This is a genomic window from Labilibaculum manganireducens, from assembly GCF_002843385.1.
Classification (GTDB): domain Bacteria; phylum Bacteroidota; class Bacteroidia; order Bacteroidales; family Marinifilaceae; genus Labilibaculum; species Labilibaculum manganireducens.
In genome coordinates, this window is sequence record NZ_MVDE01000001.1 from 230,686 (window position 1) to 288,356 (window position 57,671).

The following is a 57,671-nucleotide window of genomic DNA, read 5'->3' on the forward strand; positions in this document are numbered from 1 at the left end:
AAAAAAGATGATCGAAAAATTGGATATTTCGGATATTCAAGCCTCTACCCGCCGCTATCCTGGTATTATTTTTCAGCAGGAACGTGAGGCCGGAGATAAAATTTTCTCTTGCTCAGGCCTAAGCAAAAGCTTAGATGGAGAAGTTTTGTTTAAAGATGTTGAATTTACAATCGAAAAAGGTGAAAAAGTAGTTTTCCTTTCCAAAGACCCTCGCGCAATGTCTGCTCTTTTCGATATTATTAACGGAATAGAAAAAGCAGACAGTGGTAATTATGAATGGGGAGTTACGATTACACCAGCATATTTACCTCTTGACAATAATGAATTCTTTCAGGAACCAATTACCTTAATCGATTGGTTAGCTCAATATTCAAGCGATACCAGCGAAGTTTATCTGCGGGGATATCTTGGCAAAATGCTTTTCTCTGGTGAGGATATTTACAAAAAAGCAAATGTTCTTTCGGGAGGTGAAAAAGTTCGTTGTATGGTTTCCAGAATGATGTTGAAAAATGCCAACCTGTTGGTTTTGGATACTCCAACCAATCACCTGGATCTGGAATCGATTCAATCATTCAATAATTCATTGATCAACTTTGGTGGTACCGTGTTGATGTCGTCTCATGACCACGAATTTATTCAAACAATTTCTACTCGTGTTATTGAATTAACTCCTAATGGAATCATTGATAAATTAATGGATTACGATGATTATATTTCCAGCGAGAAAATTAAAGAGCAAAGAGAAAACTTATACAATTAAGTCTAAATTAAACCTATATATCTCATCCCCCGGACATTTATTTGTTTGGGGGATTCTTTTATTCTTGAGTTAAGGGAAACTCATCAAGTTACAATACTAATAAGATCCCCGCACAAAAGATCATCACAAAATATTTTTTAACTTCTTCATAATCCCATCAAGAACATTTATTATAATTATTAATTGCTAATTTATAATTGTTCTACTAACTTTGCCTCACTACCTAAACAACCCTTCATCAGTATATTTTATACACTTTAAACACAAGTTTATGATTCCTAAAATAGAACGCGCTACAATTGTGGTGCTGGATAGCGCTGGCGTTGGTTATTTACCAGATGCTGAAGAATTTGGAGATGTTGGCTCCAATACATTTGGAAATATTGCCAAACACTGTAATGGCATTAATTTACCAAATATGCAGAAACTAGGTCTTGGTAACCTTACCGACATTGCCGGTGTTGCATCATGCAACAACACAAACGGAGCCTACGGAAAGGCTGCCGAAGCTTCCAAGGGAAAAGATACAACAACCGGTCACTGGGAGATTGCCGGAGTTAAGCTGGAACGTGCTTTCCCTACCTATGCGAATGGATTTTCAGAAAAAACCATTCAATTGTTTGAAGAAAGAACCGGCAGAAAAGTTATGGCTAACAAGCCAGCATCTGGAACTGCTATTCTTGACGAATACGGAGAAGAGCAAATGAAAACTGGTAACTGGATTGTTTATACTTCTGCCGATCCTGTTTTTCAGATTGCTGCTCACGAAGAAATTATTCCTTTGGACGAATTGTACCGGGCCTGTGAGATTGCTTTGGAAATTTGCTCCGAACACGAACCTGTAGCCCGTGTAATTGCACGTCCGTATCTGGGAAGCGGGGAAGGAAATTTTGCCAGAACAGCAAATCGTCACGATTATTCTGTTACACCACCCGCTCCTACAGTTCTCGATCGTCTGAGCGAAAGCGGATTGGATGTTATCGGTATTGGTAAAACAAAAGATATTTTCGCCGGACAAGGAATTACCGACTCCCGCGGAACCAATAAGGATAATGTTGATGGAATCAACAAAACACTGATCGCTTTGAAAGAAGATTCAAAAGGTTTGATCTTCACGAATCTGGTCGATTTTGATATGATGTTCGGTCATCGTAGAAATCCGGAAGGATACAAAGCTGCTTTGGAAGAATTTGATCGCTATTTGCCTCAAATTCAGGCAAATTTAAAGGACGGTGAAATTTTAATTCTGACTGCCGATCACGGATGTGATCCCACTTACCCTGGAACTGATCACACAAGAGAGTACATTCCAATAATGGTGTATGGTAAAAATATCAAGCAGAATGTTGATTTGGGAACCAGAACATCTTTTACAGATATTGCTGCTACTATTGAAGAACTTTTATTGGGGAATAAGGTAGAAGGCAGTTTTGCAAAAGAACTTTACAATTAGACCTTTACGACAAAAAGTAAAACAATATTAAAATAAAAATGCCGCCTCAAATAATTGAAGCGGCATTTTTTTATTCCATCAAGAGATTTCTGTTTTAGATTATTTTTCCAAAACTTTAAGTAAATGCTCATGAATCCCAATTTTATATCCGCGGGAAGCGAACTGAATATTGCCATTGGAATGTAAAACCAATAGTAATGGCTTCTCAACTTTACCTGTAATGCCCAACTCCTTTTTAGCCTGTATAATCAACTCATTGTTTTTATCTTTATACAGCTTATAATTTGATGGCATATTAGCAAAAAAAGCATCTGTTAAGTTTTCATCAGAAATTTCTTCCGCCTGCAATACAACAATATTACCATTCCATTCCTGATATCTCTTTCTGATATCTTTAAATTCTTCCATTAAATGTCGGGTTGGTTCTTTTCCTGGTTCCAGCCACATCAAAACAATTGCATCCTGCTTCTCTAATGATTTAAGGCTTACTCCTTCCCCATTATCATTGAAAACCTTCAGTTTAGTATCCAAATGACCCAATATCTTACTCTCAACCTTTGGATCTCTGAATATCAAATCAATTTTAGTGGTCTGATTTTTTAAAACTTCAAAATGATTCAAATGTGTATAAACAGTTCCGTCAGCGCCACGTTTGCCTGTAACCAACCTATATTTTCCGACTTCCAATTCCAATTTTGAAGGCAAATCGGATAATTTAGAATCCCAGCCATAATCAAGACTTTCATAAACACCATCAATCATTTTCCCGATTGTAAAATGCATATAATAAGCCGGATCAAAATCCTTTGCGGTATTATTCAACATCATAAAACCAGTAACTGGCTGATTAACTATTTGTTTTTCAAAATAAATATTCAACCATTCTTTACCATCGAAATACTGCGGTGTTTTTTCTGCTGGCTCCAAACGCGAAGGAATCCCTAAACTTCGGCAAAGAGCCACAAAAAATACATCACGCGACTCAGCATTCGAGATTCTTAGCTCATAAACACCCTTTGGAGTAATTGGCAGATTGTAATAATTCTCCTCTTCGGTAATTTGTATTTCCTTTAATATCCATTGCTTAATTTGCTCAATTCTCTCCGCTCGATTACCTGTAAATTTACCCTCAAAAGCATTCTGTAAATATCCTCGGTAAGCAATTAACCACTCATTGCTGATTCTTGGATTCAAAACATATTTCAAATAAAGCTCCTTGGAACTGTAATCTTCCAACTTGTATTTTCCGATCGTATTACTCAAATGATCTTCCAGTATTTCAGATCGCGTATCACGCAGATCTTTATCAGCAATTAAATTAAGAAGCTCAACTGCAATTGCACCATTTCCTTCAGATATTGATTCAATAAATTTCCGAATCTCTTTCCAATTTCCCTGACTTTTCTTGAAGCGGTTCCAGATCATTCCTGCATCCAAAGATTTTTTATCAGCTAATTTACAGGCAGTAATGGAATCTATAAAAGTGGTTCTATATTGCATTCGAATACTGTCTTCATAGGACAGACGAATATCATTTTGTTTCTTTTTGCTCTCATCAACCGAATAAGGATCTTGCTCAACCGGAGGAACCATATTTAAATCGGTAATCTGCTCTCCATAAAAGCCACGACCCAATTCCAAACAAAGCGTATCGGTTTGCTTTACGCTGATTTTCCTGCCAGCATACTCCCCCTCTTTACCAGCCCAGATAAGCAGATCACCCAAACCTGTAGTGAGGAAAGATATTCCATCAGAATCAGTATTCTTACTCGCAATTGGATAAAACTCAGCATAGTTATACAATCCAAAATCTACTCTTGCATTTTCAACTGAATTACCCGATTGATCAACGACCTGCACGTAAATTTTCTTCACATCAGCATAATTCTCCACTACATTAATCTCAGTGAAATTATCTGAACGCTTTACAACTTCATAATCTCCCTCAAAATCACCGAACACTTTGGTATGCACCAGCATAGCTCTGCGGGCAGGTTCGGTAAACCAACCCATATTCAAATCGGGTTCAGGCTCACAAGCTCCCAAGTAAGACCATTTCCCATCCGTCCAAACTTCCACCCAAGCATGATTGTCGTCGCTATGAGCCCAGCGTGGAGTATAAACCTGACGGGCAGGAATACCTACAGAACGTAAGGCAGTAACGGTAAATGTTGATTCTTCACCGCATCTTCCCCACGAAGTTCTCACAATGCTTAGCGGTCCGCTTGTGCGAATATCTGTTGGAGCATAATTTACTTTTTCGTGACACCAATGATTCACTTCCAGCACTGCCTCTTTCATCGACATGCCTTTTAATCTTGGTTTCAACTCTTTCAGAAAAACCCATCGGGCCGAATCCAAATTTTCATTGTTTACACGGTATGGCAGCACAAAATGGCGAAATAATTCATCCGGCACTTTTTTACCCCACTCAAAACTTTCTCTGGCCTCAAACGAAGATCGAACTTGTTTTAAGAAGAAATCGCCATTGTAATCGGCCAAATCGCACAAAGGCATGTACGCATATAAAAACTGCAATGCTTCTTTTTCTTCAGTCGTTATATTTTCTTGGAATACCGAGAAAAGTTCATTTGATCTATTGGATGCAAATTCTTTTCGTTTTTCGAATCGGTTGGAAACTTTTGCACGAACAGCATTGTCTTGAATAAAATGTGCATCGGAACAGCCCCAAAAGAAAATGAGACCAAGCAGAAGGATAGAAATCTTCCTCATTAGTAGAATAATTAGTTATTTGTCCTCGGCTTTTAGGATGCTTACAATTTTACGAATTTTCTTGGAGTCTGCCTCATAAAATTCAAATTCAGGCACATTTTCTTCGCCTCCCATTGCAATTTTCGGATTCTGATATTCCATTTTCCCTCTCACCAAAGACTTTGCCGAACAATGAAACTCTTTAGCTCCGGTATTTTGTTTTAAACCCAAAATATTTTCATGATTGATACCACTTCCCGGCATGATCACTATTCGTCCACTTGCCTTTTCAACTAAGCCTTTAAGTAAATCTGTGCCCATTACAGCAGTTTGTTCTCCTCCGGATGTGAGAATTCGAGCGGTTCCAATCTCTATCAATTGCTCCAAGGCTTTAAAATGATTATTCACCATATCAAAAGCTCTGTGAAAAGTAAAACTCATTGGTTTTGCCAAATCGATCAATTCCTTGGTTCTTTCCACATCAACATTACCATCAGGTAACAGAACACCAGATACAATCCCATTCACACCAATTTCTTTGCAGTGAATTACATCCAGCTTCATACACTCAAACTCAATATCAGAGTAACAAAAATCGGCTCCTCGAGGTCTGATAATTACATATAAAGGTATACGTACTAACTCTTTCGTTAATTTGATACAAGAAGCACTGGGAGTAGTTCCTCCTTCATGAACGCCAGCACACAATTCAATTCGATCAGCCCCGGATTGTTCTGCTATAATCGCTGACTGAACAGAGTAACAACATATTTCGAGTAGAGATGTTTTCATTGGTTTCTATTTTTCATATAATTATAATTTTAGGTTTTTGTAATATAGCCTGTCCCGAACTAGTTTCGGGAGAACTTACCATATAATCATTTCCCTGTGTGCCAAAATATCTTGGAATATACCTTACATGCTTATGTGTTTAAGGCTTGACCGGTTGAAATATCAATACTATGGATTTTTAGTTTGATAAAAAAGAACCTTTGTTAGGAATTTTTTGTTTTAATCCCGAGCCTATCTCCTTTTTCCTTTTACCATTTTTCCTTGTTCCTTGTTCCTTGTTCCTTTTACCTTGTTCCTTTTACCTTAAACCTATTCCCCGGTCTAAATAAGTAGTTTAAAACTCTAAACATGTTGCTATGATTTGAATTTCGCGATAATTTAAGGATATTTGCACTCGTATTCACCTAACGAGAGACTAAGAAAATATATACTTAATGAGAGATAAGGTTCTTCAATTAGCAAAAGAAAAGAATGCAGTTATTCTTGCCCATTACTATCAAACGCCTGACATTCAGGAAATAGCCGATTTTAAAGGTGATAGTCTGGCTCTGGCGCAAAAGGCTTCAGAAGTAGATGCTGACATTATTTTGTTTGCCGGCGTTCATTTCATGGCTGAAACAGCCAAAATATTAAATCCTACAAGAAAAGTACTCCTGCCCGATTTAGAGGCTGGTTGTTCTCTTGCAGATTCGTGCCCAGCGGATGATTTTCGTAAATTTAAAGCACTTCACCCCGACCATATTGTTATTTCATATATCAATTGTACAGCCGAAATTAAGACTTTATCTGATGTGATTTGTACGTCAGGAAATGCAGTTCAAATTGTAGAATCCTTTCCTAAAGATCAGAAAATAATTTTTGCTCCTGATAAAAACCTTGGACGATACATAAATGAAGTAACCGGCCGACAAATGGTTCTTTGGGATGGAACCTGTGAAGTTCATGATATCCTTTCTTCGGAGAGAATCATGAAAATGAAAATTGAAAATCCTGATGCTGTACTTATTGCTCACCCGGAATGCGCGCATCCGGTATTGTTACTTGCCGATTTTGTTGGCTCAACAACAGCCATGCTGGATTACACTAAAAACAGCGAATCTAAAAAATTCATTGTTGCAACAGAAACGGGAATTCTTCATCAGATGCAAAAAGATTCTCCTGACAAAGAATTTTTAATTGTTCCTGCAGATGAAACATGTTCTTGCAATGATTGTGCTTATATGAAGCTGAACACAATGGAGAAGTTATACTTGGCACTAAAAAACGAACAACCTGAAATCATCTTACCCGATGATGTTATGGAAAAGGCAAAAGCACCAATTGTTCGAATGCTTGATTTATCGAGACACTTGATTAAATAGATTTAAAACATACAATAATAAAAGGGAGATCAAAATGGTCTCCCTTTCTTATAATGTAAATATTGAAATTTTAGTTTCTTATACTTTCAGGAGAAATACCTGCTAATTCACAAGCCTCCTCAAAATGCAGATCGTCTAACGCTTTGTAAAGAACAGCAAAAGCTGAGTGTATCCAAACTATCGAGACCAATACTCCTGCAAACAGACAAATAAGTCCTAAAATAATGACTAGGAATGATAATATTCCCATTCCAAAAATTGTCCAAAAGTAGCCTTTACTCAAATAAAAGCTAAGCTTTACAGCCTGTATTGGATCTACCTTTTTATCCATTATTAAAAAGGGAACAAAAATCAACTTGCAAACCAAATAAATTCCAGGAATAATAAGAAACAGGAAGCCTACTACGACTATTCCAATCACCAATAAATGACTTAAAATTACAAATAGAAACTTCTTGAACCCATTCAAAATTTCTTCAAACTGAGGTTCCGTTTTTCGTGATGCTTTCAAAAACATCCAATCTACACCATAACTAAACGGAGTAACAACCAGTAGGTAATAGATAAATCCGAGAAATTTGAACGATGCCAAACCGATCTTAAATGAATCGCTGTCATCCCATCCCATTTGATTAAATCCCATGGGCATATCAATAACTCCGGAAACAATGATTGCAAGTAATAAGATTAAAAAGTGTTTTTTCAGAACACTCCATCCTTCTTCAAAACAGCCCCCTACAGTCGGGAATACTTTTAAAATAAGATTCTCTTTACAATAATCTACTCTCATAAACCAAGCCTGCTAATATTGATTAAATTATATTCTTCACATTCATCTATAAATAATAACCCTTGCCAGAGAGAAATTATTTATACCATTTTAGATAAATATAGAACATATAAGGCTTGTAAAAAAACACGAACAAAAAAAATAAAAAAATGATAGGGTATTTTATTCATAAAGCATCATAGTAGTAGAAGCAAGAAAATACACGATCGGTTTTCTCCTAATTTTAAAATTATTATCACATAAAATAAATCGCCATGAAAACAAAAATTAGATTTTATTTCGCAATCATTCTTTCTGCCTTTTTGTTTTTCTCTTTCAGCAATGCAATGGCAGCGGAGGGAAATAATGTTAAGAAAGAAAAAACTAAAGTACAACAGGTTATTGACACCTTAAAATACGATGTATACAAAGGGAAAGTTCAGGATTCCAAAACAAATGAACCTCTTATGTTTGCAACAATTGCTGTTAAAGGTGTTAATGTTGCTACAGTATCGAACAGCGATGGTGAATTTCTATTGAAAATTGCTAAAGACCTTCCTGTTAGCAAAATTGAAATCACCTATATCGGATACAAAAATCTCGAAGTTTCTATTTCTTCATTAAAGGATAAGAAAAATATATTAAAGCTGGAATCAGTTACTATTCCTTTGGACCAAATTAACATTTACCCATTAGATCCTCTGTTTTTAGTAAAAAGTATTTTGGCTAAAATCGGTCAGAATTACCCTAAAGACCCAAATATGATGAAGGGTTTTTACCGCGAGACAATTAAGAAAAACAGAACCTACGTTGCCATTTCTGAAGCTATTGTAAACATTCACAAAGCGGGATACAGACAATTAAAAGATGATCAGGTACAAATTTACAAAGGACGCAAAAGTCAGGATGTAAAGAAAATGGATACATTATTGTTCAAATTACAGGGCGGACCGAACACATCATTGCTTTTAGATGTTGTGAAAAACCCTTACAATCTGCTTTCCGATGATTTTATCGAAAACTATAATTTTTCAATCAAATCAATTACTAAAATTAATGACAAGATTCATTACGTAATTGAGTTTAAACAAAAAGAAAATATAGATATTCCGTTGTATTACGGATTACTTTACATCGAATCGACAAATTTGGCCCTGTCAAGTGCAAAATTTAGCTTGAACCTAAGTAATGAAGAGGAAGCCAGTCGAATGTTTATTAAACGCAAACCTGCAGGTGTAAAAGTAACTCCTACCTCAGCCGATTACTTAGTTAACTATACTGAAAAAGATGGCAAATGGTATTTCAATTATGCCAGAGGTGAGATCAATTTTAAATGCAACTGGAAACGTAAATTATTCAACACCAACTATAGCGCAATGACTGAAATTGCGATTACCGACCGTAACGAACAGAATATTGTGCGCTTTAGAGGAGATGATAAATTTAGAGCAAATCAAATAATGGCTGAGGAAGTAAACAACTTTGCGGATGCTAATTTCTGGGGAGAATACAATACAATTGAGCCAGACCAATCCATCGAGTCGGCAATTCGGAAATTGAAAAGAAAAGCCAGATAATGAAATTTTGAATTCAAAATATACTTGAGTTAGTTATCCTGCAACCTTTAGCAACTGAATTCAAAACAAGAAAAAGAACCGTTCACTCATGCTTGGGGAAACATGAGAATATTCAGAACGGTTCTTTTCATCCATAAAAATAAATCGGTTATGGATAAAGAAATATCAACAATAATATTGCAGATCTTTCCTCTAATGATTGAAAAATCCTAACTTAGAAAGTATTACAAGCTTTTTAAAATACGGGAAGAGATACGAAAATGCCGGAAGATACAGATACTATACTTAAACACATACAAAAAGGTAATTTACAAGAGTTTGAAAAATTATTCAGAGCATATTACCCTTTACTATGTCATTACGCGCTGCGTTTTGTGAAAGACACAAATCAGGCTGAAGAAATTGTTCAGGAATTGTTTTGTCAGTTATGGGAAAACAGAAAAGATTTAAAAATACACACCTCACTAAAAGCATACCTTTACAAAGCAACTTATTTTAATAGCTTGCAGGTTTTGCGTAAAAGAGGCGTTAAAACACAGTATGAAAAATACATTAAAAATAACAAGCCGGAAAGCTCATTACCAATAGATTCGGTTGAAGAAAAAGAAATTTACAACATTGTTCAAAAAACTCTTTCAAATTTACCCGATCGTTGCAGTAAAATATTTAAAATGAGTAGGTTTGAAGGCTTAAAATATCAGGAAATTGCCGATAAGTTATCTATTTCGGTTAAAACTGTTGAAGCAAATATGGGAAAGGCATTAAAAGCCTTCCGAAAAAATTTAAAAGATTACGTTGGAATTATTGTGCTATAAACAAAATGAAAGAAAATACATCACATAAAATTGAGTGGGAAATCATTTCAAAATACCTTAGTGGAGAGATGAGTGCAGAGGAAAAATTGGCATTTGAAAAGTTGATTGATTCCAATCCTGAGTATGCAGAAATTGTTTCTGCATCCGATAAAGATTTGGGTCTAATTCAAGAGGTTAACGAAATTCAACAACAATTTAATGTTGACGCAGCCTGGTTGGAAGTAAAATCCAATTTAAGCGATCTTAAAAAGGCAAATACCGCCAAGGTTATTCCTTTATTTTCGCTCCAAAACACAAAAAAACTCATACAGATTGCTGCCATGCTAATTATTGCCATTGGCCTTGGACTTGCATCATATCATATTTACAATGACAAACTTGCTCCTTATCAAAGTATTTCATCGGAATTGAATGAAAGTGGTAAATCCATTACATTGGCTGATGGTTCTATTGTAACACTTAATGGCAAATCGGAATTGGTTTACGAAAGATTATTTGCAGGAAAAGAAAGAAGGGTAAAATTAACCGGGGAAGCTTTTTTCTCAATTGCTAAAAATCCTGCCAAACCATTCATCATTTCAGTGGGCAATGCTGAAATTAAAGTTTTGGGCACCTCATTCAACGTGAATGCTTCCAATAAGCATGTTGAAGTTTTGGTTGAATCGGGTAAGGTTCAATTCTCACTTGCAAAAGAACCTGATAATAAAATTATTCTGGAAAAGGGCGATTTTGGCGTTTTACAGGAAGATTTTCTGGAAAAAAGAACACAAAACGATGAAAACTATCTTTCCTGGAAAACTCAGTTGATGGTTTTTAAAGCGATGAGTTTACAGGATGTAGCTAAGGTTATTAACCGAACCTATCAGGTTAATATTCAATTTAACGACACAGCAATTCAAAATTTACCGATCACCACATCATTCAATAAAACACCTCTTAATGACGTTCTGGAAAACTTATGCCGGCCACATAACCTGACATATGAGAAGAGTGGTTCTCAAATTACGATAAAAAAAGAGCTGAAATAATTTATTTCTAAAATGAAAAGAAGAAAAATATATCAGAATTTAGTGCAAAGCATCCTTTTAAATGCTCTGCTTGTACTTGTGATATGTTTCTCTCAAAAAGTCAACGCACAGAGTTCGCTCTTACAAAACAAGATTTCAGTTGATCTTTCAGAACTAAGCATTAATGATGCCTTGGATTCTATTGCGGCAAAAAACAATTGCTATTTTACCTACAATTCTGATTTATTTACAAATAAAAAGAAACTTAGTCTTAAAGCTGATGAAGTTGAATTTGAAATTTTACTAAGGAAAATAGTGCAGGATACCAGCCTTACGTTTCAAGTGGTAAACAGGCATATTATTATTGTTCCCGCGAAATACAAAACAGATAAACCTCTTACTTCAAGTATGATTCCTTACATTTCGTACCGAAACATTAATGGCAAAGTAACGAATCAATCAGCTAAAATATCTCTGCCATACGCCAGTATTGGTATTAGAGGCAAACATATTGGCACAATTAGTAATCTGGATGGAGAATTTGCCCTTACTCTTTCATCGGAAAATAGTAAAGACACACTGGTTGTTTCCTATGTTGGATTTAAAAATTTCGAAATCCCTGTTTCCGATATCTCAAATACCAAACTTCAAATTAAACTAAAAGAGGATTTTATTTCGCTTCAGGAAGTGGTGATTCGAAACAACGATCCAAAATCAATAATAAAGGCTGCTGTCAATAGAATAGAAATCAATTATCCGCAAAACGCCTCCAATCTAACCTCTTTCTACAGGGAATCTGTACTTAAAAACAACAAGTATATGATTTACCTCGAATCTGTTTTGGATATTTACAAATATCCTTATTCGGAGAACGAACTAACTGATAAGGTGAAAATATTTAAGAGCCGCAAAATTTATGACGTATCCCGCCTGGATACCATATCTTTTCGATTAAAAGGAGGCATTCAAGGATGTTTACTATTGGATATTGTCCAAAATCAACCCGAATTTTTGAATCCTGAATTTATGGATCTATACACCTATCGTTTATCCGATATCAGCACATTCGACAACAAACCTGTTTATATTATTGATTTTAAGCCGAAAGAAAATATCACCACACCTCTGCTGGAAGGTAAACTAATAATTGAAACCCGAAGTCTGGCAATTATTGGTGCAGATTTTGGTTATAATCAAAGTAGGCTGCCCGAATTAACCAATCGGTTTATTAGCAAGGCAAATGCTAAAACCAAAGTTAGACCAGCGCTAATTCAATATTCTGTAAATTACCGAAATATTGATGGTAAGTATTATTTAAATCACACTTTAGGAAATTTAAAATTTAAGGTGAAAAATAAAAAAAAGTTGTTTTCACAGACCTTCTCTACAACTTTCGAAATGGCAACTACAAAATTAGACACCATCAATGTTAGAAAATTTAAACATCACGAAATAATTGCTCCAACAACAATTCTTTCCACTGAAAACCTAAGCTACGATAACAAATTCTGGGGCAACCAGACATTTATTAAGCCCGAAGACAATATTAAAGAAGCCATTAAAAGAATCAGCAGCAGCATGCAGCAGGTTGCAATGGATACGAGTAAAACGGAATAGAATTTAAAGTATTCATGACTTACATTTGTCCTAACTGCAAAAGAAAATTATCGGGTCCAAATCAATATCACTCGTGTTTTATTACCGATAAAGAAACTCATTTGCAGAAAATGAATGTTGATATATCGGAACTGTTTGAAACTCTTCTATCCTATCTGGCTACTTTTGAGAATCTTGAAATTATTTATTTAAAGACCTGTGTTCAATGTAAGACAGGTGCAACTTTTTTATCCATATACACAAAAAGAAATCATCTGATATTGGAGTTTCAACTGCAACGGGAAGAAGATCAATTTCCAATTTACCTGTGCAAACGAATATCTAAAAACCGGGTACTGCACCGCATTGCCGTTGGCGGATTATCCGAGTTTGATCAACAACTAAAAAACTGGCTGAAGGAAGCTTATCAAACCATCAGGAAATAACCGCATCATGTTATAATACTTCCTATGGAAACAAAATATTCTAAAAGTCTTCCTATTTTTGTATTTCTTTACAAAAAATTAATAAATCAGTAACTTCATTAAATGGGAAGTCGAATAAAAAAAATAATACAAAATTCAATTGGGATACTAATTGGTTCTGTATTCCTGTTTCTCACTTTGCGTGAAAAACCAATGGCTCCGGTATGGGAAAGCTTAGCAAATTCTGACTATTTTTTTATACTGCTTAGCTTCGTATGTTTATTCATCATTTTTTACCTGCGGGCCTTGCGTTGGAAGCTGCTTATTGAAGAATCCGGAGAAAAACCAAAATCGGATAAAGTACTAACCTCGGTCCTGCTAGGCTACTTCGTGAATAGTTTTACTCCAAAATTCGGAGAAATAATTCGCTGCACATCTCTGCAAAAAACAACTAAAGTTCCGGTTTCAGTATCAATGGGAAGCGTTATGGCCGAACGGGCTTACGATTTACTGATTTTGGGTCTTGGTGTGTTTGCTGTATTTTGGATTGAACTGGATCGTTTACAGGGAATTATGGACTCTACTATTGGTGGAATTTCTCATATTTACGGCTACCGATATTTGTATGTAATTCCAATTGCCATACTTGTTCTTTTTATCCTTTTCTTGATTAGCTTACGCAGAATAAAAAAATCAGAACGGCGTCCGGTAAAAAAGATCGTTGAATTCTTACAAAGTATGTTTCTATCGCTTAAGCAAGGCTTGCTTCTTAAAAAAAGATTCCAATTTATTGTATTAACATTGCTAATCTGGACAATGCTCGTTGTCTTAAATTACATCTATCTGCTTTGTTTGCCTGAAACATCAGGATACTCATTCAGTTTTGCCATTGTGATTCTGTTTATTGGCGGAATCGGCTGGGCTTTACCTAGTCCGGGAGGAATTGGAACAACTCATTTTCTGCTCCTTCAATTGTTCCTTGCCTTTCAGTTGGATCCAAATGCGGGAATCAGCTTTGGAATTCTTTCCAATGGTTTAACTTTTATTGGTACCATTGTAATTGGTGGTTACGGCTATTTCAGATATTGGACAGAAACAAAAACTTTGGAAAAAGCGGCAAAAGCATAAATGATATTCCCTTTTAGCAACAAGCATCCTAGGAATTCAACAAAACCATATTTTACACCTATCTTTGCACGATAAAATCATCTGAATACAAAAAATGAAATTTAGTCAATATAGTTTTTCCCCCGATATTAAAAGAAATTTAGAAAGTTTAGGTTTTAACAGACCTACCGACATTCAATTTAAAGCCATTCCTCCAATTGTACGGGGAGAAGATGTGCTTGCCATTGCACAAACCGGAACAGGAAAAACAGCAGCATTTGCGATTCCTATTATCGATAAACTGCACAAAGCTAAGAATAACAAAAGCAGCAACGGCATTAAATGTGTTGTAATGGTTCCTACCCGCGAGCTGGCCATTCAAATTACCGAAGTTTTTCAAAAAATTGGAAAGCATACCAAAGTAACAAGCTTTTGTGTATTCGGCGGTGTTGAACAAGCTCCTCAGATTGCAAGTTTACAAGGTGGAATCGACGTATTAATAACCACGCCCGGCAGAATGTTCGATTTAACCAGTCAGGGATTTATTCAGCTTGATAAAGTAGAAACCCTGGTTTTGGATGAAGCCGATCATATGTTGGACTTGGGTTTTATAAAAGACATTCAGGATTTGATTCGTTTTCTTCCAAAGAATCGTCAAACCTTGTTTTTTTCGGCGACAATCACGCCTAAAATAAAAAAACTGGCTTATTCGCTGGTTCGAAGTGCAATCCGCATTCAAATTTCGCCTAAAGATCCTGTATCCAAGAACGTAGAGCATGGAGTTGCCTTTGTGAAAATGGATGATAAACGTTTCTTCCTGGAACGTATGATTAAGGAACATCAGGAAAGTAAAATATTGGTTTTTGTAAGAACCAAAGTAAGAGCGGAACGCGTTCACAAAGCCATGGAACGTGTAGGAATAGAAACACAAACCATTCATGGAGACCGCGAACAGGATGATCGTTTAATAGCCTTAAATGCTTTTAAAACAGGAAAGGTAAAAATCTTGATCGCAACAGATGTTAGTGCCCGTGGTATCGACATTCCCAATGTTGATTATGTGGTAAACTACGACATGCCCGATGTTGCCGAAAATTACGTTCACCGTGTGGGCAGAACCGGACGAGGTGTTCAAAAAGGTTTGGCCATTTCTTTCTGCGACCCAACGGATGAAAAAAAATTATTAGCTGAAATTGAAGAGTTTACCGGCACCGAAATTCAGGTAATGGACATATCGAAAGGAGAATACACTGCAACTATCGATTTTTCTGAAGATTACTCGAAAAGTTTGAAAGAGCTAATGGACGAAGCAGAAGATTTTCTGCAAAATCCGAAAAAGAAAAGTGTAAAAAAGAAAACTCCTGCGAAAAAGGCAGCGAAAAAGAAAAAAAAGTAAGCAATACAAAATAAATAAAACCTCAAAACCAAAATGGATTTGAGGTTCTTTTTTTAAGGATAACTCTATACCTGCCGACAATAAATAGGCCTGATTCTTTGCATTTCGGCAAAAATCGAAATATATTCGTTCCTCTTAATCTAAATCAATCAACTATGCAATCACTAATATCTCCCGAAAGCAATTTAACCTTGTTTTTCGTGATAGCCGGAGCTGCGGCTTTTGGTCTCTATTCCGAACACAAAAAATGGTTTGGCAAACTATCCGGAATTTTGGTTACCATGATATCCATGTCGTTGCTTGCAATGGCTGGCGTGGTACCGGTAGCATCCAACCCAACCATTAAAGTAGATGTATACGATATGGTATTCTCCTATTTTATCCCCATTTCTATTCCCATGCTGCTGTTCAGTTCCAACATCCTTAAAATTGTGAAAGAGAGTGGAAAGCTATTGGTAGCCTATATTTTAGGTGCTATTGGAATTGTACTGGGATGCTTTATTGCATTTTGGCTGATTGATTTAGGTCCCGATTCAGGAAACACAGCTGGTGTAATTGCTGCCACACTTATTGGTGGAAGTGTAAATTTTATTGCTGCTGCCGAGATCTTAAATTTCAGCACCAATCCATTATTTACGGCAACCATAGCTGTTGATAATTTTGTATCGAATTTATATACACTATTTCTGTTCCTTACTCCTTCTCTCCTGTTCTTATCCCGCTTTTTTGTAAAACCTAAGAAAGAAAACGAAGAGGAATCTGCCACATCATCCGACAAAGCACAATTCCCAATGAGTTTGGAGCGGGTAGCCGTTTCGGTATTTATTGCCGCTTTAATTGCCGGATTGGGAAACCTTCTGTCTCCCTATCTTCAAGACTTATTGCACACCAAATTAAACCTTAGCATATTGGTGATTACAGTTTTAGCAGTGCTTGCCGCTAACCTGTTTCCTAAAAGACTAAAACCATTGGAAGACACAGCCTTTTCACTTGGTTTGTGGATGATGTACATCTTTTTGGCGGTAATTGGTGCTGCCACCAACATGACACAAATATTTAGCATTGGCCCTGCTGTATTGGGATTTTACCTAACCATTATGCTCTTCCATTTCCTGTTTATGCTCGCTGTGGCCAAACTATTCAAACTGGATGTTTACGAGGTGGTAATTTCATCGGCGGCAAACATCATGGGGCCATCGGTTGCAGCTCCAATGGCAGCATCTATGGGACAAAAGAAGCTGGTGACACCCGGAATTCTGGTTGGTATTTTGGGTTACATCATCGGTACCTTTATTGGTGTTTCCATTGCCTTGTATTTAAGCTAGATCGAATCAAAAAAATAAACAAAATGGCTTTGCACAATTGCAAAGCCATTTTTATTGATTAAATACAAGCACAAAACCAGCACCGAAGCTTTAAAGTTTCGGTGTTTTTATATCTCGCTCACAGCAGAATATATCCGAGCAAAGAATTACTTCCAGTTCACTTCCTTTTATTGTTCCAAATTGCACATGGAATCTACTTCGCACTAAAGCGAAGAGAACATTTTGATGTCCAAAGTCCTTCCGCTTCTTGCGGATGGTTCTCTAAGCTGCGTGCTAATACCTTCGCAGTAATGCAAACAAGGTTAATGATAAGAATAATACCTTAGCATTGATGTGAAACAAGTGTTTTGATGAGAAAAAGACCTTCGCATTAGAGCGAAAGCAGTTTTACGCAGGAAAAATAGCCTTCGCATTGATGCAGAAGGAGTTTAAGAAGGAAAAAACAGGCTTCTCCCGCGGACGAAGGACATTCTGAAATAAAAATAAAGCCTTCGCTCCTAACAAGTTCCTATTTCATGTTGGGGAAACCTCTCTAATTTATTAAAAACTGAAGTCCCCACTATCAGTGAGGCTTTCAGTAAAAAACAAAAGCGAAAGCACCATGTCTATTCAAAGTAAAACAAACTTTTTTCATTTTATGATACGTGTCCACCCCTATTTAATTGTCTATTGTTTAGAAAGAGGTTAAATTCCCCTTCTAAAAAAAGTATTGCATGCACAAATCAGTCTAGTAGTAAAAATGGAACACGCGCTAAAAACCCAACAGTTCGAAAACCTGACGGAAACAAGAATAGAACAACTTTTTAAAGAACATTATTCTGTTTTAACGGCTTATGCCAATAAATTCCTGTCCGATTTAGATGATTCAAGGGAAATTGTTCAGGATGTTTTTGTTCATCTGTTCGATAATCGGGAATCTGTAAAAATTCACACTTCAGCCAAGGCACATTTGTTTACTTCGGTCCGAAATGCCTGCCTAAATACCATCAAACAAAGAAAAAACCATGCCACTCATCATGAGAACATCAAATATTTAAGTTCTGGTTTTAGCTTGGAAGCTGATAAAATATTAGAACAGACAGAATTAGAATACGCCCTCTTTAAAGCAATTGATGAATTGCCTGAGCAATGTCAGCGAATTTTTAAACTGAACCGAATAGAGGGTTTCACCAATCAGGAGATTGCTGATCAGTTAGGAATTTCGAAACGCACAGTCGAAACGCAAATCTCGAAAGCTCTAAAAAGCTTACGGATAACAATTGGCCCCATGCTGGCATCACTGCTTATTGTTTACCTATTGAACGCATTGAAATAATTTTTTTTTGAATTCAAGTACGTGTGCGGTCATTCTTATTTGTCATACCATTAGAAACAGCAAAATGAAACAAAACAATCAACATATCGACGAGCAGCTTTTAAAGGCCATTTTAGAGGAAACTTCTTCTGATCAGGACAAGCAGGAATTCCAAAAGTGGATACAAGCTGATTCTGCAAACAAAGATACCTTTCTTAAAATGCAGAAAATCTGGAAATCGAGTAAAGGAATTGAAGTGTTCCAAAAAATTGATGAAGCTGCTGATTGGAAAATTATAAAAGCAAAATCAGGAAAAACAGTTCAACTGAAAAAGGTAAACTTGTTTATGCAATATGCAGCCACTGTTCTTGTTTTGCTCTCACTTAGTTTGGTTTACCTGTATCAGACAACACCAGGCTTTGGTAAATACGCAGAATACAAAAGTCTGCAGACAAAAAATCAAATTGTATTGGCTGACGGAACCGAAGTGTTTTTAAATAAGGAAAGTAAAATCGTTTATCCAAAATATTTCAATTCAAAAGTAAGAAATGTAGAGATGGAAGGAGAAGCCTACTTTCAAGTGAAGCCCGATCCGACCAAACCATTTATAATCAAATCCGGAAATGCAATTATTGAAGTGCTTGGTACCAGCTTCAATGTTAAAAATGAAATGGATGGAACAACTATTGTAAGTGTGAATTCTGGAAAAGTAAGTCTGAAAAATCAGAAAACGCAGGAAATAGTTTATCTAACCAAAGGAGAAAAAGGAATCATTCAAAAACGTAAGGTAAGCGAATCGAAGAACGAAGAATTAAATTTCAATTCATGGAAAACCAATGTTCTTACATTCAAGGACACGCCAATTGCGAAAGTTTTCAGTGATCTTGAGAATTATTACGGTGTAAAAATCACAAACAGGAGTGCTAAATTAGATACACTCACCTACACCAATTCTTTTTCGAATGCGCCTATCAACAAAGTAATTGACGAATTGGAACTTGTTTTAAAAGTTCATATTACGAAAAAGGGAAATCATCTCTCCATTACTGATGATAAAAACTAATTCTAAAATTTAAACCAATGAGAAACAGAATCGTTTTATTCGCTTTTATCATGCTTGCAGGCATAAGTATATCAAAAGCACAAAATACAGTAATTAAAGCCAATTTATTAAGTCCGTTGGTGCGCACAGGATCATTTTTTATAGAACACAAACTGAACGACAACAGCAGTATTCAATTGGGACTTTTGTACACCGGCAATACCTGGGACGACACCAAAATAAGAGGTTGGGGAATTACTCCTGAATACCGCTTTTATCTTTCAGATTCGCCGGCACCAAAAGGATTTTTCGTAGCGCCTTACGCTCGTTATCTGCATTACAATTTGGAGAATGAAGTAAATGATGAAGCCACCTTAAACGGATTGGGTGCCGGTTTAATTATTGGTCAGCAGTATATTTTTAAGAAAAGAGTAAGCTTCGAATGGTTTTTTGGACCGGGTTACACAAGCGCTGATGTTGATGCAAAATCAGGAACCGAAGAAGACTTTGATACCGGCAACTGGGATGGCTTTACGTTAAGAGCCGGACTTACCTTGGGAATTGCTTTCTAGAGCCTGAATTCAAAAAGGAGAATCAAAAAAAAATTATATCAGAAAACGAATTTGTCTTTATGAATAATTCGATAAAAAATATAAATTAGCATATTAATAATTATTAAAATAGAAAAATGAAGAAGTTTTTATTTATTGCGATTATCGCATTTGGATTTGTATTCGAATCACATGCTCAGACAGTGCAATACAAAGTTATTACATCGGTAGAATCAATTGTTCCTATGGGAATTGGACGTTCCCGGTTAATTGAAGAGAAAGACGCTATTGATGCAGAAGCGTTTACAACAGAAAGAACCGATGGTAAAAAAAGTGATCAAGGTGATGTAAAACGTTCTGATGCAAAAGTGTCTAAATTTGCTGAAACAAAATTATTGAACTTTTATAGTATAGCTGGTATCAATTTCCAAAACATTGCTTCAAACGATGCATTAACATCATCGAAAATAAACAAGCTTAGTGCTGAAGGTTGGGAACTTGCTTTTGTAACCAGTGGTGTTGAGAGTGACAGCGGTAAAGGAGATGGAAAAGGAATTTATATTACCAGATATATTTTTAAGAAAGTAAATTAATTTTCAACAATAAATTTACGCAGCTCTCTAAATTAGAGCAATACAGAAATTTAAAAGGAAGCCTTCGGGCTTCCCTTTGTCGTTTATGATAACATATTGTAAATTTGACAAATATTCATTTTGAACCAACACTCTTCATGAGAAAATTATTAATTCTATTTTCTTGCCTTCTTTTCTCCTCATCAGTATTCGGTCAGGAGCATTTAATGTCTAAACAATTAGAGTTTCCAAACGTTGCCTATCCTCTCCATGAATTATTGAACGAAATAAGTAAACAAACCGGTGCTGAATTTAGTTATACCAGCGAACTAAATACAAATCAATACATTGAACTTCCCGCCTTAACAGGAAGCCTTAAATATTTCCTGAACGAAATTATTGATGCAAAAGCATTTAAAATTATCACCCGCGAGAATAAAATCTTTTTAATTGGCATTCCTCCATCAGAACGAAAATACAGCATCAGCGGATTCATAACCGATTCCGAAACAGGCGAATCTCTTATCAACGCAAGTGTAGTTAATGTAGAAAATTACACAGGTACAATTAGCAACAACTTTGGCTTTTATAGCTTTTCACTCAATCAAAAAGTCTACAAACTACAAATCTCCTATGTTGGCTATCAGGATGCTGTCATCAGCATATTCCCCAAACAAGACACCAGTATTAACATAGCCTTAGAGCCCAAAACCATTCTTAATGAAATTAAAGTCGTTGCTGACAAAAAAGGCAATAACATCAATCATCAATTTGTAAGCAGTAATACGATAACTTCCGACAAATTCTGTAATTCAGGAATTTTAGGCGAAAATGATCTGTTTCAGAATCTAATCCAATTTCCTGGTGTTCAGTCCGCGAATGAAGGCCTTGGCGGATTTATCGTACGAAACGGTTCGCCTGCTCAGAATTTAATTCTTCTCGATGATGTTCCTGTTTACTATTCCTCACATTTGTTCGGCTTATTTTCCGTTTTTAATCCTGATGCCATAAACCATGTAAAACTGATAAAAGGAGGTTTCCCCGCACATTACGGTGGTCGTGTTTCTTCCGTTCTCGATATTCGCATGAAAGACGGGAATTCGAAAAAATTGGGCGGCGATTTTAGTATAGGACTTTTAACGGCCAAATTTAACCTTCATGGTCCAATTAAAAAGGACAAAACAACATTCAACCTTTCGGTTCGGCGATCCTATCTCGATTTACTGCTAAAAGGCATTTTAGCACTAGCAGACAGCGATGTGACCGGTGGCTACTATTATGGCGATTTAAATTTTAAGCTCACACATAAATTCTCTCAACGCGATAAGATTTTTTTCAGTACCTATTGGGGCGGCGATTTAATTAATTTAAAAAATACGGAACAGGCAACAACCACATCAAAAGAGAAAACCGAAAATAAAGTTGGATGGGGTAATTTTACAAATTCTCTTCGCTGGAACCATATATACAGCAACCACCTTTTCGGAAATACTTCTTTGATACTAAGCAGATATACCTTTTTAGTTAAGGATAAGAAATCCGTGCAAAATGAAGGCGAAAGTTTTAAAGAAAACTACAATTATCAATTTAGATCAGGCATTCGTGATTTCACACTTAAATCGGAATTCGATTGGATTCCCGACTCGAAACATTATCTGAAATTTGGAATGGAAAGCTCACTGCATCACACAAAACCTGGCAGCGAACTGTACCGAAACAGCAATAAAAACGAACAAAACACATACAACGATCAAATTATCAGCTCAAAAGAATTAATCCTGTTTGGTGAATGTCAAATTCAGTTCGGAAAAAAATTCCTTGTAAATATGGGATCACGATGGAGTAGCTTTATTGTAGAAGGAACCTACTACTCTACCATAGAACCTAGGTTTAGTGCTCAATATTATCTGCATCCCAAATGGACTGTAACAGGAAGCTTTTCGCAGATGACTCAATACCTCCATCTGGTTACAACCAGTTCACTTAGTCTGCCAACCGATCTATGGCTGCCTGTAACAAGTAAAATTAAACCTATCGATTCCTTTCAATATACCGGAGGAACCAATTATTCTTTCTCTAAATCAATAAAGTTAACCGCTGAATATTACCACAAATTATCCCGTAATGTTTTGGAATTCAGCGATGCATATTTTTTTCAGAATGTGAGTGCCGACTGGGAAAATATAGTAGAAGCTGGAAAATCGTGGAGCAATGGTTTAGAGCTTAATCTGAGCAAAACCAATGGTAAAACTACAGGAAATATGGCGTACACATTTTCCAAATCTTTTGTGAAATATCCGGAAATAAATAGTGGCAAAACATTTGCTTCCCCTTACGACCGCCGTCACGATTTCTCAGTCTTGTTAAATCAAAAATTAAGCAAGAAAGTCGATTTCTCCGTTGCCTGGGTTTATGGAAGCGGTTTGCCTGCGACACTTTCTTCAACAAATATAAGTTCGGTTTCACCCTATTATCCCGGAAAAATTTCCTCAACGCCTATTTTTTCACACAGAAATGGGTTTAGATTACCGGATTATCATAGAATGGATTTCTCAATCAATTTTAGAAAATTCAAGAAACATGGAATAAGAACATGGAATATCAGTATTAATAACGTGTACAACAGGAAAAATGCCAACTACGTTTCCATAAGTGAAACAAAAAACGAATTTGGCACCACCAGTTACAGCTTGAAGCAAATTAGTCTGTTCGCATTTCTTCCAAGTGTAAGTTATTCCTATAAATTTTAAGAAGAGTTATTATGAAATATCAATTACTTTTTCTCAATATTTGCCTGCTGTTTTTTCATTTTTCCTGCGAGGAAGAGCTGCAGGTTCCTATTCCTGATGAAGAACCAAAATTGGTTATCAATTCGCTGCTTGGGGTGGATAGTTTACTCCGCGTTCATGTAAGTAAAAGTTCAGTTTTTCAGGAGCAGTCCAGCAACACTTTTTTACCCGATGCCAACATCATCATAAAAGAAAACAATCAGCTGTTAGGGAAAATGATACATGAAAACGATGGATGGTACTCCCTAAACTCATATACAGTAAAAGCTGGTAATTCCTACCAAATTGAAGTTTCGTACCCTGATTTAGGAACGGCTGAATCTGAAACCAAAACATTACAAAAAGCTGCAATAACAAATCTTTCCTATCAGATTAAGGAAGAAAACAAACTGGAATTTACCTTTCAATTTGATGATGAAGCATTGCAGGAAAATTACTACATGATTTTGTTGAAAGCATACAATGGAACTTCTTTCTCAGATATAGATTTCTATAGCGATAACATTATTTTCAATGGCAATCTATCCGGGAATTCAATTGGAATACAGCAAAATATGCTTCGTGGAAGCCACACATTCTCCGATGAAAATATTGACGGAGAGACCAACAGCATTTCAATATACGCTTTCAATGAATTATTTAATGATTCGGAAGTAAATCAGGAATATAAATTGGAATTGTACCACATTACATCCGATTACTTCAAGTATGAACGATCATTAACCGCTTATTACAATCGTGATGACTCACCTTTTTACAAGAAGGTAAATCTTCATTCCAACGTTAGTTGTGGCTATGGAATCTTCACCTCTTATGCTATTGATTCAAAAACAATTACTATTCAATAAATCCATTAAGCTGTAATTGGTGACAAATAATTATTTTAAGAACAAGATTTACTGAAAAACTTGTATTTTTATTTTTTCACAAAAATACCCCTAAAAATGATTCGTTATATCCTTATCCTTTTTACTGTTTTTCTTTTAAGTATTGCTTCTTCATTCGCTCAGGAAAACTACGAATGGAGTACCGCGAAAAATGGTGAAGGTTTCAACTCTTTTCTGCTGCGAAACCACATATCTCCCATTAACGATTTAGAAAATTTTAAGTATTTGAATCAAGGACGGTTTACCAAAAATGGTGATTTAATTGCCGGTGAAAAATATAAGCTGCCACTTCTTTATTCAACGCATTTAGCTTCCCTATTAGGCGAAGATCATGAAAATATAAAACAGGTTGATAATTCATTGAGCGGAGCTGTTCTTTACTTAGTGGCCGGACATGGAGGTCCTGATCCGGGAGCAGTAGGCTCAATTTCGGGCCACAAAATTACAGAAGACGAATATGCATATGATATTGTACTAAGAATGGGTGAAGAACTTCTGTCGCATGGTGCCAAAGTGCATTTCATCATTCAAGACCCTGATGATGGTATTAGAGATGCAGCTTACCTAAAACCCGATAAAGATGAACTTTGCTACCCTTCGCAGACAATACCCCGAAAACATACTCCACGATTAAAACAAAGAGCCGCAGCCATCAATTTATTAGCGCGAAATGAAAATAAATCGGCTTACCAACGATTAATTATCCTCCATCTTGACTCAAGAAGTAAAGGCAACAGTACTGACGTGTATTTTTATCATCATGCAGTAAGCAGTAAAGGAAAAGATTTAGCCCTTACTTTACAGCAAAAAATGAAAGATAAGTATGACGAATTTCAACCTAACCGGGGTTATGAAGGAACCGTTGGCACAAGAAGATTATACATGCTGCAAACAACAACTCCGCCTTCGGTATTTATTGAATTAGGCAATATTAATAACCGCAACGATCAAATGCGATTTATAAAAGCAGAAAACCGACAAGCCTTAGCCAGTTGGTTGTGTGAAGGAATACAAGAGAACTATCTTAAATTAAAAATGAAGTAAGAACAGAAAAAGAATCAATTATTTGTTTCATATGTCTAGATTTGTTTTTTATTGCCACATGGAACTAATCATGCTTGTTTGTATACTGATGATAATTTACTCATGGGCGTTTCATTTTACTTAATTACGCATAACTCTTATGTGTAAACTTTAAGGTAACAGGTTCAACTAAATTATGAAAATCTTCATACGAAAGCATAAGAAGCTCGGTATGAGTTCCTGCATTAAACACGATATCATCGTCTTCAACTAAACTTTCAGCCACATAAACCTCCAAATTGTATAAATTACCAAATGGAGGCATAGCTCCCACTTCACATTGTGGAAATATATTTTTAAAATCTTGCTCATGCGCCAGCTCTACTTTTTTACACCCCAGCATTTGTTTTAATAAATCAAAGTCAATCAAATAAGATGCTGGCAGTACAGCCATACACATCCTTCCATCTACCTTAATCATTACTGTTTTTGCAAGCATTTTACCCGGAATATGGGCCGATGCTGCAATTTGCTGGGCGGTGTAGGCTGATGAATGCCGAATTGTTACATATTTAATATGTCGCTCATCTAAAAACTCTTTTAATTTACGAATAGGCATAATCTTTGGATCTAACGGTTAAAAATGTACACTCTGCAGAAAGGTCTTTATAACCTTTAATTGGCAATGCCAATTGGGTTTTGATTTCCGGTTCTTACTTCCACCCCACATATTTGAGAACAATAAGGAGTACTACTCAATTTACGAAAAAAAAAGCGGTAAGTAAAGAGATATAGCATTCTGATTAAGTATTTATAATCATTTTTCATTGCTGTTACAGGCTCTAAATTGCTGAACTACGAAAAATATCGTATTAAAATTTTGTAATACGACAAGTTTCGTATATCTTTATCTACGAAATTAATCGTATAACGGAAATCACCACAATAATATGCCACAGAAGATTAAGCCAACCGAAGCAGAATTAGAAATTTTACAAGTACTATGGACCTATGGGCCATCAAACGTTCGATTTGTAAATGACAAATTAAAATCGGAAAGAAATGTAGGTTACACTACAACACTTAAGGTTATGCAAATAATGACTGAGAAAGGGATACTCGAACGCGATGTGAATTCAAGAACCCACATTTACAAGGCCGTTGTAGAAGAAAGAGAAACTAAAAATCAGTTAATCGATAAGTTTATATCCACTCTTTTTGGTGGATCTACTTCTGGAATGGTTCTGCAGGCTTTGGGCAATCAAAAATGCTCAACGAAGGAATTAAATGAGATAAAAAAATTAATTGATAACATCGAAAATCCGGATCAAAATGGAACTGATAAATAATTTCGATTTATACGAATTGAGTCATGCTATTGGCTGGACTTTAATTCATTCCGTATGGCAGACTACAGTAATTGGAGGTATTATTTGGTTGATATTTCGATTTATCTCAAAAGACAATGCAAGAATTCGATATGCTTTGTCGGGCTTAGGACTCCTACTAATTTGTGTTGCATCAGCAATTACATTCTGCCGGTACATACCATCAAATACCAGTACCACTTTAGATGATTTCACGGCTCTACTGGGAACTTCAGACATCATTCCGCAAGAAGAATCATTCTTTACCAAACAGTGGACACAAATCCAAATTCAATTGGAAAGCTCATTTCTCTATCTGGTTCAAATCTGGATGATTGGAATGCTCTTTCTCTCTATTAATCTTATTTTAAAATACATTCATACCTTAAAACTGAAAAAACACTTAACCTATCCTTTGCGATCTAACTATAAGTCGATTGCTGATAGATTAGTAAAAAAATACAATCTCAAACAAAACATTTTATTTAAGGAGTCGGGTCTGCTCGACATTCCTTCTGTAATTGGGTATTTTAAACCAATTGTTCTAATTCCGGTTTCCATGCTAAGTGGAATTCCCGAAAATCAATTGGAAATTATCATAGCACATGAATTGGCACATATTCGCAGACACGATTATCTGCTGCAATTTATTCAAGGAATTATTGAATTGATATTCTTTTATCATCCTGTAGTTTGGTGGCTATCTTCTGTGGTAAATGCCGAAAGAGAGCACATTTGTGACGATCTGGCGGTTAAGGTTTGTGGTGAATCCTTAACTCTTATTAAAGCATTAAATAATATGGAAGCAATCAGAAAAAAACAGTATGAATTGGTTTTAGGTTTTTCCGGTAAAAAGGGAAAAGTATTGAATCGGATTAAACGTATTCTTAGACCTAAAGCCTCAACCAATCCAAGAAGAGAACGATTTATGCTTAGCGGTGTATTTACGCTTCTATTTGCCGGCTTGTTCTTAATTTCGAATTTTGCAATTTCAGGGAATACAGATTATCAAAAAGCATTCTTTTCGAAGATCAACATTCTGGACAAAACTACAAATCAATCTGATAAGTCAATTCAGAATGAAGAACTTCCGCTTGATCTAATCAATGCAAAATCCGATCAGAAAAAGAAAAAAGAGGTAAAAAAACAAACGGAAATAGCTGCAACTGAGATTGAGCCTGAAGAAGTAACTGAGGTAGAAGAAATGGAACTATCGGAAATGCCTCCGATGCCTGTTATGCCAACTATGCCTCCACTACCTCCTACTGTAGAAATGCCTTTTAATTCTTTTGATGCTCCTGAATTTAGTTTCCCAAAAGATTCTGTAAAATCAGACAGATGGGTAAAAATGAAGGCCGATAAGATCATAAAAGAGCAGTTGGAAGCAATGAAGTCAGCAGAAAGAGAAATGAAGGACATGAAAGTTGACCTTGATGTTGACCAAATGCGCAAAGAGCTTCAGGAAGGATTAAAGGATCTTGATTTTAATACCGTTGAATTCCAAAATGAAATGAAACAACAGCAAATTGAAATCGACAGGCAATTAAAAGAATTGTCCGATGGAAATTTCATCAGGGAACAAGAATTACAAAAAAAGGAACTTGAAAATCGCTTGAAAGAAATTGAAGAAAACTCAGAACTAAATAGAAAGGAAAAAGAACAACTTAAATCAGAGCTTAAAGAAACAGTTGAACGGATGAATTCGAAGGAGTTTCAAGATCAACTTAAAAAACAGCTTACAGACGCTAAAGAATCTTTGCAGGTACATAAGGCAAAAATCGAGTCGGGAGAATTTGAGAACAGATTGAAAGAACAACGTGAAAATATTCAGCAACAACTAAAAAAAATTGAGTCTCCTGAGTTTCAGGAAAAAATGAATCAACAAATTAAAGAAAGTAAGACGAGAATTCAGGAAGATATTAAGAGAGTTAATTCTGATGAATATCGCAAAGAATTGGAAGAGACTATAAGAAGATCACCTAAAGCCAGAAGAGGTTTAATTATAGACCACGCCAGAATCAGTGATCCAGATGAACAACCGCTTATTATTTTAGATGGGAAAGAAATCACTCGTACCCAAATGGATCAAATTTCACCAAACGAAATTGCTTCCATAAGTGTTCTAAAAGATGATTCGACAATTAAATTGTATGGCAAGGAAGCAAAAAATGGTGTAATTCTAATCACCAGTAAATCAGAAAACACAACTAAAAATGGAGTGTCTGATTCAATCAAAACTGATGATGTTATGGTACTTGGATATGGCTATATGAAAAATCCAGGCACTACATTTGTTGGTAATGGTTATGCCAGTGAAAATGGAGTAAATGCTCAAGGTGAAAAGCGTAAATATCCTCTTTTTGTTGTTGATGGGAAAAAAATAGCAAATACAGAATCAAGAGGACTTGATGAAAATAATATTGAAAGTATAAACGTAATTAAAGGTGAACAAGCGACAGCTAAGTATGGCAAAGAAGCTGTTAACGGAGCAATCGAAATCGCCAGCAAATCACCCGATTCAAAAAACAAACCTGTTATAAAAATTAAGGGAGCAGCAATCAGCAATCCTATTTACATTGTTGATGGGAAAAAGATATCAGCAAAAAAAGCAAATAAAATAAACCCTGATGATATTGAAAGCATTAATGTGCTTAAAGGTGAGAATGCCATTGAAAAATATGGTGAAAAAGCTAAAAATGGTGTTGTGATAATTACAAGTAAAGTGAAAAGCTAATAATAAGACGAATAATTATAAAACAAGTATAAAAGACTGCATTTCACAAATGTGGTCTTTTACCTTTAACACGATAGAGTTTTATAAACAGCCATTTGCAGGCAAAATATCAAATTCGTATATTAACTGAAAACCATGTAATTATAAATACTCAGCCGATGCTTTTTTTACTTGTTATATTCATTTCATATGTTTTGGTGTGGGTCACCTCCCAATTCAGCAAATACCTCATGAAATTTTCCAAAAATGATCGTTTGCGTTTTGCTTATGGAATCGGCTTCATTACTGTTGGGGCAATGCACATACTTGTTCCGCATCTTTTTGAACATATATTCGCAGCCATTTCCAACTCAACTTACGAAATAATTAATATTTTAGGATTTGTCCTGATTATTTGTGGTGTTAGTCTTTTAATCAGAAGAGTTCATAAAGAAGCAGCGATACTTCTTATTGTATTGATGATTATTTTCATCCCTCTAAGTATAATTATGCTTACCCGTTATGTTCCGGGTCCATTGGGCATAGAATATGAGCCGGTATTGGGATATTTAAGGATTCTCGCTTTCTCGCTCTTAATATGGTTTTTAATTAAAGCGTGTGAACTCTCGCCAAGAAGAAAATACAACAAAACAAAATACGACCAGAATATCTAGTTGTCGTTTTTATTTTTTACTGTTCACGCATTTTTTCATAACTTGATTGTTGCCTAAAAATAATATAGTACTATTAATTTATACCTAAACAAATAAAACGATGAGCTATTTTATCCGTTTAAGTACGCATTTTAAATTTGACGATGCCATTGACCGCGTGACCAGAGCTCTTCAAACCGAAGGGTTCGGCATATTAACTGACATTGATGTAAAAGCTACTTTAAAAGAAAAACTGGATGTCAATTTCAAAAAATACAGGATTCTAGGTGCCTGTAACCCATCTTTTGCCTACAAAGCTTTTCAGGTAGAAGATCAAATCGGTATAATGATGCCTTGTAATGTAACTGTTATTGAACAAGATAATGGTCATGTTGATATTTCAGTTATGGATCCAACAACTGCTTTTAATGTAATTGAAAATGAAGCATTACAACCTTTTGCACAAGAACTAAAAAGCAGACTGGAACGCTGTTTAACTTATCTTGAAGAATAAACTCCAAATAAATTTTTGACTTTATTATTTGTTTCACTTTCAAAAATTGCCTCATGAAACGCTTGGTTTTTCTCATTTTTATTCTTTCGCATTTAACCTCCTTTTCGCAAAATGCAAATACAAAAAATACTATTTCTACGCATCGTTTATTCGATTTTTGGGTGGGAGAATGGGATGTGTTCACCAATGACGAACTTGTAGGTCACAACACCATTAGTCTGCAGCAAAATGGCAACCTGCTTCAGGAAAACTGGGTATCGGAAAAAGAAAGTTTTACAGGTACAAGCTATAGTTTTTACAATGAGAAAATTGATAAATGGCAGCAAATTTGGATTGATAAAAATGGAAACAATCTATTATTAAAAGGAAATTTTGAAAATGGAAAAATGGTATTGACAAGCGGTACCGACTCCAACATGGGAGAAGATCAATCTCTTCATCGAATTAGCTGGATATTATTGCCAAACGGCGATGTAAAGCAGATTTGGGAATCGACAATTGACGAAGGTAAAATTTGGAGTATTCAGTTTGAAGGGGTTTATAAAAAGAAGAAATAAACTTAATAAAATTTCCCTTTTTCATCAACCATAGGAACAAATCGAACTGGTAAATCAATCTGTTTGCTTATTTTCCCATTTTCTTTTTTTAGAAGAACCAACTTCTTCACATTCTTCTTACCCACAGGAATTACCAATCGGCCTCCTTCTGCCAGTTGAGCAATTAAAGCTTCGGGAATTGCTGCAGGTGAACAGGTCACAATAATTCCATCGAATGGAGCTTTATCAGCCAAGCCCTGATAACCATCTCCATAAAAAGTCTTTACATTTTCATATTTTAAAGAATCCAGAACGAAAGAAGCTCTTTTCTGCAAAGATTCAACAATTTCTATGGAGTATACTTCAGAACAGATCTCTCCCAATATAGCCGCCTGATACCCGGAGCCTGTGCCAATTTCCAAAACCCGGCTTTTCGAACTCAATTCGAGCAGTTGAGTCATATACGCAACAATATAAGGTTGTGAAATGGTTTGTCCTTCCCCAATAGGCAAAGGACGATCCTGATACGCGAAACGCCTTAAGCCTGCCGGAACAAATAAATGCCTTTCCACTTTTTCCATCGCGCCGATAACAAGAGCATTATTCACACCTCTTTTAATTATTTGTTCGATGACCATGTTTTCCCGAAGTTTCTCAAATTCCATCTTTTGCCGATTAGCAATTTCACTATATCTTCCTAGTGAAACAATCAATAGTATAACAAGGCTGAAGGTTTTCATGATTCAAATTCCTTATTTAGTTTAAGTTACGATATTAGATCTAAAAATGAGAAATAAAAATGCCTTGCTTAAAAAGTAAATAAATAAAAGCCAAATGCGAATCGGAAAACAAATTTTAGTAATTTAATTTCCCTATTTCATTATTAAAGTATTTCCCATGCGATCAATCATCCTTATCCTTTTCCTATCAGTAAGTAATTTATTTCATTTAAGTGCACAAGACAGTATCGCCTTGTACTATTCAAAATCGCTATCGACCCATAAAATACAAAACGATATTGTAACACTATCCTCTGATAGTATGGAAGGAAGAGACACTGGTAGTAAAGGACAAAAGCTTGCCGCCAAATACATCTGTCAGCAATTCATAAATGCAGGTGTAAACAATCCTAAAGGAAACCAAGACCGTTCGGGATACTTTCAGAATTTCGCGATCTACAAAAAGGAGCAGGCTGATGCTGAAATTCAGACTATAAATAAGGTATTTATAAATTACGAAGACATTCTTATATCAGGATTCACCAATTATTCAAATGACAGCATGGATCTTGTTTTTTTGGGAACTGCTCCTGACACGAGTTATATAAACAAAGATTATTCTAACAAGGCTGTTCTCTTTCTGAGCACAAACCTGTATGCTGCGGCTATAAAATCGAATGATATTGCAGAGGCTTCCAAAGCCAGGTTGGTGCTGTTTTGCAATCCCAATAAGAACAGCCAATACAAAGAACTACTTGAAAAAAGAAAAACAATATCCCCAAGAGGAATGATTTTAAAATCGGAGATGAATAACAATTTCAACCCTTTTGATTCTATAAGTTCTGCTGCATCCTTTACCAAATATAAAAACAGAATGCACACTTATCAGGGTGCCATCTCAAATTTGGCAGCCTGTGCACTTCTTCAGATAAAACCCAAAAGATTAAAACAGATTCTTGAGACAAATAAAATGAATAAAACAGAACAGAAAATCTGTAAATTCACCTTTAATTTTGACTTGAAATACAAGGAAGTAAGTACTGAAAATGTGTTCGCCTTTTTACCGGGGACCAATAAAAAGGAAGAAGTTTTAGTTATTTCTGCTCATTACGACCACATTGGAAAAAAAGATGGTGAAATATTTAATGGAGCGAATGATAATGCATCAGGAACTGCAGCAATCATAGAAATTGCACGAAAATTTCAGGAAGCCAGCGATGAGGGACATAAAACAAAACGCAGCATCCTTTTTACTGCATTTACCGGAGAAGAAAAAGGTTTGTGCGGATCGAAATATTTTGCAGACAACCCTCCGTTTCCCCTATCGAATATCGTTGGAAATTTAAATTTGGATATGCTGGGCCGACACGACGAATTTAATGATACCACAGATTATATTTACCTTTTGGGAACCAATCATCTCGAACCCAAATTAAAAGTTATATCCGATAGTATCAATCAGATCAGTACAAAATTGCGTCTTGATTACAAATACGATATGCCCGATAATTTTCTGTATCAGGCCTCGGATCAAGCATCCTTTGTGAAGCATGGTATTCCCGCTGTTTTTTATTTTAATGGCTTACATGACGACTACCACAAAGCAAGCGACACCGCCGACAAGATTGATTTTCGGGCCATAAAACGAGTATCTGAACTTGTATTTTTAACCGCCTGGGAACTGGCAAATGAAAAATAGCCCAAATAATGAAATGTCATGAAGATTTGCCCATGAGCCCGCAAAATGGTTAGTGAAGCCCTGGAGGTTTACCCATAAGTCCAAAAAGGATTTATTTGAGCTTGGAGGTTTACCCATGAGCCCGCAAAACAGTTTGTGATGCCTTGGAGGTTTACCCATGACTCTAAACTGTATTTGTTCGAGGCCTGGAGGTTTACCCATGGCTCCACCAACATAAAACGCCTTAATACATAAAAATTCATTAACTCTCATAAAAGACAATGAGATTTATTATAATAGAATATCCGGGGCTATATGCCTGATAGTATTACTGGTAATAAATCGGAACGGGAGTTTAATGAAATCGGAACACTTGTAAATTGATTATTTAATTTTAAACAAGACAGAACATAAAATCAATTTTTACGTATGTTTGTATTGTTACTATTGATTTACCAAATTACATCATTATGAGACGTCATTATTTTTTCATCATACTTTTCGTTATTGGAAGTTTTTCATGTGCAAAAGACAACAATCATTCCGGTTATATTGATGAAAACCAAGCATTACTGGAAAACTTAAATGAAGTTGATGGAAGACAACATACCTACAACTATGATTTTGAATTATTAGAATTCCGCGAAAAAGTGGACTATTATGCTCCGGTGAGTTTTTCGGAAGCTTTAGTAAGCATTCCTTCAGTAATGAGGGATAAACTAAACCTGATATCACAAAGCGATTTGCCGTTTGCTGCCCAGCAAGAAGCAAATATTGTGACTTCATGGAATGCCTTCAATAAATTGGTATTTCAGGTTCAGTTTTCATATTTAGAGAATACAACTGGCTACCAAACCAATTTTAAGGATTTCTTTATTGTCTCTGTTACTCAATATCCTGAAGATCCATTTGCAGATGAACAAGCCACATTGGCAATGGAAGAAAATATTAAGGGTTATGAAAAATTAGTTTTGGAAGGAACTCATCCCATGTATTACAAACCTGCATCAGGAAGCTGGCCCAGAATGTTTGATTATTATAAATTTATTGAAGAGGACAAACTGATGGATAAGGAGTCGACAGGCTCATCACAATACTACACCTGGTACAATGGCTTGATCTATAGAATAGGATTTAATATGAACGTAAGCGCTACCGATCATGAAGCCTTAATTCGAAAAATAATATTAGGAAGTTAACATACAATAAGGACAGCCACCGCTGTCCTTTTTTATTTTCTCAAATCTCTTTTGCAACTTGTAGCCAGTGCCGGATCAGATAATGCCTTTTCCAGTTTTAACCGATCTTTGGAGGATTCGTACAACAAATTGTACACTTCTCTTATCGATAAGCTTTCCTCCCGCCTTTCCAGCAAAATTAACTCATCCCCTTGCCTTACTTCTCCTTCCTCAATCACACGAATGTATACTCCTGGAAAACCAGCATCAATAAACCGGCGAACCATGCTGTTGCAATCAAACCGGTAATTTAGTTTGTAACATGGTTGCCGGGGCTGGGTAACCTGAACCCTGGCATTTCCTATTTGAAAAACATCCCCAATTTTAATGTCTCCTTCATCCAAATCAGAAATGGTTAAATTTTCACCAAACATTCCATAATTCCAATCCAAATTTGGGAATTTATCTTTCCAAAAAGTGTAGTGTTTTTCAGAATACCAGTAACAGGCTTTATCTGCACCTCCATGATACCTTCTGTCAATTACAGCATCCTTAACAACATCTTCTTTACCCAGAAAAATTGCCTGATCAACTGCATATTTATACATGCCGGTTTTTTCAATTTGTCCGTGATAATTGATTTCTACACTTTTACCAATATTTGTGGAAACGACTTTCATTGTTTGATTTTAAATATGATTGTACTCCAATTTAAGCTCATTTAAGTGTCCGCAATTGTTACATTTTAAATAATGCATGGCATTCTAATTTAATTATACTCTTGAATATTATTTAGTACCGCTTCGATATCAAAAATAGTTTGATTGGCATTATAATTTCTTAATCTGCACCTTCCGAAAATCAATCGGATACCCTTCATACTGCAATAAAATACGACCTTTCGAAACCGAAGATTCAACTCCCTCGTTTACCAGTTTACCATTCAGCTCCTGTTTTATTTTACCATTTACCACTGTAATAAGGGCGGTATTCCATTCTCCAATTGCATTGCCTGCATCAGTAAAACGTTTGGCAACCACACTTCGTCCAGGTTCTGTTTGCACTCCATTAATTCGAAGTGTAACATTCTGAAGAAAAATAAAATCTCCTGTTGCACCTTCCTTTACCTGAAACTGCACCCCCTTAGGCCACAAGGTATCGCGGCTTTCTTTTGGAACCAAATAAGTGATTCCACTGTTTTTCTTATTACTTTTTCTTACAAATGTTGAATCGGTATTCCAACGGAACTCAACGCATAATTGAAAATTATCAAATGATTGCTCAGACATTAGGTAACCTGCCTTGTTACCATACAAACGAATCATCTGCTGATCGACAGCAAAGAGCTCTGAAGCATTCTCATGTTTTCCCGATTCAGGTTCGTAGGCATACCATCCCGATAAATCCTTTTGGTTAAAAAGTTCGATGTTTGATTGTGCTTTGGTAAGATTCGGAATCAGTACCAAACTGAAAATTAATAGTCGATAAATACAAGTCATTAAAATAAATTTATAGTCTGATAAAAATATTTGTTTTTAGTGATATTCTTTGATAATTCCGGAATTAATTGCTACATGGTCTTTTTACAGTTTTTTAATCAATCCCTCCATTTTCTATCCGATAAATTTTGCACCGGCAATTCCAATTCCCGCACCTAATAGCAACAAAACAATACCATTGGAACAATTGCTTTTTTGTCTTTGGGATAAACAACAATCATAACCGGTATGGCGGTCAGTAAAGCGATAATCATTCCTGTCATCCACTGAGCCAACCCCCAATTCACAAATGGAATAATTAATCCGAGTGCGAAATAGTGTACAAAAGCGGAGATAATATCCCGCTTATCCAGTTTCTGAATTGTCATTGGAATAATGTCGATCAAACCGGCTGTAAGACCAATACCTATTGCTATTAAAAAATCATTCATTTCGTTATTTGTTTCGTTTTACTGTTTCTTAATTTCCTAAATAAATTACTGTCCAATTTTGCTTTTTAGGCGGCGACGGTTTTGCTTAGTTTCTCGGGCGATTTCATGCTATTGCCTCATCAATTCGCCAAGGAAAGAAGTCCGCTTATTCCTCTGAAGGCTTCAGTAGTTCGTTAATTTTCTTCACCAATTCATTCAGTTTCGCTTCGCTATACCCTACAGAAGTATAAACGACAGTGCCATTTTGGTCGACAAGGAAATTCCGAGGAATAAAGTTGCTGGCATATTGTTTATAAATATCCTTATTAAGATCTAATCCCACATTAAAAGCAATCCCTTTGGTCTTTAGCTTTTCCATTTTTTTGCTGACCACATCTTCTTTCTCTCCCCGCGAAATTGGAAGCAGAACAAAGTCTTTAGAAGCAAACGGATTTACTATTTTATCAGGGAATTCGTAAAATTCGCTCATACACGGAGCACACCAGGTAGCCCAAAAATTAATCAGAACAACTTTTCCTTTTAGTTCCGATAATTTAATTTTTTGCCCATCGAGCATTTCAACCACAAAATCCGGAGCCATATCGCCTGTTTTTATTACAGTAGACTCATTCAGCTTTTTTTCGTGTTCATCAGCATTCCTTTTATTAACTGCAGCAGCTTCTTCAGGAGTAATGGGTTTTACTTTCTTCATCTCGGCATCGGTGTACAGATCAAATAGAATAACTATACTTTCGTTCACTTTCTCCCCGTATTTCTTAATTAAGGCTTCTTTTACCTCACCGGAAACACCCATTGTCATATTCTTAATTCGTTCGGGTTTTAAGCTGTAAGCATAATCTTGAGTCACCTCTTCCCCATTTATAACAAACATCTTTTGAGGTTCCTTCACTTTTTGATCCTGCGCTAAAGAGGCAAATGTGGAAAGCATACTAAACAATGCAACAAAAATTAATTTCATTCTCATCTCTTTTGTGTTTTTAATTGGTTATTTTTTAGCTCATTCTGCACTTTTACTCCAGTCCTAATCTTCAACATCAATACATATTAATAATTTAGATTTTATTGCTGCCGGTTATCTCCCTACCTCAGAATAAATTTAATCGGAATTACGCGATAAGAATTTACTGGTTTTTTATTTATTGAAGCTGGTTTCCACTTCGACATCAATTTCACAAGTCTCAAAGCTTCTTCATTAAAGCCTCTACAAAAAACCGCTTTTATATTTTTAACTCCCGAATCTACAAAACTCAAACTAGCGAACAAAACATTTATATCGCAAAATTTACAACCACTTTTCAAGCAACATAAAAAGACATAGATTCCCACAAATAAAAAACCCGGCTCTTTAAAAGAGTCGGGTAAACTTTACCTCTAGTTTTGTTGCATCTGCTTTATGCAGATATTTATTTTTTAAGCAACTTTCTTACCTTTAAAATATTCAGAAATAATATAATCTGATATTTCATTCCCCCGATGATCCCAGCCATAAATTCGGTTGTCGGTCATATGATGAGACAATATACATATCAGATAACCTTTTTCTACATCAAAAAAATATTCAAATCCCCAGGGAGAGAATTTATAATACTCATTGTTATACGGCTTGCTTGTTTTAAAACGCCCTTTTGTTTCTGATGACTGATGAGTTTCACCACACAAATTATAAAAATATTGTTTTTGTATTTCAGATAAGTTTGTATACATCTTATTGTTATTTAAAACGTTAGTGGTGATGGTTTTACGGAATACTTTGAGTAAGGTTTCCAATTTTACAGAAACACTACTAATTATTTCTTTTCCTTCTGTTGTATTATTTTTTCGTTTCCCCGATTAGCCCATGGAATTAAAGGCGATTGGTAATAGTTGATGTTCATATACCCAAAACGTTCTTTCTGTTTTCCCAAACGAATTTTATACTCCTCCCAGCTTTTGTTGGTGTTCTTCGACCATCCTAATTCGGCGTAGCCCGGCAATCGTGGAAAAACAAGGTATTCAATGTCATCCATTGTTTCAATCGTTTCTCCCCATAATGGTGCTTCAATTCCCACAATATTTTCTTTACTGATGCCTTTTGCAAAGTTTTCAATGCTCCACCCGTAAGCCTTTTTTACATCCACATAACCTGCCCAATGCAAGCCCAACGGACAAATGGAATCGTACTGCATATCGAGGTAGGCACGGTTGGCCGGCGACATAATGATTTTTACATTTTGATTTACTGCCTTTATTGCATTGTCAGGCTTGGTTTGCCAGAACTGAGCCAGAGAGTTTTCTTCCAATTCGGCAGCAGCCACATCGGCCCATCCAATCATTTTTTTCTTGTGCCTGCTTACAATTTTCTGCACCCGATTCACAAAGCTGATGTAATCTTTCTTTTTGGTTGCATTCGACTCGTCGCCGCCAATGTGGATGTATTCACCCGGTGTAAGGGCTGCCAATTCACCAATCACATCATCAATAAATTTGTAGGTGATTTCCTTATCAGTGTCCAACGTACTAAAACCTACTTTGGTGCCGGTATACAATTCGGTAACTTTGTTATTGGCATTTAAACAGGCGTAGGAAGCCAAAGCTGCATTGGTGTGCCCGGGCATATCAATCTCGGGGATAACGGTTATGAATCTTTCCTGCGCATAGTTTACAATTTCGCTGTACTGATTCTGAGTATAAAACCCACCTTTTTCGCCGCCTACCTGTGTGCTTCCGCCATGAGTTGTTAAATTGGGCCACGACTTGATTTCGATTCTCCAGCCCTGATCATCTGTAAGGTGCAGGTGAAGGACATTCATTTTGTATGCTGCAATCAAATCAATAAACCGCTTTACATCTTCCACTCCAAAAAAGTGACGTGCCACATCCAGCATTGCACCGCGATACTGGTAATTTGGTGAATCCTTAATAATACCGCTGGCCAGTTCCCAAGGACCTGTTTGTAAGCTATCCAATTCTATTTTTGCCGGCAGCAGTTGTCTGATGGTTTGCACTCCCCGAAACAATCCGGCTGGCTGATGCGCTTCCAGAACAACTCTTTTTTCAGTAATCTTTAATGTGTATGCTTCATCACCGGAAATAGTATCATCCGACAGAATCAGAGCAATTCCTTTTTTATCGGCTGGATTTGTTACTCTTTTCACTTCAGGAGTAAATCCCGTTGACGGAGCAATCAGCTTTGCCAAATAATTTGCCACTTGTTGACTGCCCTCCTGCTTTTCCTGCACATAAATTTTTGTTTTCGCAGTCCAGTCGAAAGAGCTGTCCGTTGCAGCAAGACTGTCAGGCTGAGGAATTAAATTTTCTTTTGCTAAATCTTTAGGTGTTGGCTTTTTGCATGAAAAAAGCAAGAGTGAAACAAGCAATGCTTGTATCAGGAGAATTCGTTTGTTCATAAAAATGATGCTTAAAGGTTTGTTTCGCTTGTAAAAATAAGCAGATACCAAATTAACATCAAAACTCATCATTTAAAATATATTTGAAATTTAATTGATTTTAAATTGCAATGCATTCTATTCCTCATTGTTGTTTTTTGCAAAAAAAAAATTAAAATTCATGGAATTGTATTGAATGATGCAAAATGTTAGAAGTAGATTCAGCTATAGAATATATCCCTCACAATTCAAAAAACAAGATTAAATTCTGATCAATTTTACATTAACTTTTCCCATAGCATTACTTTTTGTGTAAGGCTGCTTTAGGACGAGACATTACAGCAAAAAAAAAGAGCGCTGAAAAAAAATCAACGCTCCTTATTGTGATTATACCAATTTAATTTCAAAACAGACTTTAATTAAAATGAATTAATTTTTAGCTGTATCGAGGCAAAAAAGTAAAGCATAGCTATGTTACGATGCATCTTTTTTAACGAAGATATAGCTGAAAAGAAACATTTTATAAGGCCTGTTTTGATGTTAATTTGGCATTAGTACCCTTATCGATACTAAACTTATCTCCGTTTTTTATTTGTACTCCTCTTTTTTCTTTTTGTAATAGTTCTGCATAATATAGAAAGCCTTTTTCTTGGCTCCCGACTCCGAAACCAATCCTTTTCTGTTCCAGCCATCCTGCACATTGGGTAACTGGCGAAGCGGTGTCATAAAATCGACCAAAATCCATGGTGTTAATCCAACTACACCTTCAATTTTATCGAACATGGCCAAATTCTCCTGATACATATACTCCTGATATTCTTCACTCCAGCGTGTTTCCTTATCGGCATGAAATCCTTCAATTGCACCACCGCCAAACTCACTAATAATTACCGGTTTATTGTATTCTATTGTGAAGCGTTTGTTTCGGCAGGTTTCAGGAGATCCGCCGTACCATCCCTGATATTCATTAAAACTTACAATATCAAAAACTTCGGCAATCGGATCACTCACTTTGTAATTATCGCCGGCCAGTCCATCTTCCCAACCATCTTTTTTGCAGGCCGCACTCAACAATCGGGTACTGTCCAACGAACGCACCTGTGAAGCTACTTCTCTTAAAAAGTGATTTCTCGCTTCGCCGGGTACCGTTTCATTTGCAATGGACCAAATTATGGTAGCCGCTCTGTTTTTGTCTCTTCTAACTAGTTCGGAATATTGCACCTTCGCCTTTTTCAAAACTTCTTCATTCTTCCAGTCGATTCCCCAATACAACGGCAATTCCTCCCAAAGTAAAATTCCCATTTCATCGGCCAGACGAACAATATTTTCCTGATGCGGGTAATGTGCCAGGCGGGCAAAATTACAACCCATTTCCTTTGCCCAACCCAACAACAGCTTTGCATCATCCATTGAATGCGCTCGGTCTCTCCGAACCGGATTTTCATCATGAATGGAAACGCCGCGAAGAAAAACCGGCTTCCCATTTAACAGGATTTCTTTTCCCTCTGTCTCTACAGTTCTAAAACCAATTCTATCGGTAAGCTCATCATCTCCGGCAATCAGTTTTACATCGTAAAGCTTGGGATTTTCGGGCGACCACAAGCTCATCTTTTTTGAGCTAAATGCAAACTCACCTCTTCCCTCTTTGTTTATGGAAACTTCTGCAACAACTCCCAATTCCTTAATTTCAACCTTTGCCTTGTCAGGATAATCGTTACCGGCAAGCTGAACAGAACCTTTTACCACACGCGTTTTTCTATTCAACGACTCCTTTTGTAAAACCAGTGTGTAATCATCAATATAGGTTTGAGGAACCTCTACAATTTTCACATCGCGCGTAATTCCTCCATGGTTGTACCAATCGGTTACCATGGCAGGAATATAATCCTTCTCACGTCGGTTACTAACTCCTAAAATCAAAAAATTATCCTGCTTTTTTAGTAAATCGGTTACCTCAAAACTAAATGGAGTAAATCCACCTTCGTGCACACCCAATTTTTTTCCATTAAATGAAAAAGTAGTTTTATAGTTTGCAGCCCCCACATATATAAATATTCTGGAGTTTTTATGCTTAGGCTGGTAATCGAAGGTCTTTCGGAACCAAACACTTCCTTCGTAATAATACAGCTCTTCTTTTTGCGAATTCCAGGAACCGGGAACCCATAAGGTTTGAGCATTGTCAAAACTGTACTCTACCCTATCGCTCTTCGATTTTGCCTTGCTGTTTTTATACAAAGGACTAAAGCCGATCTGCCCGGTTTCATACTGATCTAAAATATACTTCCATTTGCCGTTCAGGCTTTGATGGGTGCGACCATTAACATTCGTAATAAAATTGCCTTGTGCAAATAAATTACCCGCACCAAACAACAGGCAAATAACTAATACTGATATAAATTTTGTGATTCTCATTATGGTATCGTTTAATGATTTCTAATCCAGAAGATATTCAATTCTACTTTTAAAATTTGTGTAATGAATGTACTTCTCGTTTACCATCCACAACACAACTGCTTTATCCCCTTTTTTCATGTTTTTAGGAACAACAGGACGAACATTATCATATTTCGAATGCTGCGTAATTGGAGTTACTTCCCAGGTTTTACCAAAATCTGAAGTGACTCTTTTCTCAATTTCAAAAACTCCGTTCACATTTCTCGATAAATAAATTGTATTAGGCTTTAGTGGATGAAAAGTTAAGCCTGCAGAATAATGAGGTTCTCTTTCAACTTCTCCTTCAGGAGTTTGGGGAAACCATTTCCCGGCATTACAAATCTCATTATCGATCCATTTCCCTTTCGAAAATTGGGCGTAATGATACAAATGGTCGGTTTCTTTCGGATAACGTGCATATAAAATAACCGGGTTTCCTTTTTTATCAGCCGTAACATCATAAACCCATGCTCTTCCAGATTCTTCTGTTGCCTGATAAACTACTGTTGCTTCTTTAGGCTCAAAAGGAATCTGATTTAAATCACAAATTTTTGTTCCATCAGCTCTCCAAAATGCACCTTTCTCATAGCATGCGTAATAAACAGAATTGGTTGGTTCTTTTCGTGGATGTCCATCGGTAAAAATGATGTGAATTTTAGATTTCCCATCGGAATAGTACCGAACATAGGGGCGATTGTCATCGTTAAATGGTTGGTTCGTAATAAAAACCTGAGCCGGATTAAAAGTTTCTCCATTGTCATCCGACCACATCATGTTGGGTTTAAAACCTGTCCACCGGCCAAAACAAAACAATCTGTTCTTTTCCTTTTTTAATGCGATCGGATTTGCATAAGTAACACACTTTCGAGGATACAATTTAAATTGCTCCCCGCTAAACACCTCTTTAAAGGAAGTTGCACCAAAATCTTTGGAATCTTCCTTTGCCGACAATTTATTCATACGCACAGCCTGATCGAAATGCTTGGTATAAAACATCAGCACATCTTTGTTGTTCAACTCAATAAAAGAAGGATTCGCATGATCGTCTTTATCCAACTTCGGACTTACCGTTTGAATGTAACTCGTTTTAGTTTCCAGATTCAAAGTCGCAGCTTCAATCGATCCATCAGAAGTGACCCAACCAGTTACAACTTCAGCCTTTCCATTGTGTTTGTAAATTGCTCCAGGTGCAGAAAACCAACACCATGCTCCATCATTTGTCAATGTGTTTTGTTGTCCTAAAACTACTGTTGACATAAATAAGAAGCAGATGACCGCGAAAACTTTATTTTTCATCATTTTAATAACTATTTTAATTTGAAAATCATTCATTCTTCCACTTTGAAAAACCCATATTATTTGTGCTTTCAATAATCCTTATTACAAATGAAACGATTCCAGGCATTTTGTTTATCTTTAACATTGCTTTAACGGTACTTATAACGGTTAACACTAAGCCTAAAGCATTGTAAAACCAACCATTACAAACCAAACCCGAAAACTGAAAATTCTTCTTTAATGAATATCTCTTTAGATAACAAGCGGCTTATTATTGCGAAAATCAGGAACAGCAAAACATTTTCCAAGGCTCCCACAAGCAGTTCTTTACTTTCCTACCTATTCGAAGAAACAATAAAAGGAACCGATCTGAAAGAAAAATTAATTGAAATAGAATTTTTTGGAGAATCAAAGAGTACAGAAAAAAGCAGTCCCAGAGTGCGGGTTAATGTTTATAATCTGAGAAAAAAAATTGCCCGGTATTACGAAAACGAAGGCAAAGAAGATGCCTGCAGACTGCACATTGAAAAAGGTCAGTATCAATTGATGTTTTCAATGAAAAAAACCAAAGAAAACGCAGTTAAAAAAATAAAGTTATCCTTATACATACCATACGTAGTACTATTTGTTGTTTTATTGCTGTTTGTCCTTAGTAAAATACCTCAAAAACCGCCAATTTTATGGAGTTCATTTGTAGAGGATGAAAGCAAGCCGAAGCTAATTATTGGTGACGCTTTTGGTGTTATGGGCAATACGGCAACCGGTGCATTTGGATGGAACCGTGATTATACAATCAACAGCATTGAGGAATTCTATCAGTTCTGCGACAACAACCCAAAGCTTAAAAACGAACTTTCTCCTGCCAATTACACGTACATGACGGGTATGGGAGCCATTACCAGCCAAAAAATTACTTCCCTGTTCGACAAATACAATACTGATTTTAACATTCATTTTTCAAGCCAAACTTCCATTGCTGATTTAAAAGATGGAAATACAATTTACGCCGGCCCAATTAAAAATAACAATTCGTTCATCCATTTTTTTAATGAAGCAAATCAATACTACAAAATTAAAGATTCCAAACTGTATTTTTCGAAACACCCAAGCATAAAGGACACCACATTTGATTTATTCACCGAAGGACTTGTCTCTGAATATTCAATTGTATCGAAATACAAAGGGCCGAACAATCACGATCAATTCGTTTTCTTTTCGGATCATGACATAGGCGTCTGTTCAACAGTAGAATATTTCACAAATACTGACTCTCTGCAAAAATTCACAGCATCTTATTTGGGCAATTCAACCTATTTTACTGCCGTTTTTATGGCGAAAGGCAAAAGCAGAACCAATACCGATCTAAAACTGCTGTTGGTTACCACAGAATAAAATCACCTGCCAATTTAAACATCATATTACATCGGCAATTCATCGAATAATCGTAAATTTATTTTCCAAAATCAATAAAATATAAATCATGAAAAAAACAGGTCTTCTCTTGTTACTTATTAGTGTGTATTCGTTCAATATATTTGGTCAGAATAACATTATTCCTCTATGGCCGAATGAGATGCCAAACCACAAAGTTTCAAATGAAACAGAAGTTATTAATGCAACAGATGTTGTTCGGATTTCGAAAGTACAAACGCCGACAATAGAGGTATTCACTCCTGCCAAAAAAAACTCAAACGGGCAGGCTGTTCTTATTTGCCCTGGCGGCGGGTATCGAATTTTAGCATACGATTCGGAAGGTACCGATATAGCCAAATGGTTAAATTCAAAAGGAATTACAGCCTTTGTTCTAAAATACCGCTTACCGGATTCTCAGTCGGTTGTTGAAAGTTACAAAGCCCCGCTGCAAGATGCAATGAGAGCTTTAAGAACCATCCGGTTTAATGCTGAAAAATACAACATCAATAAAAATGAAATAGGCGTAATGGGCTTTTCTGCCGGCGGACATCTGGCTTCAACCCTTGGCACACATTACAATGAATTGATGTATCCTGCAGCTGACGATATTGATTTAGAAAGTGCCCGTCCCGATTTTATGGCACTCATCTATCCTGTAATCAGCATGAAAGAGGGCATTACACATCAAGGATCGAAGCGAAGTTTATTGGGCGAAAATCCAAATGAAAAATTAGCAGGTAAATTCTCCAACGACCTACAGGTTACCAGCGACACACCACCTGCTTTTCTTATTCACGCATCAGATGATAATGCGGTGCCCGTAAAAAACAGCTTGTTGATGTACGAAAGCTTAATCAGCAATGGAGTTTCTGCTGAAATGCATATCTTCTCGACCGGAGGCCACGGCTTTTCTTTTGGTTTTAATAAAGGGCATGTAAGTTCCTGGACCGATTTATTTTACACCTGGAGCAAATCAATTAAAAAATAAGTGGAATGATTTTCACCGCAAAGCTCTGTCTGAAATTTCCACTTCAGACAGAGCTTTGTTCTTTATTGGCAATTGCATAAAAAAAGCAATGTCATATTCTTACAAATACAACATTGCTCACACCAGCCGATATAAAAATATACTAATTCACAATTTTTACAAAATTGGATTCAGTAAAAAAATACTTATTTAATGCTTACAACAACAGGCGAACTCAATTCATCAGCCTGACTTTTCATCAGATTTTTAAAATTTTCCTGTTCTGCCCACTTTTTATTTTCCAACTCCCAGGCGGCAAAAAAGTAGTGCGTTGCACTTTTGTTGTTATTGATTTTCTGAGTTACAAAGTGTGTTAAACCAACAGGTTGGTTCCAACGGCTTCCATTGCTTACCTCTTCGCTCAAAACAGGAGCATCACCAATTCTCACCTTACTATCCGATGGAAATAAAACTCCCATTGCCAGACAGTCATTATTCATCGATTGAATATCGTGGGTTGCAATTGCCTCGAATTGATTGTTTGCTGTAAACGAAAATGGTTTCTTTTCTTTTAAGTAGCTGGTTACAATCCCAACTGCCAATTCCGATTCTTCATCCAATCCGCCTACGGTAACATCACTCTGAAACCAATATTTGCCGGCCCAAACAGTAATTTTCTCTTGCGCACTCAGGCTTTTGCCATCCACATTCCATCCGCCGTAATTCAATTCAAAAACAGAACGAACCGGTCCTTTTGTTACCAGTTGAAATTCGAACTTATCGGTTGATCCCAAACGGTATAAAGAATCTTGATGAAACAAAGCCAAACCTCCGGCTCCCAAAGATGGACCAACGTGTAAAATATCCATTCCCCAACTGCTTAGTTCATGGTAACTAGTACTTTCTTTGGTTCCGATATTATCCATAATCATTTCAGGCTGAAGCTTTCCGAATAAATCCTTAGCATTTCTGCAGTCGAAATAATCACGAAAACCCATCAAATCGTTTTCCCAACTCACACTTTCGGCCTGATAACTTATCGGAACTCCGGTAAATCCTTTTGGAGAAACTGCATGATCAACACCTTCGAATCCCCCTTCAATGGAACCAACTCCCAAACGCACATTGGTACGTACGGTATATTCAGGAATCTTGTCATACGATACAAAATTCACATTCAATTTTTTCACCTCTTTTGCTTCAAAATCGCAAACCAAAGCCAATTCATCCCATTTTCCATCTCTGTCTAAATCATCAATCTGCGAAGGAATTACAGTTCCTTTTTCATCAGTAACAACCGGGAATTTCTCATTAGGAATTTCTCCTGTTAATTTCTGAATTTCTACCCTGCTAATTACAACAGGTGCATCTTTTCGGGCCTTAGCCGTATTGTTCTTTAATTGAAGAACAGGAGACGAAGTACATGCACTTAAAAAGCTTGCTAAAACGGCAATAACAAAACTATATCTCTTCATTTTACAAAAATTTAGATCTTAAAAACCTACGAACTGAATGAAAAAAAAGAATAAGAAGAGTTTTGATCCGCCTCTCAGCGACATTCAAATTCCCCCTCTTACTCTTTCACACAACTAACTAATAATCTATATTATCTAACAATTATTTTTCGTTTGATGGTTTGCCGATGGTTGCCAAAATACCACCATCAACATAAACAACATGTCCGTTTACAAAATCGGATGCTTTTGATGCAAGGAATACTGCTGTTCCGCCCAAATCTTCAGGATCTCCCCAACGTGCTGCAGGCGTTCTGTTAATAATGAAATCATTAAAAGGATGACCGTCTTCGCGGATAGCTGCAGTTTGTGATGTTGCAAAATATCCAGGTCCGATTCCATTGGTCTGAATACCATATTTTGCCCACTCAGTAGCCATATTCTTAGTCAACATTTTTAAACCGCCTTTTGCCGATGCATAAGCACAAACGTCGTTACGCCCCAACTCACTCATCATCGAACAAATATTGATGATTTTACCTTCGCGGCGCTCAATCATTTTACGTCCAACATATTTACCCATGATGAAAGGACCAACCAAGTCGATATCAACCACCTTACGGTAATCTTTCACTTCCATATCCTGCATTGGCACACGCATAATGATACCGGCATTGTTTACCAAAATTCCAATTGGTCCAACTTCTGCCTCTATTTTGTCAACACCTGCAATAACTCCGGCCTCATCTGTTACATCGAAAATATAACCTTTACAATCAATGCCTTTTTTTGCGTAATCAGCAATTCCGCGATCCAGATTTTCTTTCGAAATATCATTTACAACAATCTGAGCACCTGCTTCAGCCAATGCCGTAGCGATAGCCATTCCAATACCATGAGTAGCACCGGTTACCAAAGCAACCTTGCCGTCCAACTTAAATAAATCCAAAATCATAACTTATATCTTAATTATATACAACCTGTTTTATACTAACGCAATTCATCCGGCTGACAAATATCCATATCGCCGTAATTCAGGTTTTCGCCGCCCATTCCCCAAATAAATGTGTAGTTACTTGTTCCTGCTGCCGAGTGAATCGACCATGTAGGCGAGAAAACAGCTTCTTCATTTGCCATCCAAATGTGACGGGTTTCTTTAGGATCACCCATAAAGTGACAAATAGCCTGTCCTTTTGGTACTTCGAAATAGAAGTAAGCCTCCATTCTTCTGCTGTGAGTATGTGCCGGCATTGTATTCCAAACACTTCCGGGATGCAACTCGGTCATTCCCATTTGCAGCTGATTTGTTTTAATTGTATCCGAAACAATTAATTTGCGCAATGTTCTGCGGTTCGAATTTTCAGGCTCGCCCAACTCAACCACAATAGCATCTTCGTGTCCGATTTTCACATTTGGAAAAATCTCGTGTGCAGGAGCAGAGTTTAAATAAAAATGAGCAGGAGAAGCCGCATCTGCACTTGCAAAAACAATTTCCTTATTTCCTTTTCCCACATAAAGAGCCTCTTTGTAGTCCAGCTCATAAACTGCACCGTCAACACTTACGCTTCCTTTTCCGCCAACATTCACAATACCCAACTCTCTTCTTTCCAAAAAGTAGTCAGCTTTTAAAGGATCGATCGCTTCCAATGTCAATGCTTCTTTTACTGGAACTGCACCACCTACAATAATTCTATCGTACTGAGAGTAAGTCAAATTAATGCTTCCTTCTTCCATTAAATTCTGAACCAAATACTCATCTCTTAATCGAGTAGTATCGTAACTCTTCGCATCAGCTGGATGAGTTGCATATCTTTCTTCGTATTTCAAACCCATGGTCTTTATTTTATAAATTAGTACAATCTTTTTTGATATTTATTCCAGGCAGGATATTACCTGTCTGCCTCATGCAAAGTAATAAAATGTAATTGATTTGTGCAATCGATTGTCTGTATTTATTTTTTTTTAACTAAAAACATCATCGGCACCAAAGCATCAAACCATCAGTAAACATTGATTACCAACACCATTTTAATCAATAAAAAATAATAAATCAAATTAAATATTGTGCAATCGATTACCCTTTGTTGCACTTTTATTACACGAATGTAAAAATAATATGCATCTTTGTATTGGATTACAAGCTACATAACCGGAACATGAAAAAAGAGAGTCACACAACAATACACGATATCGCAAGAGCTTTAAATATATCTGGTTCTACCGTATCCAGAGCTCTCAACGACAATTCCAGAATTAGCGAAAAAACAAAAAAAGCCGTTCGCGACATGGCCAGACAACTGGGCTACCAACCCAATGCCCTGGCATCTAATTTGCGCACCAGTTGCACAAACACCATTGGTGTTATTATTCCCCGAATCAGCAGGTACTTCTTTTCTTCGGCCATTACCGGTATCGAGGAATTGGCCCGAACCAGAGGCTACAATGTTATTATTTGCCAGTCGAACGATCAGGAAGCCAGAGAAGCCGATTGTGTGCAAACTCTTTTTGCCAGCAGGGTTGATGGCGTGATTTCATCGATAGCCATCAACACCGAAAACTTTGAGCATTACAAAACCTTCACCGACAGAAACATCCCTTTGGTGTTTTTCGACCGGGTTTGCGACGAGCTGGAAACCAGCCAGGTGGTGGTTGATGACTTTAAAGGCGGCTTTATTGCTGCCGAACACCTGATTTCGAAAGGATGCAAACGAATTGCCCACATTGGCGGTCCACAGCATTTAAACATTTACATTAACCGTTTGCAGGGATACTTAAAAGCACTGCGCAAGCACAATTTTGAAATTGAAGAAGAACTGATTATTGAAAGTCTGTTAACCCGCGAAGACGGCGAAGCGTGCGCAAAAAAATTGCTGGACTCGCCCAATCGTCCGGATGCCATATTTGCAGCCAACGATATTTCAGCTCTCAGCATTATTCTTTATGCCAAAGAAATAGGACTTCGAATTCCTGAAGATCTGGCTGTTGTTGGATTCAGCAACGAACCTTTCTCCGAATATGTCAGCCCTTCGCTAACCACCATTGAGCAATCGGGTTTTGATGTTGGCACCAAAGCAACCGAATTACTGCTCGACATTATCACCAACAAAACCGGAAATCATCAGGAAACCATCGTATTGCCGGTAAAACTGATTGAGCGGGAATCGAGCAACCGGTAAAGATTTTCAAGCTTTAAAAAAAGCATCGATACAACTGATTTAAAGCATAAAAAATACCGGAAACAAATGAATGCCTCCGGTACTAACCCCAGATACCAAAATGGTATCCAACCCATAAAACAAAAAAAAACTATTCGCCTGCGCTGATTTCTTCAACAACATCCTTAGCAGACCGCCCTGCACGCTGCAGTAAAAGTGCATTGGTTTCTTCCGATACAATGTTTATTTCTTTCGCCAATTTCGAATAAGCAGCATCTGTATTTAAATCGCACATCACATCTAAATATTTAAAGAAAGTCTCAAACTCATTCCTGATTTCTTTACACATCTCACCACCAATCTCCTCGTTCCGATCCAATTTCGCATTCCCTCTTGCCTCAACCGCTTCGGTAAATTCCTGTTCCGCTTTTTCAAGCTCTTCCAACCATAGCTGTCCAAGCATGTTTTGCAAACACTCGCTTAAAAACGGACTGTTCTTTATTTTTGCAAACAAAGCAACAAGAATAGCCGATTCCTCTAACATCGGGCGACGGGTAATGCCACTGCCATAACTTACTATTTCGTTCAGAATTGCTTTGCCTGCTCCACTAACAACAGGATTTAAACGTTTCGAACAAGCCTCAGCATAAGTTGCAAAGGCAATCATTGCCTGATCTCTCCTGCTGTCGCATTCGGTCACATTTATAGTTAACAACTGCGTGTTCACTTTTTTGCCCGATTCCTCAAGTCTGCCTTTCGATTTCTCGATTCTGCTTTTAAATGGCTCCAAACTAACACTGTCTGTAACAGTATTTGTTATTAAACTGTAAACACGAGCCGTAAAAGTTAGGTATTCCGCTATGCGCATGCGGTAAAACAATGGATACTTAATCATGAAGTAAATATATTACGTTAATATTACAGCTATCTAAATTATCATTTTATCACTCAATAAAAAAGACAATAAGTAAATTTATTTTGTTTTACACACAAAACAACTTAATAATCATGCCAAGCCCACCACCGTAGCCTTACAAAACACCAGTAAAACATAAGCATACACAACTGCCAATTTCTTATTTATACTAAAAATAAACAGTAAAAAACCACCATTTCCCTTTGTGGGTATCCAAATTAAGTCTTAAACGAAGCAGCCCTGCATTGCCTGGAGCCCTGCCGGCACTTTTGCTTTCGTGCCCTGCATTGATGAAAACCCTCACCACACTGCCTTGCTGATATCCCGCACCACTGCCAACCTACCTGGTAAATTTGCTTTTGCCTCCGGCAAACCTGCCAGCCTGCTTCCCGCTTTTACGAACGCCTCCTGCACCACTGCAAGCCTCAATGCCAACATTGCGATGCAGGCTCACACTTGTGCGGGCATCGCTCCAAAAATTGCCGGCAGGGCAAACAGCAGGTTAAGATGCCCACCAAAACAGTACAAACCGGGCTTTTAGTTCGTTAACTATGCCACCCCAATTTTACGAGCAGGGCTTTTACTGAGTGAAGATGGTGCTCGTGAGTGTTTGGTGGGGGCTTTGAATGTATCGAGGAGATTTTCCAATCTATAACGATTATATCCTTTCAGAGGTAAATTGAATGTGCTTGTTTTAATAGAGAAGCTTGTGTGTTTCAAGACAATAAAAACACTTAACAATATTTTGCAACAACATAATAAAGCTTTACATTTGGTTTAACCTTAACCCTAAACTACTATATCATGACTATCCCAATCGAAACAAGTTCCCTTAACTGGAGTGATTTAATTTCCTTATTCGTTGGTATTTGTGCTCTTATCACTGCAATTGTCTCTATACTACTAACCCGAAAAATTTCAAGAAATTCTGTAAAGCCCCTTATTTCAACTATCTCCAGATCTGGCGAAAAGCAATGTGGAATGAAAATGAAAAATTATGGTAATGCACCAGCAGTCATTACTAAAATACAATTCACAAATAAAGCAACCAATTTGGTATTTAATGGATTTCCAAAAGCATTTCCAATTCCTTCAGAATATTGGGAAAACTATATTTATTTCACAGCAGATAAATATTATCTAAGTGCTGGAGAAGAAATCATCTTGGGAATTATTGACAAGCAACATTTAGCTAAAGCACCAAAAAAGAAAAGCTATTTAGATATGAAGAAGGAGTATGACATATTTAAACAAAACGTATCAACCTATATTGAATATGAGGATGTGTATGGTAATAAAATGCCCCCTTATTATAGAGCCAGTATCATTAGTCTAACAAACTAACTTAAGAAAAAAAAATCCGCGAAATGATTTTACATTTCATAAGATTTAGCACTGAAAATAAAGCCTAACAATCCAAAATTGTTAGGCTTTTGTAATTCTTACACCCAATCCATTTTTAAGGATTGTACAAATCGGGATTGAAAAAATTCATGATGGATTGAATCATCTCTATTTTTACGTTTGCCTTTTTATGATCTGGCTGCAGATCGGTAACCCGAATATAGGCGCTTAGAGCTTTTGGCAGCTCGCCCAACTGGTGATGCATTTCGCCTACCTTAAAATGAGCTTCTGCATTGTCTTTATCCAACACCGCAATTTCTTTGTATTTCTCTAAGGCAGAACGAAAATCCCCTTCACTTTCGAACTTTTGCGCGTCTATCTGTATATTTTCAATATCCTTGTTCATGTTTTTTGTTGTTTCGGCAAAGCAATCGGCCTGCCTGTGTTTGTGTGAAGCAAATGTAAGGAAATTTGAATTTGTTTGGATTAATTGTGTGCATCTTATCGGTAAAGAAACAGTTATTTGTAATTTTGCGTCACTAAAACGCTACAAGTATGACAAAACAACACTGGAAACCCGGAACCATGGTTTACCCATTGCCTGCCGTAATGGTAAGCTGTGGCAGTACACCCGAAGATTACAACATCATCACCATTGCCTGGACAGGAACCATTTGCTCCGATCCGGCCATGTGTTACATATCTGTCCGCAAGAACCGTCACTCCTACAACATCATAAAAGAAAGCGGCGAATTTGTGATCAACCTTACCACAAAAGATTTGGCTTATGCCACCGATTGGTGCGGTGTAAAATCGGGCAAGGATTTCGACAAATTCAAGGAAATGAAACTAACACCCGGTAAATCGAAAGAAATTTCTGCTCCCATTATCGAGGAATCGCCGTTGAGCATAGAGTGCAAGGTGACTAAAATAGTGGAACTGGGTTCGCACGATATGTTTATGGCCGAAGTGGTAAACGTTCAAGCCGATGAACGATACATCAACGAAAAAGGGGAATTCTCGCTGGCCAAATCAGGACCATTGGTTTACTCGCACGGCCACTACTTCGAATTGGGAGAGTTAATCGGTCGTTTTGGCTACTCGGTAATGAAAAAGAAAACCAAAGAAAAAATTAAAAAGTCGAAAGGGTAGGAAAAGTCGAAGATCAAAAGAGAATTGAGACTGCTTACTGATCTCTGCTTTACGATCATCCAAAACACCCCTCTCCCTGTCGGGATCTCCCCTAAAAAAAAGTCTGGAAAGGTCTTGAAGGGTCTGGAAAAGTCGAAAGTCAAAAAGTTCAAAGGTCGAAAAGTATGACTGGTAGAAACCCATCAATCAGCGCACCAATTGGCATTCAGTTCGACGGTGGGCCCCATAGGTGAAAAAGGCGTTAAAAACAGAATTCCATGAGCGAGGTACGAGAGAATATTATTCTGTTTAGACTTTGAACCGTAATGGGTAACAAAGAACTGCAGCCTAGCCCTTTTGGTTCTTTTATGGTAATGATAAAAGAACAGCCCGTCTGGCTTGAAGACAAAAGAGCAAAAGAGAAGTGAAATTTAAAATATGAGACCAAAACACCCCTATCCCTGTCGGTATCTCCCCTGAAAAAAGTCTGGAAAGGTCTGGAATAGTCTAAAAGTCGAAGGTCAAAAGTCCAAAGGTCGAAGGAGATTATTACCTCACACTCATAGCTTTTAACTCATAATTTATAACTCTCAACTAATAACTAACAAAAAACCGGCCTTTTGAGCCGGTTTTGTTTGTTTATTTTTGGGCCGCTTACCGAATCCGATCCATCGAGCGGATTAAAGCTTCATCTTTACCAATTTCGCGTATTGCCAAATAGCTCAACACCAATGCAACCAAGGGAAATGCGTTGATTAAGCTGTAAGTTGGAATGGCATTTAATTCAATTGCCTGACTGCTTATGCTGTAATAGATCAATCCCATTGCACCAATCATGCAAATCATATTGAACACAGTTAAACGAATCTGCAGCATTCTTTTCTTGAATAAGAAAATAGTAACGAAACTAATTAAAGCAATAATGCTTAGCAAGATAGCAACCGGCATGGCATTAAAAACGGCAGGCTCTCCTTCCTGCAAAGCAGGAATTCCACGGTATAAAAATTGGTATACTGCACCCGATACATCTACCAATTCCGCTAAGGGAAAAAAGAACATCACTGCAATTAAAATAAAACTCCCAAACAGGTATAAAGACTGAATTCTTTGTATCATCGTATTTCTATTTTTTTTGTACAAATTTAAACTTAAATACAAAAGCAGCAAACTTTCGTTTACTGCTTTTTACCATCATTACTTACAACTAACTAATCACACTAGTAAAAAAATACTCTTGCCCTGCAGAAATCCCCCTAATCACAAAGCAAATTTTCTATCAGCTTTTGCAGCAAGTTACATCTGCAAAATTTAAGCAGGCTATTAACCTTTTCGTTTTAACGACATGTAGTCGATATAATAAATCACTTTAACAGACAGACTGTTAAACTGTGTTGCATCAAATGTATTCTTCAGATTATTCACAAAACGATGGGCAATTTTATCATCTTCGCTAAATATTGTGTTCTTCCAGACTACTGCTAATTCACTTCCCGGAGCAAATCTCCACGAGTACACCATGTCAATAGTAAAGTTGTTAAAATTGATGTCGTTGTTCTCATTGTAATCTGTGGAATTTAAGCCTCCATCCGATCGCAAAGTATAAAAACTGTTGTATTCAGCTTTTGCCCAATAATGCCTTACCTTCATACTTAACGAGCTTTTATTGTTGAAAATAAAACTTCCGGTGAGCTTATTCTCCAAATAAGAATTAGTTCTGTCTCCGATATAAACTGTTGTTTTGCCATTAATTTCTTCATCATCAACATAACCCAAATCATTCAAATTCCTTCCCCACTCCAACTGATAACTCATCACAAAACGATCACTAAAACGATAGCGTGGTTCAATCTCAAATTCAAACACCTGTAAATTATCGTTTGACAATCTTTTGCCGTACTCACCCCGAACATCAATGGCAAATGCCTTCCTGTAATCCGATGAAATCCATGCTCCTGCAAATGCCGACGATCCTTTTCGCAACTTTAATCCATCAACTCTTGGCTCATCCCAGTCGTACTGATGCAATGGCCGGAAATTACCATAAATACCCACATCGGTATAACTTTTAAATTTCACATGTGCATCATAAAAAATAGTAAAGCGCGAAAACCTTGCAGGTGCATATCTTGCCTCATGATTAAATTGTAAATTCCAATTTCGTGCCAGAATACTGCCTTTCGGTTCTGAATTATTATAATAAAAACCCAGATTATTATTGATTAGATTGTTTCGGCTTAAATACCCCATATCGTTAGGATTGTATTTATCCGAAATCATTCTGTGGTAAAAATCCCAGGTAAATTTCCCCTTAATTCTACCAAACTCCAGCTCATGATAATGACCGATTTCATCCGATTCCCCTTTGCCGAACCGCGCAGAAACAATCCCCGTGCCCTTTAAACAATACGAGCGTTCTTTATTCCGGAATTCAAACTCGGTACCGCTTACATTCGCCACATAATCCAACTCAGGCATGTACACATTTGTATTAAACAAACTGACATACGACTCATTTTTTAAACTCTGATCGAACACCAACATATTGTAATTCGAAAATGGCTGCGTTTTAACCTTTCTGCTATCTCCCGTAAGGGTATCGGTAACTTCGGCATAGGTATTTTTAGTCATCGCATTAAAAACACCAATTCCCAATCCCTTCGTATTGCGGCCCGAAATTTTTGTTGCATTAATAATTTTTGCCTCAATAGGATTTTCTGTGATGTCCTCATTCTCATTTAGCTGCTCTTCTACATCATCCATATAAACAGGACGACCACCAATTCTGCGGGAATAGAAAATCTCTCCCCGGTCAAACAACTCCGTGGCCTCGGTAAAGAACTGTCTGTTCTCATCAAATTTAACCTCAAAGGGTGATAAATTCAGAATTTCATCATCCGACTGCACCTGTCCAAAATCAGGAATCAGCATCATATCCAAGGTGTAACTTTCGTTGATTCCATATTTTAAATCCATTCCTCCCCGGTAGTTCACATCAACCGCCGATTTATCGGAAGATTTGTCGAAATAGGTAGAAAAATAAGGTGTAAATGACAGGCGAACAGGAGGATGTACATTCTCAATTCCTTTCATAACGCCACTCTGACTTACCCAGCCATCTTCTTCTTTATCAATAAAATTCCATGTAACTTTTTCTCGTACACTCTGAATGTTTCGAACAATATTTATTCCCCACTCCTGAATTTCTTTTGCCGGAAAGCGCAATGCGGAGTAAGGTATTTCCATTTCGGTACTCCAGCCTTTTTCATTAATAATGACAGCACTATTCCAAACAGCATTCCAGCTTGAATCTTCGTTCCCCTTAACAACTTTAGCGTCCCACTGCACTCCTGCCGGAGTTACAATAAATTCAAAAGCATCCAATCCAGTATTAAAAGGGTCAATTACCAAAGATAAGAAGTCAGTATTATTCAGATCATCCCGCTTACTTAATTCTTTAAGAATCCCAGCAGGATTATTATCATACATCATCACACCAACAATAATGGAATGATCTGTATAGACAATTTTCACCTCTGTTTTAAAATTGGAAGGCTCTCCATTCGAAGGCTCATACTGAATAAAATTGCCTGCAACCGGAATACCTTTCCAAACTTCATCAGTAAGATTTCCATCAATCACAGGTTTAGTTGTAACTCGAACAGCAGTAAGTTCTT

The 57,671-nt window shown here is 36.7% G+C and carries 50 protein-coding genes (2 of these 50 only partly in view); 30 read left to right on the plus strand and 20 right to left on the minus strand.

Annotated features, from left to right (window positions below; genetic code table 11):
* A protein-coding gene (locus BZG01_RS01015; protein WP_101307960.1) for an ABC-F family ATP-binding cassette domain-containing protein crosses the window boundary here: on the plus strand, nt 1-760 show its 3' portion. Its footprint begins 854 nt before the window's first position; only the last 760 of its 1,614 coding nucleotides appear in the window; its start codon lies beyond the left edge, outside the window; the stop codon is at nt 758-760.
* Nucleotides 761-1,031: 271 nt separating this feature from the next.
* On the plus strand, nt 1,032-2,213 hold the full coding sequence (locus BZG01_RS01020; protein ID WP_101307961.1) for a phosphopentomutase: 1,182 nt from the start codon (nt 1,032-1,034) through the stop codon (nt 2,211-2,213).
* A 99-nt stretch (nt 2,214-2,312) separates the two neighbouring features.
* On the opposite strand, the gene BZG01_RS01025 is transcribed toward BZG01_RS01020, so the two are convergent.
* Both BZG01_RS01025 and BZG01_RS01030 read right to left on the minus strand, forming a co-directional pair.
* Nucleotides 2,313-4,946, minus strand: coding sequence for a transglutaminase family protein (locus BZG01_RS01025; protein ID WP_101307962.1), 2,634 nt, complete (start codon nt 4,944-4,946; stop codon nt 2,313-2,315).
* A 15-nt stretch (nt 4,947-4,961) separates the two neighbouring features.
* A complete protein-coding gene (locus BZG01_RS01030; protein ID WP_101307963.1) occupies nt 4,962-5,717 on the minus strand; it encodes a copper homeostasis protein CutC in 756 nt (251 codons plus the stop codon).
* A gap of 434 nt (nt 5,718-6,151) precedes the next feature.
* Here BZG01_RS01030 and nadA point away from each other — a divergent pair, with 434 nt between their 5' ends.
* Complete coding sequence (nadA, locus tag BZG01_RS01035; RefSeq protein ID WP_101307964.1) at nt 6,152-7,078, plus strand: quinolinate synthase NadA; 927 nt, start codon at nt 6,152-6,154, stop codon at nt 7,076-7,078.
* 70 nt (nt 7,079-7,148) lie between these two features.
* Here the strand turns inward: nadA and BZG01_RS01040 are convergent, their stop codons facing one another.
* A complete protein-coding gene (locus tag BZG01_RS01040; RefSeq protein WP_101307965.1) occupies nt 7,149-7,868 on the minus strand; it encodes a hypothetical protein in 720 nt (239 codons plus the stop codon).
* 254 nt (nt 7,869-8,122) lie between these two features.
* Between BZG01_RS01040 and BZG01_RS01045 the strand changes: the two genes are divergently transcribed.
* From BZG01_RS01045 to BZG01_RS01115, 15 genes are all read left to right on the plus strand, one after another.
* On the plus strand, nt 8,123-9,424 hold the full coding sequence (locus tag BZG01_RS01045; RefSeq protein ID WP_101307966.1) for a carboxypeptidase-like regulatory domain-containing protein: 1,302 nt from the start codon (nt 8,123-8,125) through the stop codon (nt 9,422-9,424).
* 260 nt (nt 9,425-9,684) lie between these two features.
* Nucleotides 9,685-10,239, plus strand: coding sequence for an RNA polymerase sigma-70 factor (locus tag BZG01_RS01050; RefSeq protein WP_101307967.1), 555 nt, complete (start codon nt 9,685-9,687; stop codon nt 10,237-10,239).
* Between the two features lie 5 nt (nt 10,240-10,244).
* Entirely contained in the window at nt 10,245-11,267 is a 1,023-nt protein-coding gene (locus tag BZG01_RS01055) for a FecR family protein (RefSeq protein ID WP_101307968.1), read from the plus strand.
* Between the two features lie 12 nt (nt 11,268-11,279).
* Entirely contained in the window at nt 11,280-12,863 is a 1,584-nt protein-coding gene (locus BZG01_RS01060; protein ID WP_101307969.1) for a carboxypeptidase-like regulatory domain-containing protein, read from the plus strand.
* Nucleotides 12,864-12,877: 14 nt separating this feature from the next.
* On the plus strand, nt 12,878-13,288 hold the full coding sequence (locus BZG01_RS01065; RefSeq protein WP_101307970.1) for a DUF5655 domain-containing protein: 411 nt from the start codon (nt 12,878-12,880) through the stop codon (nt 13,286-13,288).
* Between the two features lie 102 nt (nt 13,289-13,390).
* Nucleotides 13,391-14,395 carry a lysylphosphatidylglycerol synthase transmembrane domain-containing protein gene (locus tag BZG01_RS01070; protein WP_101307971.1) on the plus strand — a complete coding sequence of 335 codons (1,005 nt, stop codon included), beginning with the start codon at nt 13,391-13,393 and terminating at the stop codon, nt 14,393-14,395.
* A gap of 94 nt (nt 14,396-14,489) precedes the next feature.
* On the plus strand, nt 14,490-15,770 hold the full coding sequence (locus BZG01_RS01075; RefSeq protein ID WP_101307972.1) for a DEAD/DEAH box helicase: 1,281 nt from the start codon (nt 14,490-14,492) through the stop codon (nt 15,768-15,770).
* A gap of 155 nt (nt 15,771-15,925) precedes the next feature.
* Nucleotides 15,926-17,095, plus strand: a complete 1,170-nt coding sequence (locus BZG01_RS01080) for a DUF819 family protein (RefSeq protein ID WP_101307973.1) — start codon at nt 15,926-15,928, stop codon at nt 17,093-17,095.
* A 739-nt stretch (nt 17,096-17,834) separates the two neighbouring features.
* Nucleotides 17,835-18,410 (plus strand): RNA polymerase sigma-70 factor, encoded by a 576-nt coding sequence (locus BZG01_RS01085; protein ID WP_101307974.1) that lies wholly within the window; start codon nt 17,835-17,837, stop codon nt 18,408-18,410.
* Nucleotides 18,411-18,474: 64 nt separating this feature from the next.
* Nucleotides 18,475-19,452, plus strand: a complete 978-nt coding sequence (locus BZG01_RS01090; protein ID WP_101307975.1) for a FecR family protein — start codon at nt 18,475-18,477, stop codon at nt 19,450-19,452.
* A gap of 17 nt (nt 19,453-19,469) precedes the next feature.
* Nucleotides 19,470-20,003: a DUF3575 domain-containing protein gene (locus BZG01_RS01095; RefSeq protein WP_101307976.1), complete on the plus strand. Its 534-nt coding sequence runs from the start codon at nt 19,470-19,472 to the stop codon at nt 20,001-20,003.
* A 116-nt stretch (nt 20,004-20,119) separates the two neighbouring features.
* Nucleotides 20,120-20,575 carry a hypothetical protein gene (locus BZG01_RS01100; protein WP_101307977.1) on the plus strand — a complete coding sequence of 152 codons (456 nt, stop codon included), beginning with the start codon at nt 20,120-20,122 and terminating at the stop codon, nt 20,573-20,575.
* Between the two features lie 137 nt (nt 20,576-20,712).
* Nucleotides 20,713-23,304, plus strand: a complete 2,592-nt coding sequence (locus BZG01_RS01105) for a TonB-dependent receptor (protein WP_101307978.1) — start codon at nt 20,713-20,715, stop codon at nt 23,302-23,304.
* Nucleotides 23,305-23,315: 11 nt separating this feature from the next.
* A complete protein-coding gene (locus tag BZG01_RS01110) occupies nt 23,316-24,191 on the plus strand; it encodes a DUF4249 domain-containing protein (RefSeq protein ID WP_101307979.1) in 876 nt (291 codons plus the stop codon).
* 96 nt (nt 24,192-24,287) lie between these two features.
* The gene (locus tag BZG01_RS01115; RefSeq protein WP_101307980.1) at nt 24,288-25,274 is read left to right on the plus strand and encodes an N-acetylmuramoyl-L-alanine amidase family protein; all 987 of its coding nucleotides are present in this window, start codon (nt 24,288-24,290) and stop codon (nt 25,272-25,274) included.
* Nucleotides 25,275-25,398: 124 nt separating this feature from the next.
* On the opposite strand, the gene BZG01_RS01120 is transcribed toward BZG01_RS01115, so the two are convergent.
* Complete coding sequence (locus BZG01_RS01120) at nt 25,399-25,872, minus strand: aminoacyl-tRNA deacylase (RefSeq protein WP_101307981.1); 474 nt, start codon at nt 25,870-25,872, stop codon at nt 25,399-25,401.
* A 331-nt stretch (nt 25,873-26,203) separates the two neighbouring features.
* On the opposite strand from BZG01_RS01120, the gene BZG01_RS01125 reads away from it, so the two are divergent.
* From BZG01_RS01125 to BZG01_RS01145, 5 genes are all read left to right on the plus strand, one after another.
* Nucleotides 26,204-26,602, plus strand: coding sequence for a BlaI/MecI/CopY family transcriptional regulator (locus BZG01_RS01125; RefSeq protein WP_101307982.1), 399 nt, complete (start codon nt 26,204-26,206; stop codon nt 26,600-26,602).
* The gene (locus BZG01_RS01130) at nt 26,586-29,354 is read left to right on the plus strand and encodes a M56 family metallopeptidase (protein ID WP_101307983.1); all 2,769 of its coding nucleotides are present in this window, start codon (nt 26,586-26,588) and stop codon (nt 29,352-29,354) included. Before BZG01_RS01125 ends, BZG01_RS01130 begins: the two co-directional genes overlap by 17 nt.
* 230 nt (nt 29,355-29,584) lie before the next feature.
* Nucleotides 29,585-30,007 carry a hypothetical protein gene (locus BZG01_RS01135; RefSeq protein ID WP_101307984.1) on the plus strand — a complete coding sequence of 141 codons (423 nt, stop codon included), beginning with the start codon at nt 29,585-29,587 and terminating at the stop codon, nt 30,005-30,007.
* Between the two features lie 100 nt (nt 30,008-30,107).
* A complete protein-coding gene (locus BZG01_RS01140; RefSeq protein ID WP_101307985.1) occupies nt 30,108-30,500 on the plus strand; it encodes a DUF302 domain-containing protein in 393 nt (130 codons plus the stop codon).
* 53 nt (nt 30,501-30,553) lie between these two features.
* Nucleotides 30,554-31,057, plus strand: coding sequence for a hypothetical protein (locus BZG01_RS01145; protein ID WP_101307986.1), 504 nt, complete (start codon nt 30,554-30,556; stop codon nt 31,055-31,057).
* 2 nt (nt 31,058-31,059) lie between these two features.
* Here BZG01_RS01145 and BZG01_RS01150 read toward each other — a convergent pair whose 3' ends face one another.
* Entirely contained in the window at nt 31,060-31,701 is a 642-nt protein-coding gene (locus tag BZG01_RS01150) for a protein-L-isoaspartate(D-aspartate) O-methyltransferase (protein ID WP_218972974.1), read from the minus strand.
* Between the two features lie 232 nt (nt 31,702-31,933).
* On the opposite strand from BZG01_RS01150, the gene BZG01_RS01155 reads away from it, so the two are divergent.
* Together BZG01_RS01155 and BZG01_RS01160 are read left to right on the plus strand one after the other, a co-directional pair.
* The gene (locus BZG01_RS01155; protein ID WP_101307988.1) at nt 31,934-33,454 is read left to right on the plus strand and encodes a M28 family metallopeptidase; all 1,521 of its coding nucleotides are present in this window, start codon (nt 31,934-31,936) and stop codon (nt 33,452-33,454) included.
* A gap of 449 nt (nt 33,455-33,903) precedes the next feature.
* Entirely contained in the window at nt 33,904-34,632 is a 729-nt protein-coding gene (locus BZG01_RS01160) for a hypothetical protein (RefSeq protein ID WP_101307989.1), read from the plus strand.
* A 32-nt stretch (nt 34,633-34,664) separates the two neighbouring features.
* On the opposite strand, the gene BZG01_RS01165 is transcribed toward BZG01_RS01160, so the two are convergent.
* From BZG01_RS01165 to BZG01_RS01205, 8 genes are all read right to left on the minus strand, one after another.
* Entirely contained in the window at nt 34,665-35,291 is a 627-nt protein-coding gene (locus BZG01_RS01165) for an MOSC domain-containing protein (protein WP_101307990.1), read from the minus strand.
* 150 nt (nt 35,292-35,441) lie between these two features.
* Nucleotides 35,442-36,110 carry a 3-keto-disaccharide hydrolase gene (locus tag BZG01_RS01170; protein ID WP_101307991.1) on the minus strand — a complete coding sequence of 223 codons (669 nt, stop codon included), beginning with the start codon at nt 36,108-36,110 and terminating at the stop codon, nt 35,442-35,444.
* Between the two features lie 155 nt (nt 36,111-36,265).
* Nucleotides 36,266-36,541 carry a hypothetical protein gene (locus tag BZG01_RS01175; RefSeq protein WP_101307992.1) on the minus strand — a complete coding sequence of 92 codons (276 nt, stop codon included), beginning with the start codon at nt 36,539-36,541 and terminating at the stop codon, nt 36,266-36,268.
* A 145-nt stretch (nt 36,542-36,686) separates the two neighbouring features.
* A complete protein-coding gene (locus tag BZG01_RS01180) occupies nt 36,687-37,499 on the minus strand; it encodes a TlpA family protein disulfide reductase (protein ID WP_180327159.1) in 813 nt (270 codons plus the stop codon).
* A gap of 452 nt (nt 37,500-37,951) precedes the next feature.
* Nucleotides 37,952-38,245 carry a hypothetical protein gene (locus BZG01_RS01190; protein ID WP_101307995.1) on the minus strand — a complete coding sequence of 98 codons (294 nt, stop codon included), beginning with the start codon at nt 38,243-38,245 and terminating at the stop codon, nt 37,952-37,954.
* 83 nt (nt 38,246-38,328) lie between these two features.
* On the minus strand, nt 38,329-39,927 hold the full coding sequence (locus tag BZG01_RS01195; RefSeq protein WP_101308030.1) for a beta-N-acetylhexosaminidase: 1,599 nt from the start codon (nt 39,925-39,927) through the stop codon (nt 38,329-38,331).
* A 567-nt stretch (nt 39,928-40,494) separates the two neighbouring features.
* Nucleotides 40,495-42,318, minus strand: coding sequence for a glycoside hydrolase family 2 protein (locus tag BZG01_RS01200; RefSeq protein ID WP_101307996.1), 1,824 nt, complete (start codon nt 42,316-42,318; stop codon nt 40,495-40,497).
* Nucleotides 42,319-42,339: 21 nt separating this feature from the next.
* Nucleotides 42,340-43,638: a BNR-4 repeat-containing protein gene (locus BZG01_RS01205; protein WP_180327160.1), complete on the minus strand. Its 1,299-nt coding sequence runs from the start codon at nt 43,636-43,638 to the stop codon at nt 42,340-42,342.
* 219 nt (nt 43,639-43,857) lie between these two features.
* Here BZG01_RS01205 and BZG01_RS01210 point away from each other — a divergent pair, with 219 nt between their 5' ends.
* Both BZG01_RS01210 and BZG01_RS01215 read left to right on the plus strand, forming a co-directional pair.
* The gene (locus tag BZG01_RS01210; protein WP_101307998.1) at nt 43,858-45,009 is read left to right on the plus strand and encodes a hypothetical protein; all 1,152 of its coding nucleotides are present in this window, start codon (nt 43,858-43,860) and stop codon (nt 45,007-45,009) included.
* An 88-nt stretch (nt 45,010-45,097) separates the two neighbouring features.
* Nucleotides 45,098-46,018: an alpha/beta hydrolase gene (locus BZG01_RS01215; protein WP_101307999.1), complete on the plus strand. Its 921-nt coding sequence runs from the start codon at nt 45,098-45,100 to the stop codon at nt 46,016-46,018.
* 185 nt (nt 46,019-46,203) lie between these two features.
* Here the strand turns inward: BZG01_RS01215 and BZG01_RS01220 are convergent, their stop codons facing one another.
* From BZG01_RS01220 to kduI, 3 genes are all read right to left on the minus strand, one after another.
* Nucleotides 46,204-47,472, minus strand: a complete 1,269-nt coding sequence (locus tag BZG01_RS01220; protein WP_101308000.1) for a DUF4861 domain-containing protein — start codon at nt 47,470-47,472, stop codon at nt 46,204-46,206.
* A gap of 142 nt (nt 47,473-47,614) precedes the next feature.
* The gene (locus BZG01_RS01225; protein WP_180327161.1) at nt 47,615-48,406 is read right to left on the minus strand and encodes a gluconate 5-dehydrogenase; all 792 of its coding nucleotides are present in this window, start codon (nt 48,404-48,406) and stop codon (nt 47,615-47,617) included.
* Between the two features lie 35 nt (nt 48,407-48,441).
* A complete protein-coding gene (gene kduI / locus BZG01_RS01230; RefSeq protein ID WP_101308001.1) occupies nt 48,442-49,284 on the minus strand; it encodes a 5-dehydro-4-deoxy-D-glucuronate isomerase in 843 nt (280 codons plus the stop codon).
* A 323-nt stretch (nt 49,285-49,607) separates the two neighbouring features.
* Here kduI and BZG01_RS01235 point away from each other — a divergent pair, with 323 nt between their 5' ends.
* Nucleotides 49,608-50,627 (plus strand): LacI family DNA-binding transcriptional regulator, encoded by a 1,020-nt coding sequence (locus BZG01_RS01235; protein ID WP_101308002.1) that lies wholly within the window; start codon nt 49,608-49,610, stop codon nt 50,625-50,627.
* 130 nt (nt 50,628-50,757) lie between these two features.
* Here BZG01_RS01235 and BZG01_RS01240 read toward each other — a convergent pair whose 3' ends face one another.
* Entirely contained in the window at nt 50,758-51,501 is a 744-nt protein-coding gene (locus BZG01_RS01240) for a DUF6261 family protein (RefSeq protein ID WP_101308003.1), read from the minus strand.
* 825 nt (nt 51,502-52,326) lie between these two features.
* Between BZG01_RS01240 and BZG01_RS01245 the strand changes: the two genes are divergently transcribed.
* Entirely contained in the window at nt 52,327-52,866 is a 540-nt protein-coding gene (locus BZG01_RS01245; protein WP_101308004.1) for a hypothetical protein, read from the plus strand.
* 115 nt (nt 52,867-52,981) lie between these two features.
* Here the strand turns inward: BZG01_RS01245 and BZG01_RS01250 are convergent, their stop codons facing one another.
* Nucleotides 52,982-53,272 carry a tetratricopeptide repeat protein gene (locus tag BZG01_RS01250; protein WP_101308005.1) on the minus strand — a complete coding sequence of 97 codons (291 nt, stop codon included), beginning with the start codon at nt 53,270-53,272 and terminating at the stop codon, nt 52,982-52,984.
* 149 nt (nt 53,273-53,421) lie between these two features.
* Here BZG01_RS01250 and BZG01_RS01255 point away from each other — a divergent pair, with 149 nt between their 5' ends.
* Nucleotides 53,422-54,018, plus strand: a complete 597-nt coding sequence (locus BZG01_RS01255; protein ID WP_101308006.1) for a flavin reductase family protein — start codon at nt 53,422-53,424, stop codon at nt 54,016-54,018.
* A 633-nt stretch (nt 54,019-54,651) separates the two neighbouring features.
* Here the strand turns inward: BZG01_RS01255 and BZG01_RS01260 are convergent.
* Both BZG01_RS01260 and BZG01_RS01265 read right to left on the minus strand, forming a co-directional pair.
* Complete coding sequence (locus BZG01_RS01260; protein WP_101308007.1) at nt 54,652-55,113, minus strand: DUF4293 domain-containing protein; 462 nt, start codon at nt 55,111-55,113, stop codon at nt 54,652-54,654.
* A gap of 204 nt (nt 55,114-55,317) precedes the next feature.
* A protein-coding gene (locus tag BZG01_RS01265; protein WP_180327162.1) for a DUF5916 domain-containing protein crosses the window boundary here: on the minus strand, nt 55,318-57,671 show its 3' portion. It continues 76 nt past the right edge of the window; the window shows 2,354 of its 2,430 coding nt (coding positions 77-2,430); the start codon falls outside the window, past its right edge — the gene reads right to left on this strand; the stop codon is at nt 55,318-55,320.

Bases quoted from the DNA above. Each gene is read 5' to 3' on its own strand.
- BZG01_RS01020 (WP_101307961.1), top strand. From the start codon at position 1,032: ATGATTCCTAAAATAGAACGCGCTACAATTGTGGTGCTGGATAGCGCT.
- BZG01_RS01025 (WP_101307962.1), bottom strand. From the start codon at position 4,946: ATGAGGAAGATTTCTATCCTTCTGCTTGGTCTCATTTTCTTTTGGGGC.
- BZG01_RS01030 (WP_101307963.1), bottom strand. From the start codon at position 5,717: ATGAAAACATCTCTACTCGAAATATGTTGTTACTCTGTTCAGTCAGCG.
- nadA (WP_101307964.1), top strand. From the start codon at position 6,152: ATGAGAGATAAGGTTCTTCAATTAGCAAAAGAAAAGAATGCAGTTATT.
- BZG01_RS01040 (WP_101307965.1), bottom strand. From the start codon at position 7,868: ATGAGAGTAGATTATTGTAAAGAGAATCTTATTTTAAAAGTATTCCCG.
- BZG01_RS01045 (WP_101307966.1), top strand. From the start codon at position 8,123: ATGAAAACAAAAATTAGATTTTATTTCGCAATCATTCTTTCTGCCTTT.
- BZG01_RS01050 (WP_101307967.1), top strand. From the start codon at position 9,685: ATGCCGGAAGATACAGATACTATACTTAAACACATACAAAAAGGTAAT.
- BZG01_RS01055 (WP_101307968.1), top strand. From the start codon at position 10,245: ATGAAAGAAAATACATCACATAAAATTGAGTGGGAAATCATTTCAAAA.
- BZG01_RS01060 (WP_101307969.1), top strand. From the start codon at position 11,280: ATGAAAAGAAGAAAAATATATCAGAATTTAGTGCAAAGCATCCTTTTA.
- BZG01_RS01065 (WP_101307970.1), top strand. From the start codon at position 12,878: ATGACTTACATTTGTCCTAACTGCAAAAGAAAATTATCGGGTCCAAAT.
- BZG01_RS01070 (WP_101307971.1), top strand. From the start codon at position 13,391: ATGGGAAGTCGAATAAAAAAAATAATACAAAATTCAATTGGGATACTA.
- BZG01_RS01075 (WP_101307972.1), top strand. From the start codon at position 14,490: ATGAAATTTAGTCAATATAGTTTTTCCCCCGATATTAAAAGAAATTTA.
- BZG01_RS01080 (WP_101307973.1), top strand. From the start codon at position 15,926: ATGCAATCACTAATATCTCCCGAAAGCAATTTAACCTTGTTTTTCGTG.
- BZG01_RS01085 (WP_101307974.1), top strand. From the start codon at position 17,835: ATGGAACACGCGCTAAAAACCCAACAGTTCGAAAACCTGACGGAAACA.
- BZG01_RS01090 (WP_101307975.1), top strand. From the start codon at position 18,475: ATGAAACAAAACAATCAACATATCGACGAGCAGCTTTTAAAGGCCATT.
- BZG01_RS01095 (WP_101307976.1), top strand. From the start codon at position 19,470: ATGAGAAACAGAATCGTTTTATTCGCTTTTATCATGCTTGCAGGCATA.
- BZG01_RS01100 (WP_101307977.1), top strand. From the start codon at position 20,120: ATGAAGAAGTTTTTATTTATTGCGATTATCGCATTTGGATTTGTATTC.
- BZG01_RS01105 (WP_101307978.1), top strand. From the start codon at position 20,713: ATGAGAAAATTATTAATTCTATTTTCTTGCCTTCTTTTCTCCTCATCA.
- BZG01_RS01110 (WP_101307979.1), top strand. From the start codon at position 23,316: ATGAAATATCAATTACTTTTTCTCAATATTTGCCTGCTGTTTTTTCAT.
- BZG01_RS01115 (WP_101307980.1), top strand. From the start codon at position 24,288: ATGATTCGTTATATCCTTATCCTTTTTACTGTTTTTCTTTTAAGTATT.
- BZG01_RS01120 (WP_101307981.1), bottom strand. From the start codon at position 25,872: ATGCCTATTCGTAAATTAAAAGAGTTTTTAGATGAGCGACATATTAAA.
- BZG01_RS01125 (WP_101307982.1), top strand. From the start codon at position 26,204: ATGCCACAGAAGATTAAGCCAACCGAAGCAGAATTAGAAATTTTACAA.
- BZG01_RS01130 (WP_101307983.1), top strand. From the start codon at position 26,586: ATGGAACTGATAAATAATTTCGATTTATACGAATTGAGTCATGCTATT.
- BZG01_RS01135 (WP_101307984.1), top strand. From the start codon at position 29,585: ATGAAATTTTCCAAAAATGATCGTTTGCGTTTTGCTTATGGAATCGGC.
- BZG01_RS01140 (WP_101307985.1), top strand. From the start codon at position 30,108: ATGAGCTATTTTATCCGTTTAAGTACGCATTTTAAATTTGACGATGCC.
- BZG01_RS01145 (WP_101307986.1), top strand. From the start codon at position 30,554: ATGAAACGCTTGGTTTTTCTCATTTTTATTCTTTCGCATTTAACCTCC.
- BZG01_RS01150 (WP_218972974.1), bottom strand. From the start codon at position 31,701: ATGGAATTTGAGAAACTTCGGGAAAACATGGTCATCGAACAAATAATT.
- BZG01_RS01155 (WP_101307988.1), top strand. From the start codon at position 31,934: ATGCGATCAATCATCCTTATCCTTTTCCTATCAGTAAGTAATTTATTT.
- BZG01_RS01160 (WP_101307989.1), top strand. From the start codon at position 33,904: ATGAGACGTCATTATTTTTTCATCATACTTTTCGTTATTGGAAGTTTT.
- BZG01_RS01165 (WP_101307990.1), bottom strand. From the start codon at position 35,291: ATGAAAGTCGTTTCCACAAATATTGGTAAAAGTGTAGAAATCAATTAT.
- BZG01_RS01170 (WP_101307991.1), bottom strand. From the start codon at position 36,110: ATGACTTGTATTTATCGACTATTAATTTTCAGTTTGGTACTGATTCCG.
- BZG01_RS01175 (WP_101307992.1), bottom strand. From the start codon at position 36,541: ATGAATGATTTTTTAATAGCAATAGGTATTGGTCTTACAGCCGGTTTG.
- BZG01_RS01180 (WP_180327159.1), bottom strand. From the start codon at position 37,499: ATGAAATTAATTTTTGTTGCATTGTTTAGTATGCTTTCCACATTTGCC.
- BZG01_RS01190 (WP_101307995.1), bottom strand. From the start codon at position 38,245: ATGTATACAAACTTATCTGAAATACAAAAACAATATTTTTATAATTTG.
- BZG01_RS01195 (WP_101308030.1), bottom strand. From the start codon at position 39,927: ATGAACAAACGAATTCTCCTGATACAAGCATTGCTTGTTTCACTCTTG.
- BZG01_RS01200 (WP_101307996.1), bottom strand. From the start codon at position 42,318: ATGAGAATCACAAAATTTATATCAGTATTAGTTATTTGCCTGTTGTTT.
- BZG01_RS01205 (WP_180327160.1), bottom strand. From the start codon at position 43,638: ATGATGAAAAATAAAGTTTTCGCGGTCATCTGCTTCTTATTTATGTCA.
- BZG01_RS01210 (WP_101307998.1), top strand. From the start codon at position 43,858: ATGAATATCTCTTTAGATAACAAGCGGCTTATTATTGCGAAAATCAGG.
- BZG01_RS01215 (WP_101307999.1), top strand. From the start codon at position 45,098: ATGAAAAAAACAGGTCTTCTCTTGTTACTTATTAGTGTGTATTCGTTC.
- BZG01_RS01220 (WP_101308000.1), bottom strand. From the start codon at position 47,472: ATGAAGAGATATAGTTTTGTTATTGCCGTTTTAGCAAGCTTTTTAAGT.
- BZG01_RS01225 (WP_180327161.1), bottom strand. From the start codon at position 48,406: ATGATTTTGGATTTATTTAAGTTGGACGGCAAGGTTGCTTTGGTAACC.
- kduI (WP_101308001.1), bottom strand. From the start codon at position 49,284: ATGGGTTTGAAATACGAAGAAAGATATGCAACTCATCCAGCTGATGCG.
- BZG01_RS01235 (WP_101308002.1), top strand. From the start codon at position 49,608: ATGAAAAAAGAGAGTCACACAACAATACACGATATCGCAAGAGCTTTA.
- BZG01_RS01240 (WP_101308003.1), bottom strand. From the start codon at position 51,501: ATGATTAAGTATCCATTGTTTTACCGCATGCGCATAGCGGAATACCTA.
- BZG01_RS01245 (WP_101308004.1), top strand. From the start codon at position 52,327: ATGACTATCCCAATCGAAACAAGTTCCCTTAACTGGAGTGATTTAATT.
- BZG01_RS01250 (WP_101308005.1), bottom strand. From the start codon at position 53,272: ATGAACAAGGATATTGAAAATATACAGATAGACGCGCAAAAGTTCGAA.
- BZG01_RS01255 (WP_101308006.1), top strand. From the start codon at position 53,422: ATGACAAAACAACACTGGAAACCCGGAACCATGGTTTACCCATTGCCT.
- BZG01_RS01260 (WP_101308007.1), bottom strand. From the start codon at position 55,113: ATGATACAAAGAATTCAGTCTTTATACCTGTTTGGGAGTTTTATTTTA.